This is a genomic window from Streptomyces sp. NPDC052236, assembly GCF_044548015.1.
Taxonomy (GTDB): domain Bacteria; phylum Actinomycetota; class Actinomycetes; order Streptomycetales; family Streptomycetaceae; genus Streptomyces.
The window spans coordinates 333,393-388,721 of record NZ_JBIUBL010000003.1 but is presented as its reverse complement, the minus strand read 5'-3'; the positions used below and the strand labels follow the sequence as shown (position 1 = coordinate 388,721).

The following is a 55,329-nucleotide window of genomic DNA, read 5'->3' as shown; positions in this document are numbered from 1 at the left end:
GAGGCCGTCGCCTTCACCGCGGCCTTCACCGACGGCGGCACCCGCTATGCGTCCGGCATGACCGGCACCCTGCGCGCGCACCGCGGCCGGGGATTCGCGAAGCTCGCCAAGACCGACTCCCTGCACCGTGCCCGCGCCGCCGGCTACACGGACGCGTTCACCAGCAATGACGCCGACAATGGCCCCATGCTGGCCATCAACAGGTGGTTCGGCTACGAGATCTGCGCGACGGAGGTACACCATGTCCGCACCCTCGACACCCCCGGCATCCTCGGTTGAGGTCCGGCTGATCAAGGCAGGCGCGACAAAGATCAGCTATCCGGCCGAACTGCTTGCCGACGACGGCACGCGCGTCTCCGTCCGCGCCCCCTGGGCGGGCACCGGGGGGACGCGCGATTTCGGCTTCGTACGATTCGAGCCGGGTGATGTGTTCACCGAGTACTACTGGCGGGACCGCTGGTTCTCGGTGAAGGAGGTCCGCACGGGCGACGGCACGCTCAAGGGCTGGTACTGCGACATCACGCGCCCCGCCGCCCTCGAAGGCGGCGAGCTGGTGGTCGAGGACCTGGACCTCGACCTGTGGGTGTCGGCGGACGGTTCGGCCGTACTGCGCCTGGACGAGGACGAGTTCGAGGCGAGCGGCCTGGCGGGACGCGACCCGGAGGCCGCGGACCGTGCCGTACAGGCTCTCGACGAGCTCGAACTCCTCGCCAAGCAAGGCAAGTTGACCACCCTGCTCACATGAATGTCCTCCCCTCGCCGTGTGCGGGGGGAGGACGTTCATGGGCATGGGGTCAGACCGATACGTTACGGCCGTTCCGGCGCATGATCAGCTTCCGCAGCAGCGGCCAGGCCAGCAGGATCAGGATCACCACGTACACCGTCACCGAGAACGGAGTGTTCACCAGACCCGTCGCGCTGCCGTCACTGATCTGAAGCGCCCGGCGCAGCTGCTGTTCCGCCGCCGGGCCGAGGATGACACCGATCACCGCCGGCAGCACGGGAAGCCCGTACCGCCGCATGCCGAAGCCGATCAGCCCGATGATCAGCAGGATCACCAGGTCCAGCGCCTCACCGCCGACCGCGTACGCGCCGACCGCCGCGAAGAACAGAATCCCCGCGTAGAGGTACGGCCGCGGAATGCGCAGGAGCTTCGCCCACACCGGCGCCAGCGGCAGGTTCAGGGCGAGCAGCAGCACCATGCCGACGAAGAGTGACGCGATCAGGCCCCACACCAGGTCGGGTTCGCGCTCGAAGAGCAGCGGGCCCGGCTGGATTCCGTACTGCTGGAAGGCGGCGAGCATGACGGCCGCGGTGGCAGTGGTGGGCAGGCCCAGCGTCAGCATCGTGACCAGGGTGCCGGAGGCAGAGGCCGAGGCCGCCGACTCAGGTCCGGCCACGCCCTCGATGGCTCCCTTGCCGAACTGCTCCTTGTGCTGGGAGAGCCGCTTCTCGGTGACGTAGGAGAGGAACGTCGGTATCTCCGCGCCGCCGGCCGGGATCGCGCCGAACGGGAAGCCGATGAGGGGCCCGCGCAGCCAGGGCTTCCAGGTGCGCCTGAGGTCGGACTTGGCGAGCCAGGGGCGGCCGACCGGGATGGGCTCCCCGCCGCCGCGCCGCAGGTGAGCCGCGACCCACAGGGCCTCGCCGATCGCGAAGAGGCCGACCGCGACGATCACGACGTCAATGCCGTCGGCGAGCTGGAGCGAGCCGAAGGTGAGCCGCTGCTGCCCGGTCATCTGGTCCAGGCCGACCAGGCCCAGGGTGAGACCGATCAGCAGCGAGGCGAGGCCGCGAATACGCGACGAGCCGAGCACGGACGTCACCGCGATGAAGGCCAGCACCATGATCGCGAAGAAGTCGGGTGCGCCGATGTCCACGGCCAGTTTGGCGACGGTGGGAGCGAGCAGGACCAGCAGGATGGTGCCGATCATGCCGCCCGCGAAGTGACCGATGGCGGCGGCGGCGAGGGCCTGTGCGCCGCGTCCGGCCTTCGCCATGGGATTGCCTTCGATGGCGGCGACGACGGCCGCGCTCTCACCTGGCGTGTTGAGCAGGATCGAAGTGGTGGAACCGCCGAACATCGCGCCGTAGTAGATGCCCGCGAACATGATGAACGCGCCGGTCGGTTCGAGTCCGTACGTCACCGGCAGCAGCAGCGCCACCGCCATCGCGGGGCCGATTCCGGGCAGTACGCCGATCGCCGTGCCCAGCAGCACGCCGATCGCTGCCCAGAGCAGATTCATCGGGGTCAGCGCGGTGCCGAAGCCGTCGATGAGAGAGTTGAGAGAGTCCATCGGCTAAAGCACTCCCATCAGCGGGCCACCCGGCAGCGGAACACCGAGCAGGTTGTTGAAGACGAAGTAGGTGAACAGGGAAAGCCCGGCGGCGATCAGTGGATCGCGGTCGAGGTGACGGCTGCCGAGGGCGAAGGACGCGCCCCAGAAGAGCAGCGCTCCGGCGATGGGGAAGCCGAGCGGGCCGATGAGCACGGCGAACCCGAGGAAGACGCCCGCGAGGAGCAGCACCGTACGCCAGTCGCTCGGCTCGCTGAGGTCGATGTCCTCACCGGTCTCGGCTTCGCCGCGACCGCCGCGCAGGACATCGATGGCGAGCAGTACGGCGACGATGAGCAGCCCGATGCCGACGACGATGGGGACGGTCTTGGGTCCGATGGGCCCGCGTTGGGCGACTGCCACATCCATCGTCAGCGCGTCCGTCAGGACGAGCGCACCGATGACGAGCAGCAGGAGGCTGACGCCGAGTTCGGAGTTCTCGCGCAGCCAGCCCCGCGAGGGCCGGCCGGCGGTGGGAGTGCTTGTTCCGGTCTCTGATCCGTTCTCTGTCGTCACAGCCCGAGCTCCTTCAGCACCGAGTCCACGCTCTTGTTCTGCTCTTCGAGGAAGTCACCGAACTTGTCGCCGGTGAGGAAGGCGTCGTCCCAGCCGTTCTTCTTCAGCGACTCCTTCCACTGCTCGGAGTCGTGCAGCTCCTCGACGAGGGTGATGAGCTTGTCGCGCTCGGAGTCGGAGAGGCCGGGCGGGGCGACGATGCCGCGCCAGTTGGTGAACTCGGTGTCGAGCCCGGCCTCGCGCAGGGTGGGTGCGTCCAGACCGGGAACCCGCTTGGGTCCGGTGACGGCCAGCAGCCGCAACTCGCCGGACTTGATCTGGTCGAGGTATTCGCTGACGCCGGAGACACCGAAGGCCAACTTGTTGCCGAGGATGGAGGCGAGGAGTTCGCCGCCGCCGTCGAACGGGATGTAGTTGACGGTCTTGGGGGAGATCCCGGCGGCCTGCGCCATCAGCATGGGCGCGAGGTGGTCGGGCCCGCCGGGCGAGGACCCGCCGCCGACCGGGAGTTTGCCCGGGTTCTTTTTCCAGGCCGCGAGCAGATCCTGGATGGTCTTGTACGGGGAGTTCTTGCCGACGACGACGATGTCCTGCTCTTGGGTGAGCCGGGCGATCGGGGTGGTGTCGGCAAGGGTCTTCGGGGACTTGTTGGTGTGTACGGCGCCGACGACGCCGAGGCCCATGGACATGGCGAGCCTGCCATTGCCGTGCTCGCCGACGAGCCGGGTGAGGCCGACGGTGCCGCCAGCGCCGGGGAGGTTGAAGACCTCGATGCTGTTGGTGAGGTCGGCGTCCTCGGCGTTCTTGGCGGCCGTACGGGCTGTGATGTCGTAGCCGCCGCCGGGCGTATTGGGGACCATGAAGCGCAGGCCGGGGATCTGCGTACCGGTGTCGGAGCCACTGCCTGCGGTGAGCAGCGGCGGCCCCACGAGCACCAGCAGTGCCGCCCCGAGCAGGGCGAGGGGAGCGCGCAATCGCACGGGTGCCGCCTTTCAGGAGAGTCGGAGGAGGGGGAGGGGGAATGTCGGAGGGGGATAAAGAACCCTGTGAGGTGGCCCACATGTTGCCTGCGCGTTAAGAACCTGTCTCCCTTCCGCAATCAACGGACGTTGTGGTCGTTGTGGTAGCGGCTTAGCGTGGCGGCGTGATGAAGGTGCTGGTAGTGGACGACGACTTCATGGTCGCCAAGCTGCACAGCCGTTATGTGTCCGCGACGGAGGGCTTCACGGTCGTCGGAGTGGCCCACAGCGGCGCCGGAGCGCTGCGCGCCGCGGAGACACTTCGACCCGATTTGGTGCTGCTCGACATCTATCTGCCGGATATGGACGGGATTAGCGTGCTGCGCGAACTACGCGCGGCGGAGGAGCGCGATGAGGAGCGCGGGAGCGTCGACGCGCTGTTCATCACGGCGGCGAGGGACGCGACGCTGGTCCGCTCCGCCCTGCGGGCGGGGGCTCTGCACTATCTGATCAAGCCCTTCAACCAGGCGACGCTCCAGGAACAGCTGCGGCATGTGGCCGCGCTCCGCTCACGCTTCGACCGTTTGGGCGAGGCGCGCCAGGAGGACGTCGACCAGATCTTCGGCACCCGCCCGCCGGGCTCCCGCGAACTGCCGAAGGGCCTGGCGGTCCACACGGCGGAGCTGGTGGAGCGGGTCCTGCGGGAGCATCCGGGCGGCCTGTCGGCGTCGGAGTGCGCGGCGGCGGGTTCGCTGTCGCGGGTGAGCGCGCGGCGGTACCTGGAGTACTTCGTGGAGACGGGGCGGGTGGAGGTGTCGCTGCGGTACGGGGGGACGGGGCGCCCGGAGCGGCGGTACCGGCCGATCGGCTGAGCGGCGGATCGGCGGATCGGCTGAGCGGGGAGAGCACGCGGCTTGGGGCAACCTCGAACGGCCTGTCCTCGTCCTAGAGCGCGAGCCCGGGCGACGCCCGGAGGGGTGGGGGAACGATGAGCGGTTTACGTGTATGGCGGGCCGCCGGTGCGGCGGGCGCGGTCCTGGCGGGGGTGGTCGCGATCGCCGGTTGTACGGCGCCGCCCGCGCCGGAGGTCGACCCGGCGCTGAGGAAGGCCGTCCAGCCGGTTGTGCACGACGCGCTGATCGCCGCCCAGGAGAAGAACGGCGGCTTTCTGGCCGACGACAGCTCTCTGGTGGCTACGGCGCGCTGGTTCTGCGCGGAGAAGATCATCGAGATCCGGGAGCTGGAGGACGGGTCCGTGAAGGTGGGCCTGGACATGGTCTGCTCCGAACTCGCCGCCCGTGCCGGGAGCCTCGTAGAAGGCAGCGGCGTGCACGCCCCTCGGCTGATGGAGCTGTCGCGGGAGGGGACAGGGCAGGCGGCCGTCTACCGCGTCCGCCACCAGGGCAGCGCACCGGACGGTGCGGGCCACGATGCCTGGATCGGCCGCTCCTTCTCGAAGGGGGGCGCGGAGATGGTCCGGCACGGGGACTGGGACGGGACCGCCCAGATGGAAGCGGCGGCCCGCACGCATTTCCGCCTGCCGTCGGACGCGCCGGTGACGGCGTTGTGACCTCGCCCGCCTCCGGCTTCGGCCCACTCCTGCCGCAGCCGCTCACCGGATAACGGCACGTCCGGGTGGGCTGGACGGCGTACTGGAAGGGTTCCGGAGCGCGATGGCGCTGGAGCGCAAGTGGGTCGACACCGCCGCCCGCGCCGGTGGCCCCGGGGTGACCGTCAGAGGTACAGGCCCGCCTCCGGGCCGTCGTGCTGCGCCGGGACGGACGCGGGCGTCGTGCCGCGGCGCAGCGCGTACAGCTCCGCCAGCGTCGCGCCCTCGCGGCCGATTCCCTCCTCCGTGCCCAGCCACCTCACCGATTCACTCCGGGTCAGCGCGCCGACCTCGATGCGGGCCAGGCAGCGGCCCGGGCGGACCACCGCCGGGTGGAGGCGTTCAAGGTCCTCGTTCGTCGTCACGCCCACCAGGACGTTACGGCCCTGGCCCAGCAGGCCGTCCGTCAGGTTGAGCAGGCGGGACAGCGCCTGGCCCGCCGTGTGCTTGGCCTCGCCGCGGATCAGCTCGTCGCAGTCCTCCAGCAACAGCAGCCGCCAGCGGCCCTTCGCCGTGCCCTCGTCCTCGCCGATCGCGATGTCCATCAGGTAGCCGACGTCGTTGAAGAGCCGCTCCGGGTCCAGTACGCAGTCGACCTGGCACCAGTCCCGCCAGGAGCGGGCCAGCGTCCGCAGCGCGGAGGTCTTGCCGGTGCCCGGCGGGCCGTGCAGCAGGAGCAGGCGGCCCGCGATGTCGTCCGGCGTCACCTTCATCAGCCGGTCCATCGCCTCCGCGACCGGCGCCGTGTAGTTGGACCGGACCTCTTCCCAGGTGCCCGCGGCGATCTGACGGGTGGTGCGGTGCGGGCCGCGCCGCGGGGATACGTACCAGAATCCCATCGTGACGTTCTCCGGCTGCGGCTCCGGCTCGTCCTGGGCGCCGTCCGTCGCCTGCCCCAGGACCTTCTCCGCGAGCTCGGAACTGACCGCCGTGACGGTGACATCGGCGCCCCGGTTCCAGCGCGAGACCAGCAGCGTCCACCCCTCGCCCTCGGCGAGTGTGGCGCTGCGGTCGTCGTCGCGCGCCGAGCGCAGTACGGACGCGGCCGGCGGCAGCAGCGTCACGCCCGGCCTGACTCTGTCGATGGAGGAACTGTGGGAGTACGGCTGCTCGCCCGTCGCGAAACGGCCGAGGAACAGCGCGTCGACGACATCCGAAGGCGAATCGCTGTCGTCGACGTTGAGCCGGATCGGCAGAGCGTCCTGAGGCTTGGCAGACATGCGCCCATGATCTGCCACAGGGCCGTCGCGCGCACGGTCTTTTGCCCGCCGCCTACTCGGCCCACCCCGCCTACGCCCCGGCACCCGGCCCCGGATCGCGTATCAGCCGCGCGCCTCCTGGATCAGCCCGCGCATCCGCCGTGCCCGCCGCACCACCGCGTACGCCTTCGTCAGCGCACGGTCCCTCGCGAAGATCCGCGCGACGGACCTGCCCACGATCAGCCGCTCGAACTCCCCGATGCCGGTCGTACGCCGTACCGTCACCCGCTCCAGTGCGTACGGCCCCTGCCGCCGTACCGCGAGCCCGTTGCCCACGGCCAGCGACTGCGCGAAACCGGCCGCGCGGACCGCGCCGCGCACCCGGCGGCTGGAGTAGCCGTAGGGGTACGCGAACGAGAGCGGCCGCGCGCCCAGCTCGTCGGCGATGACGTCCCGGCAGCGGACCGTCTCGTACCGGAGGTGCTCGTCATTGAGCTGGTCCAGCTGCGGATGGGTGTGGGTGTGGCCGCCGATCTCCGTGCCCGCCGCGGCCAGTTCGCGTACCTGACCCCAGTCGAGCATGGTGTCGAGCGCGCCCCCCACCTCGTACGCACCGCGCAGCCAGCCGGTCGAGACGAACAGCGTCGAGACGAAGCCGTGCTTGGCCAGGACAGGGAGGGCGTGCCGGTGCACGCCCTCGTAACCGTCGTCAAAGGTGATCAGCACGGGCCTGCCCGGCAACAGGCTCTCGCCCTTTGACCGCCAGGCAGCGCCCAGCTGCGCGGTGGTGACGGGCGTGAAGCCGAGCTCGTCGAGCAGCTCCATCTGCTCGGCGAAGGCATCGGGAGAGACCGAAAGACCGTACGCGGCCTTCGCCGGGCGGTGCCCCACGGCGTGGTACATCAGGATCGGCACGGGTTGATTCACTTGGACCTGTCTCCTTCCTCGACGGGAGCGATCGGGCCCGATGAGAACGTCGCGCCGTTCCCCCGCGCCCGTACGCTCCCCACCACATAACCCCCGGCCGCCGCCGCGACCCCCGCCACGATCGCCCCCGCCCGCCCCGCCCCGCCCCTGCGCCCGCGTGCCGCGTCGCGCAGCCCGCGCGCGACCCCGGCGGGCAGCACCCGCGTGGTGTAGCGGCGCTCGGACTCAAGGCCCTTGCCCGCGCCCACACTCCGGGCCACCAGCGCCTTGGACAGGCCTTCCGCGTACGCACGCGTGCGGAAGTAGCCGAACCGCTCGCGCGCCGCCGGGACCTTGTGGTGGATCACCGCGCGGTCGTCGATCAGCAGCACCGCCTCGGGCAGCGCCGTGGCGAGCCGGATGCACAGCTCGGTCTCCTCGCAGCCCAGCGGCCGTTTGTCGCCGTCGCGCCCGATGCCCGTGGCGAAGCCGCCCGAGGCGTCGAACGCGCTGCGCCGGAAGGAGGCGTTGCCGCCGAGTACGTTGCGGACGCGCACCTTGCCGCCCGGCAGCCCCCGGTACGTACAGCCGACGACCCAGTCGAACTCCTCGGGGAACCACACCGGCCTGCGGCCCGACTCCCACGCGGGCATGGTCCTGCCGCCGACCGCCATCACCCGTACGTCGTCGTACCCCTCGGCGAAGTACCGCAGCCAGTCGCGCTCGGCCACGGCGTCGTCGTCGAGGAAGGCGACGAACTTACCGCGCGCGGCGGCGATTCCGGTGTTGCGGCCCGCGGAGAGGCCGCGGGGGCCCGCGTTGGCGAGCACCCGCACCTCCGTCTCTTCCTTCGCTTCCTTGTACTCCTTGCCGAGCCGTTCGAGCAGCGCCGGGTTGTGGTCGACCACAAGCAGCGTCTCAAGGGGCGGCAGTGACTGGTGCCGTACCGAGTCGACGGCCGCGAGGATGTCCTCCCAGCGGTCCTCGGTGTACACGCAGATCACCACGGAGAACCCGCACTCGCTCAAGACGCCTCTCCCCGCGGGAATGTGCTGCTCAGGGAAGGCGTCCGGCGGCGCGCCGCCCTTCGTACGCGCTTCTCCTTCAGGATCACCTGCAGCACGCGCAGCCCGTCCCGTACGGCACGGAGGTTGCTGACGCCGTGAATGCGCAGGTACTCATGGCTCGGGACCTCCTGCACCCGCAGCCCCGCCTTGACGACCCGGATGTTCATCAGCGTCTCGATCTCGAAGCCGGTGCAGTCGAGGGTGATGTCGTCGAGACAGTGCTTCCAGAAAGCGTTGTAGCCGTAGCAGAGATCGGTGTAGCGGGCGCCGAACTTGGCGTTGACGACCGCGCACAGCACCCGGTTGCCCAGTTTGCGGATCAGGGTCATGTCGTCCGTGCCGCCGCCGTTGGCGAAGCGGGAGCCCTTGGCGAAGTCCGCGCCGGAGACCAGGGCGGAGACGTACGAGACGATCTCATGGCCGTCGGCCGAGCCGTCGGCGTCGACCATGACGATGATGTCGCCGGTGCAGGCGCCGAAGCCGCTGATCAGGGCATCCCCTTTGCCCTTGCCAACCTGCTGGACGACCTTGATGTCCGGCCACAGTTCGCGGGCGACCTCGACCGTGTTGTCGCTGGAATTCCCGTCGACCAGGACGACTTCATGAATCCACCCGGGCAGGCTCTTGAAGACGTACGGAAGATTCTCCGCCTCGTTCATGGCGGGGATCACGACGCTCACCGGCGGAGTGATCGCGAGGTGCGAGGAAATCTGCGTGTACTGCCCGAACTGCGAGACGCTCGCCGGCCCTTCCGGAACGGCGGCTGCTCTTTCGGTAGTGCCCCCCTGGTGCCGCTGCTGATTCTGATCTTGCTCCGGTACGTCCGGATGCAGGACTGAACTCATGAGTTGCTTCCCTCTCCACCGGTGGACCGCCCACCCCCGGGCAGTCCGGATGAGTTTCCGGTTCGAAAGGGGGGTGTTCTACTCACCCGCCTATGACGGCATGGCACTGCCCCCTACGTGGTGGGTGAGTTGGCACAACTGGCCGCCCTCGGTTTACGGCTCGGAACGAGCGCGAAAACTGGGCACGGCACCCCCCTACCGCCCCGCGCGGGATCCATCGCAACGCTTCTCCCCTGGAGCCGCTTTGCATGAGGGACCGTTGCGGGTGGATGTACGACGGTATTGATTAATGGGACTGTATGGCAATACCTGTAGCAGGGCCTCACTTTATTACTTTTTTGATACAAAACGCATATTCTTGATCGTTTCTGTCGCCCCTGGGAGGAAGAGGAGTGCGGTGATCACGATCACCACCACGATCCCTCCATTGATCGTCAGGAAACCGGAGATGGAGATGGTCTGAGCCACCACCAGGTCAATCACGAGCGCCCCTGTCGCGGCGGCGGTGGCGTGGGCTCCCGGGATCAACTGGAATCTCTGGTTCCGGTTCCGTTTGTGATTCCGGTTCCGGTATCGGGACAGCGCCGTGGCGAGGCCGCCCGCCGGACCGGCGAACAGGAAGAAGAGGATGAACGGCGCACGCAGCGGCGACCGTACGTCCGCGAGCGCCAGCGCGATGCCTACCGCCGAGACGGCCGCCGCGATGCCCGCGAGCACCGGCAGGAGATCGGTCCAGACCGCTTCCGACTTGTTTCTGACTGTCTGGGACGTCTGAGGCATGGCCGACTTCCCCCAAGTGCGGAGTTGTCGAAGGTGATTTGGCATGAACACTTCCAGTTAAGTATATGAGCTGCTACCAAAGTTGAGGCAGAGATCCTGCTAAAGGGAGGTTCCATGAAACTGTCCCGATTCGCGGCATTCTCATCCGCACTCCTCCTCGGCGGCGTCCTCGCTCTCACCGGAGCAGGCCAAGCGCACGCCACGGACACCGCGCAGAGCCTCGACTACGTGGCCCTCGGCGACTCCTACTCCTCCGGCGTCGGGGCCGGAAGCTACGACAGCGCCAGCGGCAATTGCCTGCGCAGTACCCGGGCCTACCCCCAGCTCTGGGCGGCGGCGCATTCACCCTCGTCGTTCGCGTTCACCGCTTGCGCGGGCGCTCGTACGGGTGATGTCACGGCAACTCAACTTGACCCTCTCAACTCCGCGACCGACCTCGTCTCCGTCACCATCGGCGGCAATGACGCGGGCTTCTCCGACGTCATGACCACATGCGTACTGCAGTCCGAGGCCAGCTGCCTCGCCCGGATCGCGACCGCCCGCGCGTACGTCGACTCCACCCTGCCCGGCCAGCTCGACCAGGTGTACTCGGCCATCAGCGCCAAGGCGCCGGCCGCCCAGGTCGTCGTCCTCGGCTACCCCCGCTTCTACAAGCTCGGCGGCAGCTGCCTCATCGGTCTGAGCGAGAAGGAAAGGGCCGCCATCAACGGAGCCTCCGAGTACCTCAACGCGGCCACCGCCAAGCGCGCGGCCGACCACGGGTACGACTTCGCGGATGTCGTACCGGTCTTCACCGGGCATGAAATCTGCTCGGGCGCGGCCTGGCTGCACAGCGTGAACTGGACCAACATCGTCGAGTCGTACCACCCCAACGCCGCCGGGCAGTCCGGTGGCTACCTGCCCACTCTCACCGCGCACGCCTGACAGCCGTATCCGCCGAGTAGGAACCCTCGCCCGTCGGGGTCTCCTGCTTGCACGTCACCGAGAAATCGACCCAGTTGGAAAGCGCCTCGACCGGACTCCGGATCTCCACCCGGATCCGGTCGCGGTGCGTCTGGCCCTGTTTGTAGGTCCGCTCGACGTGGTTGACCTGCTTCTCCTTTCCGCCTCCGGACGCGAAGCGCAGGGTCTTCCAGTCGGAGCCGGAGGTGTCGGTGCCCCGGGGGTCCCAGCCGTACGTGCCGTTCTGGGTCGCCCAGCGGTACTCGACGGCCGCGGGGGTGCGGGTGACCGTGATGGTCGCCCGGAAGGCCGGAGCATCCGACTTGGGGGGCGGGCAGGTGCCGGAGTAGCTCTCGCGCACGGTCTGGGCGTAGACCTTCACGGCCTGCGCCGGAGGCGCGGTCGTACCGCCATTACCGCCGTTGCCGCCGTTTCCTCCCTTGGTGTTGCTGGGCGCGGCGCCGCTCGAACTCGCTTGCACAGATGTCCGCGGGCCGCCACCGACCGATCCGCTCGGCTCATCGCCGTCGTCCTTGTTGACCAGAGCCCAAGTGAGGCCGCCGATCGCGAGGAGCAGCGACACCACCCCGGCGACCAGCACGACCGCCGCCCGCCGCGAGCGGTCCGGCTCCTCCCGTACGTTCACCCGTACGTCCGCGGCCATGCCGGCCGTGACCGGCGGCGGGCCGAACCCCTCCGAGCCGCCCGGCACTGTGGGGCTGTACGGGACAAGGGGCGGCGGCTGAGTGGTGTGCGGCACACCGCCCGCGCCCACCACCCGTAACAGATGCTCGGCCTCCACCGCCGACAGCCGGTCCGCGGGCTCCTTGTGCAACAGCCCCAGGATGACCGGCGCCAGTGCACCGGCCCTGCGCGGCGGCGGCAGTTCCCCGTCGACGACGGCGCGCAGGGTGGAGAGCGGGGTGTTCTGCCGGAACGGGGAGTTCCCCTCGACCGCCGCGTACAGCAGCACTCCGAGCGACCACAGATCCGACGCGGGCCCCGGCGTACGCCCCAGCGCCCGCTCGGGCGCGAGGAATTCGGGGGAGCCGATCAGCTCGCCCGTCATCGTGAGATTGGAGGTGCCCTCGACCGTGGCGATGCCGAAGTCCGTGAGGACCACCCGGCCGTCATTGGCGATGAGTACGTTGGCGGGCTTCACATCGCGGTGCAGCACACCCGCGTCGTGGGCGGCCCGCAGGGCGGCGAGGATTTCCGCCCCGATATGCGCTGCGCGCCGCGGGGCCATCGGCCCTTCCGCGTCGAGTACGTCGGAGAGCGTGAGCCCGCGCACCAGCTCCATCACGATCCAGGGGCGGCTGTCCTCCATCGCCACGTCGTAGACGGTCACCACATTGCGGTGCGAGATCCGGGCGGCTGCCCAGGCCTCCCGCTCCAGGCGCGTGTACAGCCGCTGCTCGCCGCCGCCGCCGAGACCGGCGGGCGCGCGAACCTCCTTGATGGCGACCTCGCGACCCAGTACGTCGTCGCGGGCACGCCACACGACGCCCATTCCGCCCTCGCCCAAGGGGCTCAGCAGCCGGTACCGGCCTGCCACGAGCCGCTCACTGCCCGGTGCTTCGCTCACCACGAGCCCCCCATGCGTAGCAGAGCAACGACCAACTCAAGCTAACTCACGCAAGCGCTGTTGCCGCCCCCCTGAGCGCCAATCCGCACCCGAGCGCGAGCACCACGCATGCCGTGCCCAGCGGCATCACGCGCTGCGTGGCGGAGAGCAGCCGTCCCTTGCGACGGCTCCTGTCCGCGAGGAGGCGGGCCGCGCGGTCGCCGAGCTTCACGGCTGCGAAGCCCGCGGCGCCGAGGGTCAGGGCGAGCCCGACGCCGTACGCGAGGACGAGGAGCAGACCGAACCAGGCGCGGCCCAGGGCGGCGGCGCCGACGAGGACGACGACGGCGGAGGGGCTGGGGACCATTCCGCCGGCGAAGCCGAGGAGGAGGGTGGAGCGGAAACTCAGGGGGCGGTGGTGGTCGTGGCTGTGCGTGTGCCCGTGCCCGTGCGAATGCCCGTGCCCGTGATCGTGTCCGTGTTCGTGCGGGTGCTCATGGCCATGGCTGTGCCCGTGTGAGCTGCCGCGATTGCCCCAGGCTCTGCGTACCAGCAAGGCCCCCGCCCCGGCCACCAGGACCCCGCTCGCCACGCCCAGCCACGCCACCACGGACGGCGCGGCGGCCGAGCCCGCCGCGATCAGCACGCCCAGCGCGAACACCCCCAGCGTGTGCGTCACCGTCACCGAAGCGCCCAGCGAGAGGACATCGCGCAGCGAGTTGCGCCCGCCCGCCGCCGCGGCCGCGGCCATCACTGTCTTGCCGTGCCCCGGCGCGAGCGCGTGCAGCGCGCCCAGCAGCACGGCCGTGGCCAGTGCCAGTGCGGCGAACCCCGCCGTCAGGTCGCGCCGCGACACCAGCTCCGTCAGCGCCTGCGTCCAGCGGTCCGCGCCGCGCGGGAGTACGGACGCCGGGCCCGTCGCCTCCGTACGCTCGGCCGCCGCCGGAGCGCCGCCCGGTACGACCGACACCGCGGCCGTCCTCTGGTCCTGCGGCGAGGACAGCTGCCCCTCCGGGTAGCGGGCCAGGCGGTGCGAGACCGACGCCTTGGGTACGTCCGTGTCCGTGAGCGTCATCCGGTCGCCGCGGGCCGTGATCTCCCGCCAGCCAGGGCCCTGGTTACCTGCCGCGGCCCGGAACTCGACGGTGTGCCGAGCCTCCATGGGCAGTGCGGCGGTCAGCCGGCACTCCACGCGCAGCGTCGCAAGACCTGCCTGCCCGGGGCGCACCTCGGCGCTCCCCGCGCCGGCGCCCGTGCCCGGCGTGAGTGCCGTGTCCCGCCCGTCGACCGTGACCCGGCTGTCGCGCGCCGCGTCCCGGCACCGGTCGCCCGCCCAAGCGGACAACTCGGCCGGTGACAGCTCCTTGTCGCCGTTCCGGTCGATCTTCGTACGGGCCTGGGCGGCCGGTATCTCAGCCAGGTCCTCGACGTGATCCACGCTCAGCAGACCGGGCGCGACGAGGAGCCCGTCGTAATGATTGACGGTGAAGTTCCCCAGGGGATGCGCGGCGGCCGTCCCGGCGGGCAGCACGGCGAGCGCCACCCCCGCGATCAGAACCGCCGCGGCACGCTTCGTGACGCGACTGGTAACGCCTCTCACTTCCCCTCCAAAGTCTTGAGCGCGGCACGGGCCGCACGTGAACCGGTCGGCGAGAAACCGGGGTTGGTCTTCAGCGCGGCGGCGAGCGAACGGCGGGCGGCCACCGGCTCGCCCGCGGCCCGTTCGATCACGCCGCGGTGGTACAGGAACACCGCGTTGTGGGAGCCCGCCGGGGCGGACGTCTTGACGTACGAAAGGGCCTCCGCCGAACGCCCGTTGACGTGCAGGGCCCAGGCCAGGGCGTCCGCCGTGTGCACGGTCCTGCGCCGCTGCCACTCCGCGCGGGCCGCGCGCAGGGCCTCGGCCCGGTCGCCGTGGTCCGCGAGGGCCAGAGCGGTGTCCAGATCGGTGTCCACGCCGTTCGCGCGGGCGAGCTCGGTCCAGGTGCCGATCAGTTCGTACTGGGCGCGGGCCTCGGCCGTACGCCCGGCCGCCTCGTACAACTCACCGAGCGCCACCAGCTGCCCGGGCAGCGGCAGCCGCGCCACCACCGTTTCGAGCCCCGCGATGGCCGCCTGTGTGCGGCCCTGAGCGGCCTGGGTGCGGGCCCTGCCCTCCAGGGCGGGCAGATACGCCGGGTCGGCGGTCAGCGCGGTCCCGAAGTGGCGCAGCGCCGCGGGGTAGGCGCCCTGACTCCACTCCAGCTGGCCGAGCGCGCCGGCCACGTACGCGATGTCACCGGGCGTCGAGGCCGAGCCGAGGGCCTGGCCGAGCACCCGGCGGGCTCCCGTGATGTCGCCGCGCAGCTCCATGACGTACGCGTACCGCGTGAAGACGGGGATGCCGGGCCGGCGGCGGTCTGCCTCCTCGGCCGCCGCCAGCGCCTTCGGATAGCTGCCCAGCTCCACCAGGGCGTCGATACGGGAGGCGAGAGCGCGCTCGCTGAACGGGTTGACCTTCAGCGCGGCCTCCGCCTCCCGCAGCGCGCCGCGGAAGTCATGCCGCGCGGCGGCGAGCGCGGCGCGCCCGGCGAGCGCGGCGTCGTTGCCCTGCGGCTGGAGCGCGAGCGACCGGCCGAGCGCCTGTTCGGCCTGCGGATACCGGGTGGGGTCGCCGCTGGTCCGGGCCTGCTCCACATACGCGGCCCCCAGGGTCGCCCACCCCCTGGCGTCCTTGGGCCGGTCCCTCAGGTGTGCCTGGAGGCCGGTGACCCCACGGGAGAGGTCACCGGCGCCGATCCGGTCGAACGGCGCGTCGGCCGCGGGCGCGGCGACGCGGGCGGTACGGGGCGACTCGTCCGGTCCTCCGAACACGAGGGCCCCCGCGGTGAGGACGACGGCCAGCCCTGCGGCGGGCAGGAGAACCCCCCAGAAGCGTGACCGGCTCGCGGCTGCGTCTCCTGCGGGGCCGACGGCCGCAGTGCCGGCGGTACGGCCTTCGGCCGTGTCCTCAATCTCCCCCATAGCCTTCGGCATGGGAGGTGCCCCCAGACGGGCTGGAATTCCAGCGTCGCCGGCGGTCTCCGCCGGGTCCACCGGAGCCCCCGGGACGCGGCCCACGGCCTCACCCTCTCCTGTCGCCCTTCGCAGGGACATGCATCCGCCCTTTCCGTTCACAGCTGCGTAACTGCCTTCACATGGCCCGGCAGAAGGCCGGGCGCACCCGGCTCAGCGGTAGTTCGGCATACGCCGCCGCATACGCCACCAGCTCAGACCCAGCGCGACGAGCAGCACGCCCACACCCGCCGCTACCGCCGAGGCGATCAGCGTCGTGTTGAAGCTGTCGTCACCGCTGGAGGCCGCGACCACCGCGCCGCCCTTGAGCAGGCTGCTGCCCTTGGTGTCGTTGACCTTCGCGAGCGGGCCACGGGAGCCGGACGTCGGCAGTGCCACGTACGGGAAGCTCTTGCCGAACTTCGCGTCGTTCTCGTTCACCGCGTCGCCCAGGTCGTTCTTCTGGCCGAGCAGTTCGCCCTCCACGACCTGGAGTGCGATGTCCAGTACGTCGTCCGACAGCCGCCGTCCGTTCGGGAACCCTGCGTTGTCGCCGTCCAGGACGCCCAGCCTCTTGGGGTGGGAGCTCGGCGGGATGGACGTGTTCAGCCGCAGCATCTCCGCCGGGCGGACGTGCGGGGGCTGGTTGAGCTTGTCGACTCCGGTCAGGAACACGGAGACCAGATCGGCACGCGGCTCAGCAGGGGCCTTGATCTTGTAGATCGCCTCGATCAGCTTCGGCAGCTCCGGCTTCTGGACGAAGTCGAGGAAGTCGCCGTCGTTCCACGGATCGGACGCGTTGAACTTGTCCTTGTCCTTCACCGGTATGACGACTTCGTTGACCAGCGGCATGCCGAGCCGCGAGACCTGGGAGAAGTGCCCGTTCGCGCCCTTGCGCTGCGTCGTCGACCAGATGCCGACGATCGGCTGCTTCTTCGACTGGCGGATGTGCGCCGTCGGCACCTGCAGGGCGATCGTGTTGATGTTGTAGCCCTTGAGCGTGTCGTTGCCGACCTCCGACAGGTTCGCGCCGTAGAGGAGGTCGAAGACCCGCAGATCCAGGAAGAACGGATCGTCGGCCTGTCCCGCGAACGTCGTGGCCCCGCTGGGCAGCTGATGCACCGCCTGGTCGCGCAGGGTCTGGTAGTTCGGCATGGACGCCTTGCCCACATTCGACGGCGCCACCGGCACATCGTCCGCGATCTGCGTACGGGACACCACCCGCTGCTTCTTCAGCTTCAGCAGCTCAATGTCGTACGTCTGAGTGATGTTGAGGTCCGGGTCGTCCAGCGAGGTGACCGGGCCGGTGTTGAACAGGAACGTATTGCCGTTCTTCACCTGGTCCTCGAAGGTCCATCGGAAGATCAGATCGCCCTGCGCGTCGCCGTCGCTGTCGATGTGGACGTCGTACTGGGCGTCGTCGCCGAACTTGTAGAAGTTCGGGCCGCCCGCCGGCTCCTGGAACGGCAGGAAGTTGGCGAGGATCGTGGTCGTGTCGGGTTTGTCCGGGCTGACGAACGCGTACACGTCCGTGTTGTCGTACTGAGGCTGCCCGGAGATCAGCGGGGCCTCACGGTGGCTGGAGGCCTGGGCAGTCCCGGGCTCCGCTCCGGTCGCACCGGAGGCCACGAGGCTTCCGGCGGCCAGCGCCACGCAGGTGAGTGCGGCGAGCCTGTTGCGCCCCCGCCCGCTGCTGCTGAATGCGGTCATCGGTTCCGTCCTTCGCGCGAGTGCTGATCGTGCTTCGATGTCAGTCATTCGTCACGGAGGGCCAAACGGATTGGTCGGTTGGGAAGATTTTTTTTCTGCCCCTTACCGAGCCGCTGACCAGGGGATTCGCCGCCCTGCTCGCCCAGTTCTCGCCCCGGCTGTCCAAGTCGCCCTGGAATCGGCATGTTTAGAACAAGGAGCGTCAACTCTCGTACCTGTGTGGTGAATCCTGCACGCGGGATACACGAGTGTCCCGTGGGAGCGATAGGGTTAACCTGCCCGGGCCGGGTGCCCTCGTACGGGTGGGGAGTGACATGGAACAGATAACGGTGCGGAGCAGGCCGCGAGTGCCTGCCATCACGTGTGGGAGCAGCGCGACCAGTTCGCGTCTCGACCGCCATCTCTCAGTGCTGGGCGGCCCTGCCGTCCCGCAGGGAGACACGGTGGAAGCGACGTCGCTGATGCGTGAGCTCACCTCGCGTGATGTCGCACACACCCGCAAGAGCAAGAGCGCGCGAGTCTCGCTCTTCGCGCCGCTTCGGCGGCTGCGTCGTTCGCTCTTCGGTACTCGTCGGTAGGGGCCGGGCACCGTCAGAACCCGCGGCTTCGCCTCGGCTTGAGCGGCGCCCGGCACTCCGCTCGTCGACGACGGCGCCGCCGCGCTTCCTTACCCGGGCGCGTCGGCGCGCTCTCCCCCGTGCCCGTCGTGCCTGTACTCCACGACCCCGCCCCGCGCTACGGCTGTGCGTCTTCGTCCTGGCCCGGACCGTGCACCTTCCAGAGGCCTACGGCTGACACGCGGCGACTTAGAGAAGCGCGAACTGCCCCTCCGGGCCCTCCTCGTGGTGGTCCAGCACCGAGGCCGGGCGGCGCGCCGCGTCCGGTACGGGCAGGATGCCCGCGCCGCGCAGCTCGGCCGCAGTGATCTGCGCGGAGCCGAGCAGCCCGGACGCCAAGTCCTGCTGCTCGGGCCGCAGTTCAGCCAGCAGCGCCAGCACCGTGATGAGCTCCAGCAGTTCCGATGTCCAGGGCTGTGGCCAGCCGGCCGGGCCGATCGCCTCCAGCGTGCCCGGCTCGGCGGTCGGCGGCGTCCTGCGGGCGAACCACTGCTCCAGTACCCGCACGCCGCTCACCTCGAAGTCCCACGCCTCGCCCGGCACGGGCGAGATGCGGCCCTCGTCCACGTACAGCGTCTCCTCGTCACGGTCGTAGACGAGTTCGGCCGGCCGGGCGGGAAACGGGGCGCGTACGTACGGTCGGCGGCCCCCGGGGAGTTTGGGCCGGTCGGCGTCGCCCTTGCCCCTGCCCCGCAGGTGCAGCCGGAGTATCCGGTGGCCGAGTTCCGTGCCGTACGCCCAGACCTCGCCGTCCGAGGGGAGCGGAACCGTACGGTCCGGCGTCCCGGCCGCCAGGGTCCAGGCGAGCAGGGATTCGGCCGTGACCTCGTGGCCGTAGCGGTCGGAGAGATGGTCGAGCAGAGCGGGCACGACATTGGGTTCGCGGCCTCCGGGGCGCCGGTACAGCGGGCGGATACGCCCGGGGCGCCCGGCAGGCGACCGCCCTTCGGGCAGTACGGCGGAGGCCAGCAGCGCGGGACCCGTCGCCCCGGGGACGTACCCCTGCTCCACGAGGAAGACCTGAGCCTCATCGGCGACCCGCCACAGCTCGGGGCGCGCGGCGTCGATGAGCCGGTGGTCCGGCAGCAGCCACTGCTCATCGAAGGGCGCGTGCAGGATGCGTACGGGCTCGGGGCAGGGGCCCGACTCGCGCGCCAGGCGGCCCGTACCCGTGGACTGGCCCGGCAGTTGGGTCACAGCGCTGCGCAGGGTGCGCGACCGCGTGGGGAGCAGCAGCGCCTCGCGCTCCGCCAGGGCCTCCGTACGTACGAAGGCGTCCCAGCGGGCTCTGAGGGAGGCGGCGTCCGGTGCCATCGGCCAGCCACGGCCCAGCCGCAGCGGCGCTACGGACCACGGCATGAGGTCCGCCAGCAGCGGAGCGGCGTCGTCGTCCAGCGTCACGGGGGCATGGTACTCAGCGCCGCTCACCAACGGCGGAATCAATACATTAAGTCAGGATACGAACACGGTGAGTGGGCTATACGGTTGTCTTTCCGTCACTCAACGCACCATGGAGGTGGTGGCGTATGACCGACATTGAACGGCCGCCGCCGGACTGCACCGACAGCCTGCGCACCTACGGAGCCGTCGTCCAGGCTTTGCGCGAACATGCCGGGCTCAGCCGGGAGGAGTTCGGCAACCTGGTGCAGTACTCCAAGCACACGGTGGCGTCCGTGGAGTTGGGGCGTCGGCTGCCCGACCAGGACTTCGCGGAGCGTGCGGAGGAGGTGCTGGGCAATACGGGCGCGTTGCGGAACGCGCTGAAGTTTGTGACGCGGCAGCCGGGGCTGGCGGCGTGGTTCAGGGAGTGGGCGCGGCTGGAGAAGCTGGCGGTGAGCCTGTGTACGTACGAGTGCAGGCTGGTGCCGGGCCTGTTGAGTTCGGACGGGTACACGCGGGCGGTGTTCGACAACAGCATTCCGCTGCTCACCGAAGAGGAGTTGGAGGCTCAGGTCGCTGCCCGCATGGAGCGGCAGAAGATGCTCTGGGAGCGGCCCGACGTGCCGTTCAGCTTCATCGTCGAGGAGTGGGTTTTCCGGGCGCGCCTCGGCGGTAAGGAGGTGATGCGGGGGTTGCTCGACCATGTCCTGGTGCTCAGCGCACGGCGCAATGTGACGCTGCAAATCATGCCCATGGACAGCGAGGTCCACGCCTGTCTGGCCGGGCCCTTGCAACTGCTGGAAACGCCCGAAGGCCGACGGCTCGCGTACTCCGAGGGACAGCAGAACGGCCGGTTGATCGCCGATGCGAAAGAGGTGAGTGTGCTTCAACAGCGCTATGACAAACTGCGCTCGCAGGCCCTCAACCCCAAAGACTCGCGGGACCTGCTGGAGAAACTGCGAGGAGAGCTATGAGCACGAATGAACTGGTCTGGTTCAAGTCCAGCTACAGCAGCCCCCAGGGCGACAGCTGTGTGGAGGTCGCCCTGTCCTGGCACAAGTCCAGTTACAGCAGCGACCAGGGCGACGACTGCGTAGAGGTCGCCTCCTGCCCCAGCACCATCCACGTCCGCGACTCCAAGTGCCACCAGGGCCCCCAACTCGCCCTCGCCCCCACCACCTGGGCCGCGTTCCTCTCGTACGCCAGTCAGTCCGCGTCCAGCGTCACCGTGAACGAGAAGCGGTCGCCCCGATAGTGGATGATCGCCACATCCAGAGCGCGCCCGTCCTTGCCGTACGTCACGCCCGTGTAGTGCAGGATCGGGCTCAGCAGTGGCACGTGCAGCAGACGGGCGGTCTCTGGGTTCGCGAGCCGCGCTTCCACGGTGTCCGTGATCCGGCTGATGTGTACGCCCACCACATCCCGTAGCACCTTCGTCATGGGCCACCACACCAGGTCATCCGGGTTGATGAGCTCGGCGACGTCGGGGCGGACGTAATTGCGCGCATGGTTTGTCGGTTCGCCCGCCTGCTCGTCGCCGCGCAGCCGGTGGTACGTCGCCACTTCGGACAGGTCCGGGAAGTGCTCGGCCAGTTCGGGGGGCACGGGTGCCCGGCCGTGGTCCAGCAGTTCCGTGTGTTCGCCCGACTGCTGAGCCACAATCGCGTCGATGGAACCCAGCAGTTGCCTCGGCGCACTGCGCCGCGCCCCGGGTTCGATGAACGTGCCGCGCCGCCGGTGGCGGCTGATCAGGCCCTCCTCCTCCAGCTCCTTGAGGGCTTGGCGCATGGTCAGCACGCTGACGCCGTAGTGCACGGCGAGCTGTTCCTCGGTCGGCAGACGCAGCGACGCTTCGGGCAGGCGGCCCAGTATCGATGCGCGTAGAGACTGGGAAACCTGGTACCAGAGCGGCAATTTGCGGTTCAGGACCAGCGAGTCGGGGGCGAAGGCGGTCACGTTTTTCTCCGAGCTACGGCGCTACTACAGCCTGAAGTGGCGCTGGAGACCCTGCCATACGTCGTCGTAGCTCGTCTGTAGATGTTCCGCGCTTGCTGCCTGCGTGGTTGCCGTCACCGGCCACCGGGTCTCGAACATGAACGCCAGGCCGTCGTCGATCTTCTGCGGCTTCAGTTCGGCGGCGCTCGCCCGGTCGAAGGTCTCACGGTCGGGTCCGTGCGCGGACATCATGTTGTGCAGCGAGCCGCCGCCCGGCACGAAACCGCCCTTCCCCGCCGCCTTCGCGTCGTACGCGCCCTCGATGAGGCCCATGTACTCGCTCATGACGTTCCGGTGGAAGTACGGCGGCCGGAAGGTGTTCTCGCCGACCAGCCAGCGCGGCGCGAAGACGACGAAGTCGACGCTCGCGAGGCCCGGGGTGTCGGAGGGGGACGTCAGCACGGTGAAGATCGACGGGTCGGGGTGGTCGTAGCTGATGGAGCCGAGGACATTGAAACGGTGCAGGTCGTAGACGTACGGCACGTAATTGCCGTGCCAGGCGACGACATCCAGCGGCGAGTGGTCGTACGTCGCGGCCCAGAGGTTCCCGCAGAACTTGTTGACGACCTCGACCGGCCGGTCCATTTCCTCGTACGCGGCGACGGGCGCGAGGAAGTCGCGGGGGGCCGCGAGGCCGTTCGCGCCGATCACGCCGAGGTCGGGGAGGCGGAAGGGCTGGCCGTAGTTCTCGCAGACGTAACCGCGAGCGGTTTCGTCCAGCAGCTCGACCCGGAAGCGGACGCCTCTCGGGATCAGGGCGATCTCGCCGGGGCGGGCGGCGAGCAGGCCCAGTTCGGTGCGCAGCAGCAGGCCGCCCTGCTCGGGGACGATCAGCAGCTCGCCGTCCGAGTCGCTGAAGACGCGGTCGGTCATGGAGGCGTTGGCGTGGTAGAGGTGCACGGCCATGCCGGTGCGCTGGGTCGCGTCGCCGTTGCCGCCGAGGGTCCACAGGCCGGCCAGCCAGTCCGTACCGGGGGCGGCGGGCTCGGGGAGGGGGTCCCAGCGCAGGCGGTTGGGGTCGGGCACGGACTCGGTGAAGGGCGCGCTGTCGAGTCGGCCGTTGTTGATACGGGTGAACGGGGGGTGGGCGGCGGAGGGGCGGATCCGGTAGAGCCAGGAGCGGCGGTTGTGGGCGCGGGGCTCGGTGAAGGCGGTGCCGCTGAGCTGTTCGGCGTAGAGGCCGAGAGGGGCGCGCTGCGGGGAATTACGGCCGGGGGGCAGCGCGCCGGGGATGGCCTCGGAGGTGTGCTCATTGCCGAAGCCGGGGGAGTGGCCAAGGCCCTGGGCGGTTTTGCGTGCCGCGTCGATGGCTGCCTGGTCGATGGCTGCCTTCTCGATGGGGGTGCCGTCGATGTCGCTCATCGTCCGCTCCTGGTGCCTGAGTGATTCCTATGGTCAACCGTAGGATTGACGGGGCGCGGCGTCAACGGGACAGCGGGCGTCACAGTGTCGTTTGGTGCGTTTCGCGACGAATGGGGTGGGTGTGTTGGCTATCTGGAGTGAATCAGCCAAATGGTGCCGTTGGTGCATTTTGTGGAGGCACTCCTCTCTCGGATCGCCCCCGTCACGTTCCGTAGTCGTTGATCGTGCGGCCGTGGCTTGGCGAATCCCCGTGAACTCAAAGGAGAGCCATGCGCGAGAGCCAAGACGTCCGCCGGTGCACCCCTCCCCGCCCGGCATACCACTCGGTATGCTCGGGCGAGACGTCCCGCACCGTCCGCCACCGCCCCGGGAGGGCCCATGTCCCGCACCGCCGCCACCCGCACCGCCCTCCGTATCTGCCCCCTCTGCGAGGCGACTTGCGGGCTGACCCTCACCATCGAGGGCACCCGTGTCACCGGTGCCCGTGGTGACCGTGACGACGTCTTCAGCAGCGGCTTCATCTGCCCCAAAGGCGCGTCCTTCGGCGAGCTCGACGCCGACCCCGACCGGCTGCGAGGCCCCCTCATACGCAAGGACGGCGAGCTCCAGGACGCCTCCTGGGACGAGGCGTTCGACCTGATCGCGGCCCGGATCCGGCCCATCGTCGAGGCGTACGGGGCGAACGCCGTCGGTGTCGTCCTCGGCAACCCCAACGTCCACACCATCGCGGGCGCGCTCTACCCGCCCGTACTGCTCTCCCTCCTCCGCACCCGCAATCTCTTCACCGCCGGCACCCTGGACCAGATGCCCAAGCACGTCTCCAGCGGCCTGCTCTTCGGTGCCGCCTTCGCCATCCCCGTGCCGGATCTGGACCGCACCGACCATCTCCTCCTCCTCGGCGCCAACCCCCTCGACTCCAACGGCAGCCTCTGCACCGCCGCCGACTTCCCCGGCAAGCTCAAGGCGCTGCGCCTGCGCGGCGGCACCCTCACCGTTGTCGACCCGCGCCGCACCCGTACCGCGCGCATCGCCGACCGGCACGTGCCCATCCGGCCCGGCACGGACGCCCTGCTGCTCGCCGCCCTCGCCCAGGTCCTCTTCGAGGAGAAGCTCACCGACCTGGGGCCGCTCGAAGAGCACGTCGAGGGAGTGGCCGAAGTCCAGGCAGCGGTACGGGAGTTCACGCCCGAGGCCGTCGCGCCCGCCTGTGACATGGACCCCGAGCAGATCCGTACGATCGCGCGCGAGCTCGCCGCCGCGCCCACCGCCGCCGTATACGGACGCATCGGCAGCAGCACCGTCGAGTACGGCACCCTCGCCAACTGGCTGATCGACGTGCTCAACATCCTCACCGGCAACCTCGACCGCCCCGGCGGCGCGCTCTTCCCACTCTCCGCCACCGAACGCGCGCCCCGTCCCGCCGCCCCCGGCAAGGGCTTCGCGCTCGGCCGCTGGGCCAGCAGGGTCAGCGGCCACCCCGAGGCCAAGGGCGAACTGCCCATGGCGGCGCTCGCCGAAGAGATCGACACCGAAGGCGACGGGCGTATCCGCGCGGTGATTTCGATCGCCGCCAACCCCGTCCTCTCCGCCCCCGACGGCGACCGCCTCGACCGCGCGCTCGCCGCGCTCGACTTCATGATCAGCGTCGACCCGTATCTCAACGAGACCTCCCGCCACGCGGACGTGGTCCTGCCCCCGCCGCCGCCCTCCCAGAGCGCCCACTTCGACTACGCCTTCAACGCCTTCGCCGTACGCAACCAGGCCCGCTACAGTCCCGCCGCCATCCCGCTGGAGGACGGCAGGATGGACGAGTCCGAAATCCAGGCCCGCCTGATCCTCGCGGTGAGCGGAATGCACGGCGCGGAGCCGTCCGCCGTCGACGACATGGTCATCGAGAACACGCTCGCCAAGGCGAGCGCGCCCAAGGAGCTGGCCGAGCAGCTCACCGGCCACAGCGGACCGGAGCGGCGACTCGACATGATGCTGCGCCTCGGTCCGTACGACCTCACCCTCGACAAGCTTCTGGAGAACCCGCACGGGATCGACCTCGGTCCTCTCCAGCCCCGCATCCCGCAGCTCCTCAAAACCCGCAGCGGACGCATCGAGCTGCTGCCCGATCCCATCGCCGCCGATCTGCCCCGGCTCCGGCGCGCACTCACCGAGCCGCCCGCCGCCCTGGTCCTCGTCGGGCGCCGCCATCTGCGTTCCAACAACAGCTGGATGCACAACGTCGCCACACTCAACGGCGGCTCCAACCGCTGCACACTCCAGGTCAACCCCGCCGACGCGGCACGGCTCGGCCTCGTGGACGGAGCCCCGGCGCGGATCGCGGCGGCGGGCGGGGAGCTCGAAGTGCCGGTGGAGATCACCGACGCCGTACGGACGGGAGTGGTGAGCCTGCCGCACGGCTGGGGGCACGACCGGCCCGGCACCCGGATGGCGGTGGCCGCCGCCCGCCCCGGCGTCAACGTCAATCAGCTGCTCGACGGCTCGCGCCTCGACCCGCTGTCCGGCACCGCCGTGCTCAACGGCTTCCCCGTCGATGTAGCACCTCTGCCGTGACCCCGTTCTGAACTGGGCTTTAGCTCGTATTGCTCACGCGTCAACACCTTGTTAACGGCTCATGGCGCGACCTAACGTCATGCGCACCGCCGCTCCGGCTGGGAGTTCAATGGTGAACGTTAGGTGTCCCACATGCTGACAATCCTCGGCTTCGCCATGATTGCGACCTTCTTGGTCCTGATCATGATGAAGAAGATGTCGCCGATCGCGGCGCTGGTCCTCATCCCCGCCCTCTTCTGCGTACTCGTCGGAAAGGGCGCGCACCTCGGCGACTACGTCATCGAGGGCGTCGGCAACCTCGCCCCCACCGCCGCGATGCTGATGTTCGCGATCGTCTACTTCGGGGTGATGATCGACGTCGGCCTCTTCGACCCGATCGTCCGGGGCATCCTGCGCTTCTGCAAGGCGGACCCGCTGCGCATCGTGGTCGGTACGGCACTGCTCGCCGCGATCGTCTCGCTGGACGGCGACGGCTCCACCACCTTCATGATCACCGTCTCGGCGATGTATCCGCTCTACAAGCGCCTGAAGATGAGCCTGGTCGTGATGACCGGTGTCGCCGCCACAGCGAACGGCGTGATGAACACCCTGCCCTGGGGCGGCCCCACCGCCCGCGCCGCCACCGCGCTGAAGGTGGACGCGGGCGACATCTTCGTCCCGATGATCCCGGCGCTCGGCGTCGGACTGCTCTTCGTCTTCATCCTCGCCTACGTACTGGGGCGGCGTGAGCGCAAGCGCCTCGGTGTGCTGACGCTGGACGACGTACTGGAGACGGAAACGGAGACGGTGACCGAGACGGAGACCGTGCTGGTCAAGGCGGGTGGGGGTGCCGACGAGACCCGTACGACCACCGGTGGTGCGGGAACCTCGGACCACGAGGACGAGGACGACGACTTCCAGGGGCTCGACCCCAACCGCGCCTCCCTCCGCCCCAAGCTCTACTGGTTCAACGCCGGGCTCACCGTCGCCCTCCTCACCGCGATGATCATGGAGCTCCTCCCCATCCCGGTGCTCTTCCTCCTGGGCGCGGCCCTCGCCCTCACCGTCAACTACCCGAAGATGGCCGAACAGCGGGCCCGTATCGCCTCCCACGCCGACAACGTCCTCAACGTCACCGGCATGGTCTTCGCCGCCGCCGTCTTCACCGGCGTCCTCACCGGCACCGGCATGGTCAAGCACATGGCCGACTGGCTCGTCTCCGCCATCCCCGAGGGCATGGGCCCGCACATGGCCATCGTCACCGGCGTGCTGAGCCTCCCGCTCACCTACTTCATGTCGAACGACGGCTTCTACTTCGGCGTCCTGCCCGTCCTCGCCGAGGCCGGGGCCGCCCACGGCGTCTCCCCGCTGGAGATAGCCCGCGCCTCCCTCGTCGGCCAGGCCCTGCACATGTCGAGCCCGCTCGTCCCCGCCGTGTACGTCCTGGTCGGCATGGCGAAGGTCGAGTTCGGCGACCACACCAAGTTCACGGTCAAGTGGGCCGCGCTCACCTCGCTGGTCGTCCTCGCCGCCGGAATCCTCTTCGGAATCATCTGACGTGAGGACATGACCAGAAGCTGGCTGCTGCGCCTCGTCATCGCCTTCGGTTTCGCGCAGGCGGCGGTGTCGATGGCGCGGCCCGCTGTCTCGTACCGCGCGCTCTCCCTGGGTGCGGACGAGCGCGCCATCGGCGTGATCGCGGGCGTGTACGCGCTGCTTCCCCTGTTCGCCGCCGTACCACTGGGACGCAGGACGGACCACGGGCGGTGCGCACCCCTGCTGCCCGTCGGTGTCGTCCTGATCTCCGGCGGGTGTGCCCTCAGCGGTACGGCGGACTCGCTCGCCGCGATGGCCGCGTGGAGCGGGGTGATGGGCCTCGGCCATCTCGGTTTCGTCATCGGCGCCCAGTCGATCGTCGCCCGCCAGTCGCCCCCGGAGGAGCAGGACCGCAACTTCGGTCACTTCACCATCGGCGCGTCGCTGGGCCAGCTCGCCGGGCCGATCGCCGCCGGGTATGTGATCTCCGCGCAGGACGGCGCGATGGGACGTACGAGCGCACTCGCCCTCGTCGTCTCGGCGGCCGTCGCCGGGGTCGCCCTCACCTCGCTCTGGCGCATCGAGCACCGTACGGCTGACGGACCGGCCCGCCTGCGGCAGACCCGGGCGAAGGCTACGAAGGTTCCCGTACACCGCATCCTGCGCACCCGTGGCGTACCCGCCGGGATCTTCATCAGCCTCGCCGTGCTCTCCACGACCGACATCCTCACCGCCTATCTGCCGGTGATCGGTGAACACCGTTCCATCTCACCCGCCACCGTCGGACTGCTGCTGAGCCTGCGCGCCGCCGCGACCATCGCCTGCCGGCTGGTGATGACGCCGATGATCCGCGTACTGGGCCGTACGGCGCTGCTGGCCGTGACCTGTCTGCTCAGCGGTCTGCTGTGCGCGGGCATCGCGCTGCCCGTCCCGGTCTGGGCGCTCGCCGTGATGCTCGCCGCCCTCGGCTTCTGCCTGGGCGTCGGTCAGCCGCTGTCGATGACGACGGTCGTGCAGGCCGCCCCGGCGCGGGCGCGCTCCACCGCGCTCGCCCTGCGGCTGACCGGCAACCGCCTCGGCCAGGTCGCCGCGCCCGCCTCCGCCGGACTGGTCGCGGGGGTCGCGGGCACGGCGGCGCCGTTCGTGATGGTCGGGGTGCTGCTGTTTCTCTCGGGGGGCGTCGCCGTACGGACGGGACGGCGGCGAGCCGGCGATTCTGGTGATTCCGGTGGACCCGGTGATTCCGCTGAATCGGACGACTCGAAGGAATCCACGAGACGGAACCACCCCGCCACCTAACCTTCGCGAAAGCTTCGCGAACCTGCGCGCGAGTCATTCCCCGACGGGGAGTAGTCGGCTAGTTTCAGGCGTCTCAGTCGCTCCTCCCTCTCTTCCCCCGGCGGAACCATATGAGTCGCGCCATCTCTCTGCGCAGTGTCAGCAAGAGGTACGAACGCACCACTCGCGCCGTCGACAAGTTCTCCCTCGATGTCGAGCCGGGGGAATTCGTGGTCCTGCTCGGCCCCTCGGGCTGCGGCAAGTCGACCGTGCTGCGCATGATCGCCGGTCTGGAGGACATCACCGAGGGGGAGTTGCTGCTCGACGGCGAATACGCCAACAACCTCCAGCCCCGCGAGCGCGAGATGGCCATGGTGTTCCAGAACTTCGCGCTCTACCCGAGCATGACGAACCGCGAGAACATCGGCTTTCCGCTGCGGCTGGAGAACCCCCGCCAGGACCGCCGCCCACGGGTCGACGCCACCGCCCGGATGCTCGGCATCGAGGATGTACTCGAGCGCTACCCCAGCCAGCTGTCCGGCGGCGAACGCCAGCGCGTCGCCATGGGCCGCGCCATCTCCCGGCGGCCCTCCGCCTTCCTGATGGACGAGCCGCTGTCCAACCTCGACGCGAAGCTCCGCAATCATCTGCGCGCCGAAATCGCCCAGCTCACCAGCGAGCTGGGGGTGACCACGATCTACGTCACCCACGACCAGGCCGAGGCGATGTCGCTGGGTGACCGGGTCGCGGTGATGCGCGGCGGCGTGCTGCAACAGGTGAGCACCCCACGGGCCACGTACGCCCTGCCCCAGAACGTCTTCGTCGCCGCCTTCATCGGCACGCCGCGCATCAATCTGCTCCAGGCCGTCGTGTACGCGCCGCTTGAGGGCCGGATGTCGATCGACCTCGGCAAGCAGCGGCTGCCGCTGCCCGAGCCCCTCAGCGTCGATCACCAGCTGCTCCGTATCCAGCAGGGGCGGCAGATCATCGTCGGCCTGCGCTCGGAGGCCGTCCGGATCGCCCCGCCGAGCCAGGCGCGTCCCGGCGAGGTCGCGCTGACCGGGATCGTCGAGCACATGGAGTACCAGGGGCACGAGGCGCTGGTGTACTTCAACACCGGCTCGCGCCCCGCGGTCGTCCCCGACCTGGAGTCGCCCCGGCCGCAGCCCGGCACGCGCCGCCGGGGCAGAGCCAAAGCGAACAGTGGCAGTGGCGGCTCGGGTGTGCTGACCCGGCTGAAAGAACGGGCGACGGCGCACGTCTCCGGCCCGGTCGTCGTGCTGGACGAGCCGGGACCCACGGCACCTGTCGCCGCCGAGCGCCCGGCCGTCGCCGCCAGCGATCTGGTCGTACGCACCGGTCCGGACGTACGGCTGCGGACCGGCGCGCAGGTGCCGCTCCTGGTCGACCTCGCCCATCTGTATGTCTTCAACCACCTGGGACAACGGATCTGCCCCGCCCCTGCGGACCTCCCGGGGCTCGACGCCTGAGAGCCTGGTGCCACCGTGCCACTGGCGGCAGAAAACTATCACCGCTAGTTTAGGGTCACGGTTACGCGGGGTTCTACGAGGAGTGCGATGACAGCTCACGACGGGATGTACATCGGCGGCCAGTGGCGGCCCGCCGCCGGACCGGACACGATCGCGGTGGTGAACCCGGCGGACGAGCAGGTCATCGCCCATGTCCCGGCCGGTACCGCCGAGGATGTCGACGCCGCCGTACGCGCCGCCCGCGAGGCCTTCCCCGGCTGGGCCGCCACCCCGCCCGCCGAGCGCGGCGCCCGCATCGCCGCCCTGCGCGACGTACTCGCGGCCCGCAAGGCAGAGATCGCCGAGACCGTCACCGAGGAACTCGGTTCACCTCTCGCGTTCTCGACCCCCGTCCACGCGGGCCTGCCGATCGCCGTCGCCGGTTCGTACGCGGAACTGGCCGCCTCGTACGTCTTCGAGGAGAAGATCGGCAACTCCACCGTGCTGCTGGAGCCGGTCGGCGTGGTCGGCGCGATCACGCCCTGGAACTATCCGCTGCATCAGATCGTCGCCAAGGTCGCGCCCGCCCTCGCCGCGGGCTGCACGGTCGTACTCAAGCCCGCCGAGGACACCCCGCTGACCGCCCAGCTCTTCGCCGAGGCGGTCCACGAGGCCGGTCTGCCCGCCGGGGTGTTCAACCTGGTCACCGGACTCGGCCCGGTCGCGGGCCAGGCGCTCGCCGCGCACGAGGGCGTCGATCTGGTCTCCTTCACCGGCTCCACCGCCGTCGGCAGGCTCATCGGCGCGACCGCGGGCGCCGCCGTGAAGCGGGTCGCGCTGGAGCTCGGCGGCAAGTCCGCCAATGTCATCCTGCCGGGTGCGGACCTGGCCAGGGCCGTGAAGGTCGGCATCGCCAACGTCATGTCGAACTCCGGCCAGACGTGCAGCGCCTGGACCCGGATGCTGGTGCACCGGGACCAGTACGAGGAAGCCGTCGCGCTCGCCGCCGCCGCGGTCGCCGCGTATGTGCCCGGTGAGCGGGTCGGGCCGCTGGTCAACGCCACACAGCAGCAGCGCGTGCGCGGCTATATCGAGAAGGGCGTCGCCGAGGGCGCCCGCCTGGTCGCGGGCGGCCCCGACGCCCCGCGCACCACCGGCTACTACGTCAGCCCGACCGTCTTCGCCGACGTCACCCCGGAGATGACCATCGCGCAGGAAGAGATCTTCGGCCCGGTCCTCTCCATCCTGAAGTACGAGGACGAGCAGGACGCCCTCCGCATCGCCAACGGCACCGTCTACGGCCTGGCGGGAGCGGTCTGGGCGGCGAGCGACGAGGAAGCCGTCGCCTTCGCCCGCCGCATGGACACCGGTCAGGTCGACATCAACGGTGGCCGCTTCAACCCACTCGCCCCCTTCGGCGGCTTCAAGCAGTCGGGCGTCGGCCGCGAGCTCGGCCCGCACGGTCTCTCCGAGTATCTCCAGACCAAGTCCCTCCAGTTCTGACAGTTCTGAGCCTCTGAGCCGGGAGAAAAACCGATCATGGTCCGCGTCCGCGCCGCCGTACTGACTGCCATCGGCTCTCCGCTGGAGGTCACCGACATCGAACTGCCCGAGCCCGGCCCCGGCCGGGTGCGCGTCCGCCTCGCCGCCGCCGGGGTCTGCCACTCCGATCTGTCCCTGTCCAACGGCACGATGCGCGTCCCCGTCCCGGCCGTACTCGGCCATGAGGGCGCGGGCACGGTCGTCTCGGTCGGCGAGGGCGTCACCCATGTCGCGCCCGGCGACGGTGTCGTACTCAACTGGGCTCCGTCGTGCGGGAGCTGCCACCACTGCGGGATCGGCGAGGTGTGGCTGTGCGCGAACGCCCTCGTGGGCGTGGCGAGCATCCACGCCCGTACAGCAGCGGGCACCGAGCTGCACCCCGGCCTGAATGTCGCGGCTTTCGCCGAGGAGACGGTCGTTGCCGCGGAGTGCGTACTGCCGGTACCGGACGGCGTCCCGCTCACCGACGCGGCCCTGCTCGGCTGCGCGGTCCTGACCGGTTATGGAGCCGTCCACCACTCCGCCCGCGTCCGCGAGGGCGAGTCGGTCGTCGTCTTCGGCGTCGGCGGGGTCGGCCTCGCCACCCTTCAGTCCGCCCGGATCGCGGGCGCGGCGACGATCATCGCGGTCGACGTCTCACCGGAGAAGGAGTCCCTCGCGCGGCGGGCGGGCGCGACGGAGTACGTCGTCGCCTCCGACACCACCGCCAAGCAGATCCGCAAGCTCACGGGCGGCCAGGGCGCCGACGTGGCGATCGAGTGCGTGGGACGCGCCGCCACCATCCGTACAGCCTGGGACTCCACCCGGCGCGGCGGTCGCACGACGGTCGTCGGCATCGGCGGGAAGGACCAGCAGGTCACCTTCAACGCGCTGGAGCTGTTCCACTGGGGCCGTACGCTGACCGGCTGCGTCTACGGCAACAGCGACCCGGCACGCGATCTGCCCGTACTGGCCGCGCACATCCGCGCGGGGCGGCTGGATCTGGGCTCCCTGGTCACCGAGCGGATCACGCTCGAATCGATTCCGGCCGCCTTCGACAACATGATCGCGGGCAAGGGCGGCCGGGCCCTGGTGGTGTTCTAGGGCGTGTTTGAGAAGTAGCGCCGTCCGCCCGTGGGGCGGGCCCTGCGGCGTCTGGTGCGTGCAGTCGCAAGGCGGTGGGGGCACCCCCGGGCGGAGCTCTGGGGGAGTACTTGGGCGACTCCGACAACACCGCGAGTGCGCGTGCCAGGCGTCGCGGGGCTGGGGGTCCTGCCCCTGGCTTCTCCCCCGTGGCTTCGCACGGGAGGTGTCCCCAGGGGACCCCCACCGGACGAAGTCCAGGGGGAGGGACTTCTCAAACACGCCCTAGAAGACTCCTGAAGATCTTGCTCGGGCCGCCCGATTCACCCCGGATTGCCGGTAAATGTCAATCAGGTCGAACCGGTGCGACCCGGGCGCGATTTCAAGATCTTCATCGGTCTCCTAGGACCGGCTTTCAGGACCACCCGCCGCCGTGCTGCTCGGCTCGCTGACCGGCGCGGTCGGCACAACCGATGCCTGGGACGCCTTCTTGGGGCGGGAGCGCGACAGCCCCACGCCCACCAGGCAGAGCGCCCCACCCGCGAACGTCAGCAGTCCCGGGATCTCGTCCAGCGCCAGCCAGGACATCAGCACGACCAGCGCGGGCACGGCGTACGTCGTCGCGCCCATGCGTCCGGCCGTCGTACGGGCGAGGGCGTACGCCCACGTCGTGAACGCCAGCGCGGTCGGGAACACCCCCAGGTACACCATGTTGAGCGTCGCCGACAGGGGCGCGCGCCCCGCCTCGTCGACCAGCTGCCCCACGAACGGCAGGCAGGCCACCGTCCCGATCAGACAGCCGAAGGTCGTCACCTGCATCGCGCTGGCGTGGGCGAGCGCCGGCTTCTGGCCGACGACCCCGGCCGCGTACCCCACCGCGGCCAGCAAGCACAGCGCCACTCCCAGCGTGGAGGCGCCGCCGTTCCCCGACATCGAGAGCCCCACGGTCACCGCGCCCGCGAAGGACACCCCCATCCCGGCCAGCAGCCGCGGTGGCAGCGTCTCGCCGAGCAGCCGCGCGCCGAGCAGGGCGATGAGGATGGGCCCGATGTTCACGATCATCGCCGCCGTGCCCGCGTCGACCTCCTGCTCACCCCAGTTGAGGACCACCATGTACACGCCGAACCAGAGCAGCCCCGAAACGGCGATCCCTGGCCAGGCGGCACGCGGCGGCAGCCCCTCGCGCCGTATCAGCAGAATGCAGCCGAGTACGAGCGACCCGGCGAGCAGCCGTCCGAGGGCGAGCGCGCCGGGCGAGTAGGCCTCCCCGGCGCTGCGTATCGACACAAAGGCCGAGGCCCACAGGACGACGGTGACGCCCGCCGCGGCCAGTGCGGGCCACTGTGCGCGGTGTGGTGCGGGGTGAGAGGAGTTGGTCATGGGGCGACCGTACGTCCCGGACCCTTCGGCGCTCACCGCAATATTTTGCGTCGCTCATACTCCGCGTACTGGAGGGCGAGCCCGTCGATCAGCGCCCGCAGGCCCGTCTCGAACGCGCCCTCGTCCACCTGCTGCTGCCGCTCGGCCAGCAGATGCGCCTGGCCGAGGTGCGGATACTCCGCCGGGTCGTACGCGGTCTCGTCGTCCACGAAGCCGCCGGCGAAGGAGCCGAGCGACGAGCCCGTGATGAAGTACCGCATCAGCGCGCCGATGTGGGTCGCCTGCGCCGGGGGCCAGCCCGCGCGGACCATCGCGCCGAAGACCGCGTCGGCCACCCGCAGCGCGGCCGGGCGGCGGCCGGGGCCGCGGGCCAGGACCGGGACGATGTGGGGGTGGGCGGTCAGCGCGGCGCGGTAGGAGACGGCCCAGTCGTGGAGCGCCGTGCGCCAGTCGCGGTCGTCGTCCTCGGCGAACATCGACAGATCGACCTGGCCACTGACCGCGTCGGCGACGGCGTCGAGGATCTCGTCCTTGTTGCGGAAGTGGTTGTAGAGGGACGGCCCGCTGACTCCGAGCTCGGCGGCAAGCCGCCGGGTCGATACGGCGCCCAGACCCTCCGCGTCCACGAGCGCGCTCGCCGTCGCGACGATGCGGTCTCTGCTGAGGAGGGGCTTGCGGGGTCGGGCCATGCGCCACATAGTAGGGCCCGCCGACCAGTAAACTAGCGGCGATAGTTAAAACTCTGAGTACGGTGCCTGAGTACGGTGCCTGAGTACGGGAACGGATGTCGCGCGGCCCGCGCTCGCCGAAGCTGACCGACATGAGTGAGACAGCGGTCAAGCAGCAGAACACGGCGGCCTTCTACGGACAGTCCGTCCTCTCCTTCGCCGTCGCCCTGGCGGCCGTCGGCCTCGGCATCATCTATCTCGATGTCGACGCCTGGGTGCGGGCCTTCCTCGGCATCGCCGTCCTCTACCTGACGACGTCGGCCTTTACGCTGGCCAAGGTGATCAGAGACCGTCAGGAGGCCGGGCAGATCGTCAGCCGTGTCGACCAGGCCCGGCTGGAGAAGCTCCTCGCCGAGCACGATCCTTTCCAGAAGCTCTAAGGGTCCAGTGGGCGCAACCCCGAGGGCTCTAAGCGCTTGCTCACCTTCGGGGTATGGTGTGCCTCCTGATGAACGGAAGGGGCGAGCGATGAGTGCGGCGCAGCAGACGGCCGGCGAGGACGTGCCGTGGAGCGAGGTCACCCCTGAGGCGGCCAGGAAACTGCTCGTCGCCGCCGTCGACGCCTTCGCCGAGCGCGGCTATCACGCGACGACGACCCGGGACATCGCAAGCCGCGCCGGGATGAGCCCGGCCGCGCTCTACATCCACTACAAGACGAAGGAAGAGCTCCTCCACCGGATCAGCCGGATCGGGCACGACAAGGCCCTGGAGATCCTCACCGCGGCGGCGGAGAGCGAGGGAACGCCGTCCGAGCGGCTCGCCGAAGCCGTACGTTCCTTCGTCCGCTGGCACGCCGGGAAGCACACCACCGCGCGCGTGGTCCAGTACGAACTGGACGCGCTCGCCCCCGACCACCGCACCGAGATCCTGGAACTGCGCCGCCGCAGCGACGCCGTCATACGCGGCATTCTGCGCGAGGGCGTGGAGGCCGGGGAGTTCGAGGTCCCCGACGTGCCGGGCACCACCGTCGCCGTACTGTCGCTCTGCATCGACGTGGCGCGCTGGTTCAACACGCAGGGGCGCAGGACGCCCGACGAGGTCGGCGCGCTCTACGCCGACCTCGTCCTGCGGATGGTCACCGCTCAGAAGCAGTAACGGCCTGGAAGCAGTAACGGCCTAGAAGTAGTAGCGGGACAGCGACTCGGCCACGCACACCGGCTTTTCGCCGCCCTCGCGCTCCACCGTGACCAGGGCGGTCACCTGCACTCCCTCGCCCGCGTCGTGGACGCTCTGGAGGACCGCCGTCGCCCGCAGCCGCGAGCCCACCGGCACGGGCGCGGGGAAACGGACCTTGTTCGTGCCGTAGTTGATGCCCATCTTCATGCCCTCGACCCGCATGATCTGCGGCACGAGCGCGGGCAGCAGCGACAGCGTGAGATAGCCGTGCGCGATCGTCGTGGAGAAAGGGCCGTCCGCTGCCCGCTCGGGGTCCACATGGATCCACTGGTGGTCGCCGGTGGCGTCGGCGAAGAGGTCGATCCGCTTCTGCTCGATCTCCAGCCAGTCGCTGTGTCCCAGCTGCTCACCGACCGCGGCGCGCAGCTCCTCGGCGGAGGTGAAGATCCTCGGCTCAGCCATGTCCCTGGTCCTGCCTTTCAAGCGGTCGAAGCGTGCGTCGCGCTCGCTTGTCTAAGCGCTTGCTCAGCATGGTCGGGGAGTGTGGTCCTGTCAACGGACGGCCCGCCGGCGTTCGCTAGGGTTCGAGGAGTGCCACAGATTCCCGAGAGCATCCACGAGCTGACGGTCGGCCAGCTTTCCGCGCGCAGCGGCGCCGCCGTGTCCGCCCTGCACTTCTACGAGTCCAAGGGGCTGATCAGCTCCAGCCGGACCAGCGGAAACCAGCGCCGCTACAGCAGGGACGCGCTGCGCCGCGTGGCTTTCGTACGCGCGGCGCAGCGCGTCGGCATTCCGCTCGCCACCATCCGGAACGCCCTCGCCGAACTGCCCGAGGAGCGCACGCCCGACCGTGAGGACTGGGCGCGGCTGTCCGAGGCGTGGCGCGGAGAGCTCGATGAGCGGATCAAGCAGCTCGGGCGGCTGCGCGACCATCTCACCGACTGCATCGGCTGCGGCTGTCTCTCCCTGGAGACCTGTGTGCTGTCCAACCCGGACGATGTTTTCGGCGAGCGGATGACCGGCTCCCGGCTCCTGGCGGAGGGGAGGCGGCCGGCGAAGGGCGGCGCCTGACCCGACGACGGGCGCGCCGCCCCTGTGCCGGCTGGGCTGTCCTGACTGTCCTGGCGTTCTGACCGCGCGGGGGCGCAACGAGGCGTTGCCCGGCCCCCGCGCGTCCTACGCCACCGACGCCAGTTCCTTGCGCCCTGCCCTCTTGGCCGCAGCCACGGCCTCGGACGACAGAACGGGCTGCGGCACCACGATGCCGCACCCTGTGCACACCGGCCCGGACCATGGCTCATGGGCCAGGTGCTGCCGCCATACGATGTGCGTCCCCCCGCACACCGGACAGGCCGCCCCCGGGTCGGCCTCCAGCGCCGCGATCAGCCGCCGCAGCACCTCACCGAGCGGCGTCGACGGATGGGCGGCCGGGGTGTCGCAGCGCGCCACCCCGTTCCCGCCCCACGTCCGGCGGTGCCAGTCGTCGATGAAGCCGGGCCGCCGCAGACCGTCGTGCTTCTCGCGCTTGCGGCGGTCGGCGAAACTCTCCTCGTACGCGAGCCAGACGGCCCGCGCCTCCTCCAACTCCTCGAGCGCGGCCACCAGCCGCGCCGGGTCAGGGGACCTGTCCTCGGGCTCAATGCTGTGTGCCGCGCACAGGTGATCCCAGGTCGCCCGGTGCCCATAAGGGGCAAAACGCTCCAGGCATTTGCGCAGCGAGTAGCGCCGAAGCGCCAGATCACACCGTGGGTCACGCACCTGTCTCGCGAGACTCCGGAAACCGGCCATCGCACTGCCACCTCCGTCGCTGGTACATCGGCGTCATGGAATGGACGTACGTGTGCCCAATTCGGCTCCATCGAAAATCCGATGGGGGACATCAGCATCCGCGTGAGCCATCCGCCGGCCGCCCGCGCGACTGCTGTGATGTTGCTGAAAGGTGACGCGTGTTCACCTTACTGACGAGTCGTACCGGCGGTAACCTCCGGCGCATTGGCCTCCCGAGGAGTATCGATGCCACGTCGCACCGGAAGACTCAGAACCGCCACCGCAGCTGCGGTATTCGCCCTCGCGGCGGGGCTACTGGCCCCTCTGCACCAGGCCGCAGCCACCCCCCAATCCGCTCGCACCGCCGCCCCCACCGCAGCCGCAGCGGCCGACGGGGACCTCTGTCAGGGCAAGTGCTCCGACATCCTGCCGCCCGGTCAGACCGGCAACGCCACCCTCGCCGACATCCTGGTCCACCAGGTCTTCGGCACCCGCCCCGCCCACAGCTCCGATCAACTCGCCCGCTACGACTCCCTGGCAGGCGGTTACGGCGGACTCACCGACGCCAAGCTCAACGACTTCTTCAACGACGCCTCCTTCGGCGTCCCCGCGAACCAGGTCGAGTCCGTCACCTCACCCCGCTCCGACGTCACGATCACCCGCGACAAGAAGACCGGCGTCCCGCACATCAAGGGCACCACCCGCTACGGCACCGAGTTCGGCGCCGGGTTCGCCGCCGGCCAGGACCGGCTCTGGATGATGGACCTCTTCCGCCACATCGGCCGCGGCGAACTCACCTCCTTCGCCGGCGGCGCGCTCGCCAACCAGGGCCTTGAACAGCAGTTCTGGCCCCAGGCCCCGTACACCGAAGCCGACTACGAGGCCCAGATCCAGCGCATACGGTCCACCGAGGGCGCCCGCGGCGAACAGGCTCTGGCCGACGCCCAGGCGTACGTCGACGGCATCAACTCCTACCGCGACAAGTCCAAGAGCGGCCGGTACTTCCCCGGCGAATACGTCCTCACCGGCCATATCGACTCGATCACCAACGCCGGGGAGATCCAGCCCTTCAAGCTCACCGATCTGATCGCCATCGCCTCGGTCGTCGGCGCGCTGTTCGGCGCCGGAGGCGGCGGCGAGGTGCAGTCCGCGATCTCGCTGCTCGCGGCCCAGGAGAAGTACGGCGTGGCCGAGGGCACCAGGGTCTGGGAGTCCTTCCGCCAGCGCGAGGACCCCGAGGCCGTCCTCACGCTCCGTGAAGGCCCCAGCTTCCCGTACGCCAACAAGCCCGCGAACCCGCGCGGCACCGCCCTGCCCGACACCGGTTCCGTCGTCGCCGAACCGCTCGTCCACGACAAAACCGGCTCCGCGCTCACCGGCGCCAAAGCCCCCGTGAACGCCCCCGCCGCCCTCAAGCCCGCTCAGGGCATGTACGACGAAGGGGTCGTCGACCCGGGCGCGCTGCGGCCCCGGCGCGGTATGTCCAACGCGCTCCTCGTCTCCGGCGAATCCACCGCCAGTGGCAATCCGATCGCGGTCTTCGGACCGCAAACCGGCTACTTCGCGCCACAGCTGATGATGCTCCAGGAGCTCCAGGGCCCCGGCATCTCCGCCCGCGGTGTCTCCTTCGCCGGAGTCGGCATGTATGTCCAGATGGGCCGCGGTCAGGACTACGCCTGGTCCGCCACCTCCTCCCAGCAGGACATCATCGACACCTACGCGGTCGAGCTGTGCGCCCCCGGCGGCGGCACCCCCGCCAAGGACGCCGCCCACTACCTCTACCGGGGCGTCTGCACCCCGATGGAGAAAATGGAGCGCCGCAACGCCTGGAAGCCGACGGTCGCCGACTCCACCGCCGCCGGCTCGTACCGGCTGCAGGTCTGGCGTACCAAGTACGGCATGGTCACCCACCGCGCGACGATCGGCGGCAAGCCCGTCGCGTACACCTCGCTGCGCACCACCTACCGCCACGAGGCCGACTCGATCATCGGCTTCCAGATGCTCAACGACCCTGCCTATGTGACGGACGCCCAGTCCTTCCAGCAGGCCGCGCACAAGATCGGCTACGCCTTCAACTGGTTCTACGCCGACTCCCGTACCGCCGCCTACTACAACAGCGGCATGAACCCGGTACGGGCAGCGGACGTCGACCCCGCGCTGCCCGTCAGGGCGGAGCAGCAGTACGAGTGGCAGAGCTTCGACCCGGCGGCCAACACCACCGCGTACACGCCCTTCGCCCAGCACCCGCGCTCCATCGGCCAGGACTACTACGTCTCCTGGAACAACCGGCTGGCCAAGGGGTACGCCACCGCGTCCTTCGGTTTCGGCTCCGTACACCGCGGCGATCTCCTCGACGACCGGGTGGCGGCGCTCGTCGCGGCGGGCGGGGTGACCCGTGCCTCGCTCACCCGGACGATGGCGGAAGCCGCCGTCACCGATCTTCGCGGGGAGCAGCTGTTGCCGGAGCTGCTGAAGGTGATCGGCTCCCAGCCGGTCACCGATCCCCAACTGAGCGCTGCCGTGCAGCAGCTGGAGGCCTGGCGGGCGGCGGGAGCGCAGCGTAAGGAGACCGCGCCGGGGTCACACGCGTACAGCCACACCGACGCCATACGGATCATGGACGCCTGGTGGCCGCTGCTGATCGAGGCCGAGTTCAAACCGGGTCTCGGCGACGAGCTGTACCGGGCGCTGACCGCGAACCAGCCGACCGACGAGCCCCCGGGCGCGAGCCACGGCCCGACCGGCGGCCACAGCGGCTCGGCCTTCCAGTACGGCTGGTGGGGCTATGCCGACAAGGACCTGCGCCAGGTGCTGGGCCAGCCGGTGCAGGGCCCGCTGGCGAAGACGTACTGCGGCGGCGGCAACCTCGCCGCCTGCCGTGACGCGCTCCTCGCCGCGCTGAAGCAGGCCACGGCCAAGCCCGCGAGCGAGGTCTACCCCGGTGACGCGAGCTGCGCGGCCGGGCAGCAGTGGTGCATGGACGCGATCATGCAACGCGCGCTGGGCGGCATCACCCACCCGGCGATCACCTGGCAGAACCGGCCCACCTACCAGCAGGTGGTGGAATTCCCGTCCCACAGGTGAAACAGCCAGTGGGCCGTATCGGGCGAATCAGCGCCCGATACGGCCCGCGGCCAGCACCACCCGCGCCAGCTCCGGATGGCAGATGTCGCTGTGCGCGCCCACCGGCGGGTCGCCGCGCCGCACCACCGCCGCCGTATCCACGCTGACGCACCCCGAGCCCGGGATCCCGTCCCGCAGCGCCTGCTCCAGGGTCAGCCGGGGCGCGCCCGGCACGGCCTGGATGCCGTCGTGGCCCATCGCCCACCACCGCTTGTCGAGGCTGACGGCGCTCGCGTCGTCCCCCGCCAGGCTCGACGCCAGCGGATAGAACAGCCTGAGCGCGGTGTCGTGGCGGGAGTAGCACGCGACCACAGGACCGTCGACCTGGGACTCCGCGGTGCGCAGAATGCCGCCGCTGCGCGAGGCGTGCGGCAGGCTCGGCGCGAAGGCGTAGTGCGAGAAGGCGGGCTGGAGGAGCGTCATCGACTTCACATTGCGTACGCCGTCGGGCAGTCCGCGCAGCGCGAAGGACACGAGCCGCGCTCCCTGGCTGTGGCCGACCAGATGCACGCGCACCTGGGGGGAGCTGCGGGCCAGCTGCCCGAGCAGCGGGCCGAGCCCCAGCTCGCCGACCGTTCCGGCGCGCCGCTTCATCGCGTAGTACGTCGTCTGCCGCAGCAGCTCCTTCGCGCCCTTCCACGACTTCTTGAGCCCGCCGCCGACGGAGAAGGACTGCGTGCCGGGCTTCTCCGTCACCGCGCCGGTCTCCTCCAGCGCCAGCGTGAACTTCCTGCACAGCGTCAGGGTGTCCTCGTACAGCACGGCCGGAGGGCTCTGCTCCTCCTCCGGCAGATCGTCCGCGAAGCACGATTCGAGACCGCCCGGCGGCACCTTGGCGAACTTCCTGGCCAGCGCCCCGAACTCGCGGAATGCGGCCGTCGACTCCGGCTGCTCGTCCAGGAGCTGTCCCAGCCGCTCCACTGTCTTCTCATGCCCGGGGAAGAGTTCGAGCAGAGCGTCCCGGGTCTCCGTGTGGAGGTGGGGTTCCGGCCCTGGAGCGATGGGGGGAACCACGAAGTTGGGGATCTGCTCGTCCGTGAACCTCATGGACGGCCAGACGACGCCCACATACCCGAGCCGCACCTTCGGCGGAGTGTCCACCAGCCCCGGGAAGGGTGCGAAGAAATCGGAGAACAGGCGACGGGCCAGGGAGGGGGAGTTGTTCCAGCCGTGCGCGAACATCACCAGATCGGTAACGTCCATTTCGGCCAGCCGCTCGCGCTGCGGCTGATCGATATCGCCGTCCCTGTCGAAGGTGATTTCCCGGTACGGCTCCACACTCATCCCCGGCATGACCTGCCCCTCCCCGTTGCGTGCCACTGGGTCAAGCATGCTGCGGGGAGGGGGAGATGGCCATAGCGCCGCAAATGTCGCCATGGCTGTTCTCGGACAGTCAGACCCCGGCGGGTACTACCGCTGGTACTGCAAATACCGCTTCCGTACGGTCCGGAACGCGGCGAGTTCGGCCTGCCAGGCACCCACCACCTCGTCCGTTCCCGCTCCCGCGTCGATCAGCGTGCGTACCTTCGTCGAGCCCGTCAGCTTGTCGATCCAGTTGTCGGGACGCCAGGCGAAGCCGCTCCAGGACCGCTTGGCCGTCACCAGCAGCGCGATCCCCGTACGCACCGGGTCGTACGACTCCCGGTCGTGTACGTGCAACTGGACTCCGCCGATCGTCCTGCCCTGGAACTTGGAGAACGTCGGAGCGAAGTACGCCTCGCGGAAGCGGACGCCCGGCAGGCCCTCGCCGTTCGCGGCCTCCGCCCACGCGCGGTCGATGCCCTCCGCGCCCAGCAGCTCGAACGGACGGGTTGTCCCGCGCCCCTCCGACAGATTCGTCCCCTCGAACAGACAGGTCCCCGCGTAGACGAGCGCCGTGTCCGGCGTCGGCATATTGGGGCTCGGCGGCACCCAGGGCAGTCCCGTCGTGTCGAAGAAGTCCGAGCGCCGCCAGCCCGACATGCGCACCGTCTCCAGCTCCACCGGCGTGGCCAGGAACTCGCCGTTGAACAGCCGCGCCAGCTCGGTGACGGTCATGCCGTGCGCCTGCGCGATCGGCTCGCGGCCCACGAAGGTCGCGAAGGCCTTGTCGAGCACGGGACCGAGGGCCGCCCGCCCGGTCATCGGGTTCGGCCGGTCCAGCACCACGAACCGCTTGCCCGCGAGCGCCGCCGCCACCATGCAGTCGTACAGCGTCCAGATGTACGTGTAGAAACGCGCCCCGGCGTCCTGGATGTCGAAGACGATCGTCTGCACGCCCGACGCGGTGAAGATGTCGGCGAGCGGCTGCCCGCTCTTGAGGTACGTGTCGTAGACGGGCAGCCCGGTCGCCGGATCGTCGTAGCGCCCCTCGGAACCGCCCGCCTGCGCCGTGCCGCGGAAGCCGTGCTCCGGGCCGAAGACAGCGACGAGGTTCACCCGCTCGTCGCCGTGCATGACATCCACGATGTGGCGTACGTCGCGGGTGATCCCGGTCGGGTTGGTGACCACGCCGACGCGCTGCCCGGACAACTGCGCGTATCCGTCGGCGGCCAGCCGGTCGAAGCCGGTACGGACCACCCGGCCGTGGCTTTGTGCGCTCTGTGCGCTTTGTGCGATGGCGGGACCGGACGATGCCGTGGCGAGCGCCCCGATCGCGCCACCGGCGGCCAGCAGCCCCCGTCTGGACAGGCTCATCGAACGCGCTTCGTGATCTCTGTCTGTCATGCCCAGGCACGCTAGCGCGCCCACCCGCCCGGGGGAACGGTGCCGGACTCTTCCCCCGTACATACCGACCGGTTAGTCTGCCCGAACGGTCACAGGCATGGTCGTAGGTATGTCGTAGGTATACGGAAGGCGGAGCTCGATGGGTACGGTGCGGGGCGCTGGGGTTGTGGTCACAGGCGCGGGCGGTGGCATCGGAGCCGCGCTCGCCCGCCGGTTCGCGGCGGAGGGCGCCCGCGTCGTCGTCAACGACCTCGACCCGGCCAGGACCAAGGCGATCGCCGACGAACTCGGCGCGACCGCGGTCCCCGGTGACGCCTCCGAGATCGTGGCGGCGGCCCGCGACGCGCTGGGCGGCACGGTCGACATCTACTGCGCCAACGCCGGACTCGGCTCGGCCGGGGACGCCTTCGCCGACGAGGAGGTCTGGGCCGCGGCCTGGGACGTCAACGTCATGGCGCACGTCCGCGCGGCCCGTACGCTGCTGCCCGACTGGCTGGAGCGCGGCAGCGGGCGCTTCGTGTCCACGGTCTCGGCCGCCGGGCTGCTCACGATGGTGGGAGCGGCCCCGTACAGCGTCAGCAAACACGGCGCGTACGCCTTCGCCGAATGGCTGTCGCTCACGTACCGGCACCGCGGGCTGAAGGTCCACGCGATCTGCCCCCAGGGCGTACGTACGGACATGCTGACCGCGGCCGGTTCGGCGGGCGAACTCGTCCTCGTGCCGACCGCGATCGAGCCCGACGCGGTCGCCGACGCGCTCCTCGAAGGCATCGAGGCAGACCGCTTCCTGATCCTGCCGCACCCGGAGGTCGCCGAGTACTACCAGGCCCGCGCCGCGGACCCCGAGCGCTGGCTGACCGGCATGAACCACCTCCAGCAGAAGTGGGAGGGGACAGGCCGGTGACCTCGGTACCCGCGTGAAGTGGAGATCCTGCCAGAGCTCCCGAAAACCACGAGTGGGAAGATCCTGAGGCGGCAGCTGCGTTCCCCGGCGTAGCGGGGCGCGGCGCAACGGTGGACCGAACGAAAGGTGGGTGGCGGCGATGGCCAGGATGACGGAGGGGAACAACACCCCCGTCCCGCAGAGGCTGCTGGCCGCCGCCACCCGCCTCTTCGCGGAACGCGGCTACGACCGCACCTCCGTCCAGGAGATCGTGGAGTCGGCGGGTGTCACCAAGGGAGCGCTCTACCACTACTTCGGCTCGAAGGAAGACCTGCTCCACGAGGTCTACGCCCGGATGCTCCGCCTCCAGCAGGAACGTCTGGACGCGTACGCGGACGCCGACGAGCCGGTGGAGAAGCGACTGCGGGACGCGGCGGCGGATGTGGTGGTGACGACGATCGACAACCTGGACGACGCGGCGATCTTCTTCCGGTCGATGCACCACCTGAGCCCGGAGAAACACAAGCAGGTGCGGGCGGAACGCCGCCGCTATCACGAGCGGTTCCGGGCGCTGATCGAGGAGGGCCAGGCGAGCGGGGTGTTCTCCTCGGCGACCCCCGCGGACCTGGTGGTGGACTACCACTTCGGTTCGGTGCACCACTTGTCGACGTGGTACCGCCCGGACGGCACACTGACGCCGCGGCAGGTGGCGGACCACCTGGCGGACCTGCTGCTGCGGGCGCTGCGGCCGTAGCCCCACCCCTGTCGTCCACCGACTGGTGGACGACAGGTTCAACCGGCCGGGCGTGTCGGGCGCAGCCCCCGCCGACCAGTATTTCCGGCATGAGACAGCTACCTGTACGGATAGCCCGATGGAGCGCCCAGCACGCATGGCGGGCGATCGCCGGCTGGTTCGCGTTCGTCATTCTGTGCCTCGGCGTCGGCATCGCCGTCGGCACGAACGAAGCCACCACCAAGGACTTCTGGGTCGGTGAGGCGGGGCGCGCCGAGGAGTTGGCGACCGAAGGAGGCCTGCAGCGCAAACCCACCGAGCACATCATGATCCGCGCGAAGTCCGGACCGCTGGACATGGCGGCGGCCGGCGCCGCGGCCCAGGACCTCACCGAGCAGATGCGGAAGCTGCCCGAGGTGGACAGCGTGGCGGCCCCCGTCCGCTCGAAGGACGGCAAGATCCTGCGGGTCTCGGTGATCCTGAACGGTCCCGAGCTGGACGGCAAGAAGAACGTCGTCGCGCTCCTCGATCAGACGGCTCAGGTGCGCGCGAGCCACCCGGATCTGGTGGTGGAGGAGACCGGCTCCCCTTCCATCAGCAAAGGCGTCAATGATCAGCGCGGGAAGGATCTCGCGCTCTCCGAACGCATCACCCTGCCCGTCACAATCATCACCCTGCTGATCGTCTTCGGCTCGGTCGTCATGGCCGGTGTGCCGCTGCTGCTCGCGATCTCCTCGATCATCGCCGCCCTGGGGCTGTCCATGATCGCCTCGCACGTCCTTCCCGACCCGGGAGTCGGGACGAATATGATTCTGCTCATCGGCCTGGCGGTGGGCGTCGACTACACGCTCTTCTACCTCAAGCGCGAACGCGAGGAACGGGCCCGCGCCAACGGGCAGCTCAGCTCGGAAGCCCTGGTGGAGCTGGCGGCGGCGACCGCGGGCCGGGCCATCGTGGTCTCCGGCCTCGCCGTGATCATCTCCACGGCCACCCTGTATCTGGCCACGGACGTCATCTTCTCCTCGCTGGCGACCGGGACCATCCTGGTGGTGGCGGTAGCTGTGGCCAGTTCCCTCACCGTGCTGCCCGCACTGCTGGTCAAGATCGGTCACCGGACCGAACGCCGCGCCCACCGCAGGGCAGCCAAGCGGACGAAGCTCGGCAAGCCGGTCCGTACGAAGCCCGCGCCGACGGCGAAGGCGGAGACCGGACGCGTCTTCGGCGCCCTGCTGCGGCCCGCGCGGACTCGCCCCGCCCTCACCCTGTGCGTATCGGTGCTCATCATGCTCGGCCTGGCCGCGCCCGCGCTCGGCATGAAGCTCGTCGACCCGGGCAGGGACACCTTCTCCCGCGACATCCCGGCCATGCAGGTCTACGACCGGCTGACCGAAAGCTTCCCCGAGCTCCTGGTCAAGCATGAGGTCGTCGCCCGCTCCGCCCCCGGCCGGGCCGCGCAGGTGCGGCAGGCTCTGGCGGACCTCGGCCGGCGGGCCCAGGCCGATCCGCTGTTCGCCGGGGACACCGAGCCGAGGGTGCGTACGTCGGCCGACGGCCGGATCAGCGTGCTGGAACTGGCCGTCCCGTTCCCCGCGCCTTCCGGCGAGGCGATCGCATCACTCGCCCACCTCCGTCAGGACCATCTGCCCGCCACGCTCGGCGAACTGCCCGGCGTGGAGGCCGGAGTGAGCGGTGACGTGGCCCGGGGCCGCGACTACGTGGACCATGAGAACAGCAAGCTGCCGCTGGTCATCGGGTTCCTGCTGCTGGTGACCTTCCTGATGACCGTGTGGGCGTTCCGCTCGGTGGTCATCGGCGTCATCGGCGTCGTACTCAATCTGCTGTCCGCGGGTGCCTCGCTCGGCCTGCTGGTCCTGTTCTTCCAGGGGACGTGGGCGGAGGGCCTGCTGGCATTCGACTCCCTCGGCGCGATCGCGTCCCGGGTGCCGCTGTTCCTCATCGTGATCCTCTTCGGCCTGTCGATGGACTACCAGGTGTTCGTGGTCAGCCGGATCCAGGAGGCCAGGCAGAACGGGATGTCGGCCCGCGAGGCGGTGCTGGAGGGCATCAACCGGTCGGCCAAGGTGGTGACCAGCGCGGCGATCGTGATGGTGACGGTGTTCGGCGCGTTCGTCGCCCTGCACCTCACCGAAATGAAGCAGATGGGCTTCTGCCTGGCAGTGGCTGTCCTGCTGGACGCCGTGGTCATCCGGCTCATGGTCCTGCCGTCGATCCTGCTGCTCCTCGGCGAGCGGGCATGGTGGCCGGCGCGCCCGGCCGGCCCGGCGCGTGGGGCGCGGGCCACGGTCCCCGCCGCCGGACCGCTGGAAAACGTAGGCTGACGCGTATGCATCAACGGCCGCAGCCCGACGACCAGTTGCCCATACCGGCACTGCACCGGTGGAACGCTGTCTTCTGGGTGCTCCTGGGTGTGGTGCCACCGGCCATCGCGGTCGCGGACGCACCCGGCACGACGAGGTACCCGTCGTTGGCGCTGCTGGCCGTGCTCGCCCTGTGCTACGGGACGGTGGGACTGTTCCCCGGCAACCCCGTCCTGCGCCCGCGTACCTACCTGTACGTACTCGTCGTAGGTCTCGGCGCGATGTCGTACCTGCTCAACGGGAGCGCGGCACTGTTCGTGGTGACGTTGCCGCACTTCTGGATCTACGCCCCGAGTGCGGGGGCCTCGATCGCTCTCAGCGGCCTCGCCGCCGCCGCGACGGTGGCAGGCAACATCGTCCGGCAGGGCGGGGACGGGGAGTTCCTCACCGGCAACGTCGTCTTCACCCTGATCGGCTACGCGGCGGGCGTGCTGATCGGACTGGCGCTGCGCCATATCGCCGAGGACAGCGACGACCGCGCCCGCCGCCTGAGCGCCGAGCTGGAGAGCGCCCAACTCCGGCTGGCCGAGGCGCACCAGCGCCAAGGGGCCACGGATGAGCGCGAACGGCTCGCCCGGGAGATCCACGACACCCTCGCCCAGGGCTTCGCGTCCATCATCGTGCTCGCGGAGGCGGCGCGCTCCAGCCTGGAGACCGATCCCGGCAGGAGCGGGCAGCAGTTGCTCGCGATCGAGCACACCGCACGCGAGAACTTCGCCGAGGCACGTGTCCTCGTCGGCTCGGCTCCGCAGAGCGGCGTCGCCCCCGGCTCGGTGGCCAGGACGCTGCGCCGGACACTGGACCGGTTCACCGAGGACACCGGGCTCTGTGTCACCGCGGAACTGCCGGACATCGAATGCGACCAGCCGACGCGGATCGCGCTCCTGCGCTGCACCCAGGAATCCCTCGCCAATGTCCGCAAGCACGCGGCTGCCTCCACGGTGGACGTCGTCCTCGCGGCGCACCCCTACGGCGTGGAACTGGAAATCACCGACGACGGCCGTGGCTTCGTGATCGAGGATTCCCGCGGCTTCGGACTCAACGGCATGCGCAAACGCCTTGCCGAACTCGGCGGTGAGCTCACCGTCACCAGCTCGGTCGGCGACGGCACCCGCGTCCTCGCCATGATCCCCATGAACGGGCAGGTCTGACTGTGATGACTGCTGTGCCAGGGCCAGTGACAGTGCCGGAGGGCAAGCTCAAGCTCCGCATCATCGTGGTGGACGACCATACGGTGATGCGCGCCGGGGTCATCGCCCTGCTGGCCGACGAGCCCACCATCGACATCGTCGGCGAGGCCGGCGACGGCCGGGCCGCCGTCGAACTCGTAGCACGCCTGGAACCCGATGTGGCGCTGATCGATCTGCGGATGCCCGTCCTTGACGGGACGAGCGCCACCGCTGAGATCGTCGCCGGCCACCCCCGGACCCGGGTGCTGATCCTGACGACGTACGACACCGACGAGGAGATCGAGCGCGCGGTCGAGGCCGGCGCCATCGGCTACCTGCTCAAGGACACCACGCGCGAGCAGCTGGTGGACGCGATCCACTCCGCGTCCCGGGGCGAGACCGTCCTGGCCCCAAGGGTCGCGGCGCGGCTGGTCGCCCGTATGCGGAGGCCCGCCCCGGTGGCGCTGACCAAGCGGGAGGTGGATGTACTGAGCGCGGTCGCCGACGGACTGTCCAATGTGGAGATCGGCCGGCGGCTGGTCATCGCGGAGGCCACGGTGAAGACGCATCTGTTGCGGGTCTTCGCCAAACTCGACGTCAGCGACCGTACGCACGCGGTGGTCACAGCCCTGGAGCGCGGGCTGCTGGACCGACGCTAGGACTTGCCCCGTCACTGTGTGCGGGGGTGGCCGGTGTGCGGTCGTGTCGTTCCGGCGTGGGCCCTGGGCCGCTTGGGGGCGGGTCGGGTCTCATCCGGGGTTGCCACGGTGCAGGGTCCGGCATTTCTCCGAGCAGAGGCCGTCCGTTGCCGGGGAAGGGCGTTCCCACGGGGATCGGCTGCCGCGTGGGTCCGGCCCGAGGACGCGGACTTCGGTGCGGTTGACTCGGTCAGGGCTTCTTGCAGCCCTCACCTCGGTCCCGGCCATACCGACCGTGACGGTGTTGAGGACCACCCACTCCGCCCTGCCGAACCCCGTGCCGACAGGCAGCCCCCATGAGCGAGCCGACGACCCACAACACCTTGATCAGCAGGTACGGCAGCAGCGCCAGAGCCGCCCCATAAGCCGCGATCCGCCCGACCCGGTCCCACCGCTCCACCCGGGGATCGGCGGCGCTGGACAACCGCCAGGAGATCCAGCTTTCCGCCGCCGAAGGCGGATCATGTCCTGGCTGACCGGCGACCACGAACGCAGGCGCAACCCGCGCCCTCTACGCGTACTTCTTCAGCTCCCACCGCGCCAGCGACCGCTGATGCACCTCGTCCGGCCCGTCCGCCAGCTTCAGCGTCCGCGCCCCCGCCCACAGTTCCGCCAGCGGGAAGTCCTGGCTGACCCCGCCCGCGCCGTGCACCTGGATCGCCTTGTCCAGGATGTCCACCACCGCCCGCGGTGTCGCGATCTTGATCGCCTGGATTTCCGTGTGAGCTCCGCGGTTGCCGACCGTGTCCATCAGCCACGCCGTCTTCAGCACCAGCAGCCGCAGCTGCTCCACCGTCACCCGCGCGTCCGCGATCCAGTTCTGCACCACGCCCTGCTGCGCGAGCGTCTTGCCGAAGGCCGTACGGGACACGGCCCGCCGGCACATCAGCTCGATCGCCCGCTCGGCCATGCCGATCAGCCGCATGCAGTGGTGGATCCGCCCCGGGCCCAGCCGCGCCTGGGCGATCGCGAAGCCGCCGCCCTCCTCACCGATCAAGTTCGACGCGGGCACCCGCACATCGGTGAAGACGACCTCGGCGTGGCCGCCGTGGGAGTGGTCCTCGTAGCCGTAGACCTGCATGGCCCGGCGGACTTCGAGGCCCGGAGTGTCGCGTTCCACCAGGATCATCGACTGCTGGCGGCGGATGTCCTCGCCGTCCGGGTCGGTCTTGCCCATCACAATGAAGATCTCGCAGTCGGGGTTCATCGCCCCGGAGATGTACCACTTGCGGCCGTTGATGACGTACTCGTCGCCGTCCCGCTCGATCCGCGTCCGGACATTCGTCGCGTCCGACGAGGCGACCTCCGGCTCGGTCATCGCGAACGCCGAGCGGATCTCACCCGCGAGCAGCGGCTCCAGCCACCGCTTCCGCTGCTCGGGCGTACCGAACTGCGCGAGCACCTCCATGTTCCCGGTGTCGGGAGCGGCACAGTTCAGCGCGGTCGGGGCCAGCTGCGGGCTGCGGCCCGTGATTTCCGCGAGCGGCGCGTACTGGAGGTTGGTGAGCCCCGCTCCGTGCTCCGCGTCCGGCAGGAACAGGTTCCACAGGCCCTGCCTGCGCGCCTCCGCCTTCAGTTCCGCCACGATCGCCGGGGTGTCCCACGGCGAGGCCAGCCGCTCCCGCTGCTCCTGCGCGATCGGCTCGGCCGGGTAGACGTGCTCGTCCATGAAGGCGAGCAGCCTGGCCCGCAGCTCTTCGGTGCGCGCGTCGAATGCGAAGTCCATGGGTGTACTCAGCCTTCCTGAAGGGTCGTGAGGCCGTGCTCGATGAAGAGGGGCACCAGATCGCCGATCCGGTCGAAGCCGGGGCCGACCGTCTGGCCCAGCGTGAAGCGGTAGTGGATGCCCTCCAGGATCACCGCGAGCTTGAACCAGGCGAAGGCCGTGTACCAGGCGATGGCGGAGGTGTCGCGGCCGGAGCGGGCGGCGTACCGCTCGATCAGTTCCGCCGCCTCGGGGTGGCCCGCCGCCCCCGCCGTCGTACTGATCGGGGCGTCCGGCAGTTCCAGCTGCTTGCTGTACATCACCAGCAGGCCGAGGTCGGTCAGCGGGTCGCCGAGCGTCGACATCTCCCAGTCCAGCACCGCCTTGATGCGGTCGTCCGTGCCGATCAGAACGTTGTCGAGCCGGTAGTCGCCATGGATGACCGTCGGCGCGGGCGAGGTGGGCAGCGAGCGGCCGAGCGCCGCGTGCAGCTCGTCGATCCCGGCGAGGTCGCGGTTGCGGGAGGCGTCCAGCTGCTTGCCCCACCGCCGCAACTGCCGGTCGAGGAAGCCCTCGGGGCGCCCGAAGTCGCCGAGCCCCACCGATTCGGGGTCCACGGCGTGCAGCTCGACCAGGGTGTCGACCAGGCCGAGCACCGCGCCCCGGGTGCGCTCGGGGCCCAGCGGGGCCAGTTCCTCGGCCGTACGGTACGGAGTGCCCTCCACGTACTCCATGACGTAGAACGGCGATCCGATCACCGACTCGTCCTCGCACAGCAGCACCGGCCGGGGGACCGGCACGGCCGTCGGGTACAGCGCGCTGATCACCCGGTGCTCGCGCCTCATGTCGTGCGCCGTGGCCAGCACATGCCCGAGCGGAGGCCGCCGTACGACCCAGCGCCCGGTGCCGTCGCTGACGGAGTACGTCAGGTTGGAGCGGCCACCCTGAATCAGCCGGGCGCTGAGCGGTCCGCTCACCAGACCCGGGTGCTCGCGGTCGAGGTACCCGCGCAGCTGCTCGGGGTCGAGGCCTGGTGGGGGCGGGGCTGAGCTCATGGGGGACCTCCGGGGCGGAAGAACGGACCCGCACATGATGACCGACCGGTCGGTATGTCGTCCACCCCCAGCCGGGGCCGAGCTCAGGCGTGGCAGGCCACCGGCACGCCACCATTCATCGCCGCCATGTCCGCGAACACCGCGACCGCATCCAGCGGCGACCCGCCCGGCTGCCCCGCCAGCTCCGCGTACGCCCGGTGCACATTCGCCACCAGCCGCTCGCTCTCCCGCAGTTCTGCGAAGACCCCGAGGTCCGCCGCGCGCGCCGTCTCCAGCGGAGTGCGCCCCTTGGCGTACCCCTCCTCGGCCACGTCGGCGACGTACCGCAGATACCGCTCGGTCGCGTCGTACGCGGACGGATCGGTGACCGGGCCGTGGCCCGGCACCACCGTCGGCGCGTCGAGCGAGCGCAGCAGCTCCAGCGCCCGCAGGGACCCGGTCAGCGAGCCCATCGGAATGAAGGGGGTGCCGCCCTGGAAGACCAGGTCCCCGGTGAAGACGATGCCCTGCCCCGGCAGGTGCACGATCGTGTCACCGGGGGTGTGCGCGGCGCCGCCGGGGTGGATGAGCCGTACCTCGATGTCTCCGACGTGGACCGTCATCCGGTCGCTGTATGTCACCGTGGGGGCGGTGATCCTGATGTCGCCGAAGTCGGTCCCCGGCCAGATCAGATGCAGCTGATGCCCGGCCGCCACCACCTCACTGCGGCAGGCGTCGTGTCCGATGACCACGGCCTCCGGCATGAAGACGCCGTTGCCGTACGTGTGGTCGCCGTGGTGGTGCGTATTGACGATGGTGCGAGGCAGCGGAACGCCGCTGGTCAGCAGGGCCTCGCGGAGCGCACGCGCGCGCCGTTCGGTCGCGGCGGTGTCCACGAGCAGGGTCGACTCCCCGTCGCTGACGAACCCCGCGTTGCTCAGGCACCAGCCGCCGTCCGGCTGGACGTAGGCGTGGACTTCGGGCGCGAGCTGGACGGTGTACGGCTCCGTGGCGGACAACTGAAAACCCCCGGGTCAGGTGCGAACTGGTCGGAATGAGACTGTCAGTCGGGCCTGACCCGGGGGAAGTGGCGGGTTGTCCAGGAGATCAGTGGTCGTCCCAGTGGCCGTCGTGCACGGCGTGCCGGTGGCCGTCGTGCACATAGTCGACATGGTCGCCGTGCACCACGGCCGGGTGTCCGCAGCCGTCGCCGTGCTCGTGCGCATGCCCGCTGTGCGAGACGTGCTCGCCGGGCTCGCATTCGTCCCAGTGACCGGAATGCGACCGGTGGAGGTGCCCGTCGTGCGCGTAGTCGACGTGGTCACCGTGCGGTACCTCGATATGACCACAGGCCGGGCCATGGACGTGCTCGTGCGCGGAGTGCTCTTGGTGCAGGACGGTCATGACGCTCATCCTTGCTGTACTTTGCGGTGTTCTGTCACCGTCCAGGCTAGCCCTTGACCGGGCCGGGGGTCCGGTGGCCGCCCCGGCTTGCGCGAGCGCGGACCACACCCGAGGGTCGGATCATGAAGGCGATCAGCTACGGCCGCTACGGCGGCACGGAGGTTCTGGAGTACGGGGAGCGCCCCGAGCCCAAGGTCGGCCCCGACAGCGTCCTGGTCAAGGTGCGCGCGGCGGCCGTGAACCCGGTCGACTGGAAGGCTCGCGAGGGCTATCTCGACTCCATCGCGGACGCGGTCTTCCCGGTGGTCCCCGGCTGGGACGTCTCGGGCGTGGTGGTCCAGCCCGGCATGGCCGTCCCCGAGTTCGGCGTCGGCGACGAGGTCATGGGATACGTACGGGAGGACTTCCTCTGCCGCGGCACCTTCGCCGAGTACGTCGCCGCTCCCGTGCGCACCCTGGCCCGCAAGCCGCTGAGCATGAGCTTCGAGGAGGCCGCGGGCCTGCCGCTGGCCGGCCTGACCGCGTACCAGGTGCTGCACCGGGCACTGGAGGTGCGCGACGGCGACACCGTCCTGGTCCACGCCGCCGCGGGCGGTGTCGGCTCCCTCGCCGTACAGCTCGCCGTCCACGCGGGCGCGCGCGTCATCGGCACGGCGAGCGAGCGCAACCACGACCATCTGCGGGAGCTGGGGGCGGAGCCGGTCGCGTACGGGGACGGGCTTGCCGACCGGGTGCGCACCCTGGCGCCCGACGGCGTCCACGCGGTCTTCGACACGGTCGGCGGCGACGCGCTCAGGGTCTCGGCCGAGGTGCTCGCGCCCCAGGGGCGTCTCGCCTCGATCGTGGCGGGCGAGGTCGTGGACTTCGGTGGCCGCTATTGGTTCGTACGACCGGACGCGGCCGATCTCGCGACTCTGGGCGACCTCGCCGACCAAGGGGTGATCTCCGTCCACGTGGAACGGACCTTCCCGCTGGAGCAGACGGCGGAGGCGCATGCGCTCAGCGCGGAGGGCCACGCGCGCGGCAAGATCGTTGTCACCGTCGACTGGGGAGCCTGACCTGCCTCAGAACACCACGGTCAGATCACCACGGTCAGACCACCACGGCGACGCCGAACCCGGCCAGCGCGATCGTGCAGGCCGTGGCCGCCAGCGCGGCCGGCAGAGACATCACCGCGGGCGGCCCGGATCCCGCGCTCAGGGCCCGCACCCGGTGGTGGGCGACCCGTAGAAACACCAGCCACACGAGCGCGGAGCACGCCACCGCGACGAGCCCGGCCGGGCCCAGGCCCCCGCCTGCCGCCTCCCGGGCCGCCAGCACAGCCGCCACGGCGAACGCGAGCGTCGTCCTGCGCCAGGCCAGCCGGGTCCGCTCGGGCTGGAGACCCGGATCGCGCTCCTGGGCAACGGCGGGCGTCGTCACGCGCCTTACCTGCCTTCCCAGCCGAAGAGCACGACCACCACCATGACCGCGGCGACGACGGCGACCGCGAGGCTCAGCAGCGTAGGGAACCGGGAGACGGGCAGATCCGCGCCGCGCCGCATCGCCCGCTCGCACCGCACCCAGTGGTTGACGGCGCGCAGCGCGCACAGCACACCGGCGCCGAGCAGGCCGAGCGCCATTCCGGCGCGTACGCCCCACGGCAGATCGGGCAGGAACTGAGCGACCGCGAAGCCGCCGCCGATGAGCGCGAGCGCCGTGCGGAGCCAGGCGAGGAAGGTCCGCTCGTTGGCGAGCGAGAAGCGGTAATCGGGGGTCTCGCCCTCCTCCTGTATGCGCTGGGGCGCGAACCATAGCCGCAGGCTGTGCACGAAGTCGCTCACGCGCCGCACCCTACCCGCGGGCACTGTCGGGAATGCCCGAGTCCCGCAGCTCCCGCAGCTCCCGCAGCCGCCGCCACGCCTCCAGTCCGTCCGGCGTCCACGCCCACTCGCCCTCGCCTTCGCTCTTCGTGAGGCGCCGCTCCAGCTCCGCCAGGGGCAGGAAGTCGTACCAGGCGACCTCCTCCGCCTGCGGGTTCACCGGCAGCTCGCACCGCACCTGGTAGACGTACGACCACCAGCTGCGCGGACCGTTCTCATACAGGAACTTGAACAGCGGCTCGGGCCGGGGGAGTCCACTCACCCCCAGCTCCTCCTCGGCCTCACGCAGCGCCGCCGCTTCGTAGGTCTCGCCCGCGCCGACGACGCCGCCCACGAACATGTCGTACAGCGAGGGGAAGACCAGTTTCGTCGGGGTCCTGCGGTGCACGAAG

General features: G+C 70.1%; 52 protein-coding genes (2 of these 52 running past the window's edge). 24 read left to right on the top strand and 28 right to left on the bottom strand.

The genetic code is table 11. The features are described from left to right. Positions 1–279, top strand: partial view of a GNAT family N-acetyltransferase gene (locus ACIHCQ_RS08740; protein WP_399659133.1) — the end only. The gene continues 660 nt to the left of window position 1, outside the view; the window shows 279 of its 939 coding nt (coding positions 661–939); its start codon lies off the left edge, out of view; it ends in the stop codon at positions 277–279. After that, positions 242–745, top strand: coding sequence for a DUF402 domain-containing protein (locus tag ACIHCQ_RS08735; RefSeq protein ID WP_399659131.1), 504 nt, complete (start codon positions 242–244; stop codon positions 743–745). The genes ACIHCQ_RS08740 and ACIHCQ_RS08735 overlap by 38 nt, the downstream gene beginning before the upstream one ends. A gap of 49 nt (positions 746–794) precedes the next feature. Here ACIHCQ_RS08735 and ACIHCQ_RS08730 read toward each other — a convergent pair whose 3' ends face one another. Genes ACIHCQ_RS08730 through ACIHCQ_RS08720 form a run of 3 tightly spaced genes read right to left on the bottom strand, consistent with a single transcriptional unit; the run spans position 795 to position 3,832 of the window. After that, positions 795–2,297 carry a tripartite tricarboxylate transporter permease gene (locus ACIHCQ_RS08730; RefSeq protein WP_399659129.1) on the bottom strand — a complete coding sequence of 501 codons (1,503 nt, stop codon included), beginning with the start codon at positions 2,295–2,297 and terminating at the stop codon, positions 795–797. 3 nt (positions 2,298–2,300) lie between these two features. After that, complete coding sequence (locus ACIHCQ_RS08725; protein ID WP_399659128.1) at positions 2,301–2,852, bottom strand: tripartite tricarboxylate transporter TctB family protein; 552 nt, start codon at positions 2,850–2,852, stop codon at positions 2,301–2,303. Beyond that, positions 2,849–3,832 carry a Bug family tripartite tricarboxylate transporter substrate binding protein gene (locus ACIHCQ_RS08720; RefSeq protein ID WP_399659126.1) on the bottom strand — a complete coding sequence of 328 codons (984 nt, stop codon included), beginning with the start codon at positions 3,830–3,832 and terminating at the stop codon, positions 2,849–2,851. Before ACIHCQ_RS08720 ends, ACIHCQ_RS08725 begins: the two co-directional genes overlap by 4 nt. Before the next feature lie 167 nt (positions 3,833–3,999). Between ACIHCQ_RS08720 and ACIHCQ_RS08715 the strand changes: the two genes are divergently transcribed. Together ACIHCQ_RS08715 and ACIHCQ_RS08710 are read left to right on the top strand one after the other, a co-directional pair. Then, positions 4,000–4,683 carry a response regulator gene (locus tag ACIHCQ_RS08715; RefSeq protein WP_399659197.1) on the top strand — a complete coding sequence of 228 codons (684 nt, stop codon included), beginning with the start codon at positions 4,000–4,002 and terminating at the stop codon, positions 4,681–4,683. Between the two features lie 116 nt (positions 4,684–4,799). Further along, positions 4,800–5,381, top strand: coding sequence for a hypothetical protein (locus tag ACIHCQ_RS08710; protein ID WP_399659124.1), 582 nt, complete (start codon positions 4,800–4,802; stop codon positions 5,379–5,381). 164 nt (positions 5,382–5,545) lie between these two features. On the opposite strand, the gene ACIHCQ_RS08705 is transcribed toward ACIHCQ_RS08710, so the two are convergent. From ACIHCQ_RS08705 to ACIHCQ_RS08685, 5 genes are all read right to left on the bottom strand, one after another. Next, the gene (locus ACIHCQ_RS08705) at positions 5,546–6,640 is read right to left on the bottom strand and encodes a DUF5925 domain-containing protein (protein ID WP_399659123.1); all 1,095 of its coding nucleotides are present in this window, start codon (positions 6,638–6,640) and stop codon (positions 5,546–5,548) included. A 102-nt stretch (positions 6,641–6,742) separates the two neighbouring features. Next, positions 6,743–7,522, bottom strand: coding sequence for a polysaccharide deacetylase family protein (locus ACIHCQ_RS08700; RefSeq protein ID WP_399659194.1), 780 nt, complete (start codon positions 7,520–7,522; stop codon positions 6,743–6,745). A gap of 20 nt (positions 7,523–7,542) precedes the next feature. After that, the gene (locus tag ACIHCQ_RS08695; RefSeq protein ID WP_399659121.1) at positions 7,543–8,553 is read right to left on the bottom strand and encodes a glycosyltransferase family 2 protein; all 1,011 of its coding nucleotides are present in this window, start codon (positions 8,551–8,553) and stop codon (positions 7,543–7,545) included. Beyond that, positions 8,550–9,437 carry a glycosyltransferase family 2 protein gene (locus ACIHCQ_RS08690; RefSeq protein ID WP_399659120.1) on the bottom strand — a complete coding sequence of 296 codons (888 nt, stop codon included), beginning with the start codon at positions 9,435–9,437 and terminating at the stop codon, positions 8,550–8,552. The genes ACIHCQ_RS08695 and ACIHCQ_RS08690 overlap by 4 nt, the downstream gene beginning before the upstream one ends. Before the next feature lie 330 nt (positions 9,438–9,767). After that, the gene (locus ACIHCQ_RS08685) at positions 9,768–10,217 is read right to left on the bottom strand and encodes a hypothetical protein (protein ID WP_399659118.1); all 450 of its coding nucleotides are present in this window, start codon (positions 10,215–10,217) and stop codon (positions 9,768–9,770) included. Between the two features lie 114 nt (positions 10,218–10,331). Between ACIHCQ_RS08685 and ACIHCQ_RS08680 the strand changes: the two genes are divergently transcribed. After that, a complete protein-coding gene (locus tag ACIHCQ_RS08680) occupies positions 10,332–11,141 on the top strand; it encodes an SGNH/GDSL hydrolase family protein (RefSeq protein ID WP_399659117.1) in 810 nt (269 codons plus the stop codon). Here the strand turns inward: ACIHCQ_RS08680 and ACIHCQ_RS08675 are convergent. The 4 genes from ACIHCQ_RS08675 to ACIHCQ_RS08660 form a co-directional block, all read right to left on the bottom strand. Further along, complete coding sequence (locus ACIHCQ_RS08675; RefSeq protein WP_399659115.1) at positions 11,125–12,747, bottom strand: serine/threonine-protein kinase; 1,623 nt, start codon at positions 12,745–12,747, stop codon at positions 11,125–11,127. The two genes, ACIHCQ_RS08680 and ACIHCQ_RS08675, sit on opposite strands and share 17 nt — an antisense overlap. A 46-nt stretch (positions 12,748–12,793) precedes the next feature. Further along, complete coding sequence (locus tag ACIHCQ_RS08670) at positions 12,794–14,326, bottom strand: nickel transporter (RefSeq protein WP_399659113.1); 1,533 nt, start codon at positions 14,324–14,326, stop codon at positions 12,794–12,796. Beyond that, complete coding sequence (locus ACIHCQ_RS08665; protein WP_399659111.1) at positions 14,323–15,729, bottom strand: tetratricopeptide repeat protein; 1,407 nt, start codon at positions 15,727–15,729, stop codon at positions 14,323–14,325. Before ACIHCQ_RS08665 ends, ACIHCQ_RS08670 begins: the two co-directional genes overlap by 4 nt. Before the next feature lie 204 nt (positions 15,730–15,933). Then, a complete protein-coding gene (locus tag ACIHCQ_RS08660; RefSeq protein ID WP_399659109.1) occupies positions 15,934–17,469 on the bottom strand; it encodes a DUF4331 domain-containing protein in 1,536 nt (511 codons plus the stop codon). A gap of 314 nt (positions 17,470–17,783) precedes the next feature. On the opposite strand from ACIHCQ_RS08660, the gene ACIHCQ_RS08655 reads away from it, so the two are divergent. Continuing rightward, entirely contained in the window at positions 17,784–18,047 is a 264-nt protein-coding gene (locus tag ACIHCQ_RS08655) for a hypothetical protein (RefSeq protein ID WP_399659107.1), read from the top strand. 228 nt (positions 18,048–18,275) lie between these two features. Here ACIHCQ_RS08655 and ACIHCQ_RS08650 read toward each other — a convergent pair whose 3' ends face one another. Continuing rightward, positions 18,276–19,487: a type ISP restriction/modification enzyme gene (locus ACIHCQ_RS08650; RefSeq protein ID WP_399659106.1), complete on the bottom strand. Its 1,212-nt coding sequence runs from the start codon at positions 19,485–19,487 to the stop codon at positions 18,276–18,278. A gap of 125 nt (positions 19,488–19,612) precedes the next feature. Here ACIHCQ_RS08650 and ACIHCQ_RS08645 point away from each other — a divergent pair, with 125 nt between their 5' ends. Next, entirely contained in the window at positions 19,613–20,440 is an 828-nt protein-coding gene (locus ACIHCQ_RS08645) for a Scr1 family TA system antitoxin-like transcriptional regulator (RefSeq protein WP_399659104.1), read from the top strand. Further along, entirely contained in the window at positions 20,437–20,721 is a 285-nt protein-coding gene (locus tag ACIHCQ_RS08640; RefSeq protein WP_399659102.1) for a DUF397 domain-containing protein, read from the top strand. The genes ACIHCQ_RS08645 and ACIHCQ_RS08640 overlap by 4 nt, the downstream gene beginning before the upstream one ends. Here the strand turns inward: ACIHCQ_RS08640 and ACIHCQ_RS08635 are convergent. Continuing rightward, positions 20,673–21,422 (bottom strand): GntR family transcriptional regulator, encoded by a 750-nt coding sequence (locus tag ACIHCQ_RS08635; RefSeq protein ID WP_399659101.1) that lies wholly within the window; start codon positions 21,420–21,422, stop codon positions 20,673–20,675. The two genes, ACIHCQ_RS08640 and ACIHCQ_RS08635, sit on opposite strands and share 49 nt — an antisense overlap. A gap of 24 nt (positions 21,423–21,446) precedes the next feature. Next, the gene (gene hmgA / locus ACIHCQ_RS08630) at positions 21,447–22,823 is read right to left on the bottom strand and encodes a homogentisate 1,2-dioxygenase (RefSeq protein ID WP_399659099.1); all 1,377 of its coding nucleotides are present in this window, start codon (positions 22,821–22,823) and stop codon (positions 21,447–21,449) included. Positions 22,824–23,201: 378 nt separating this feature from the next. Between hmgA and ACIHCQ_RS08625 the strand changes: the two genes are divergently transcribed. The 6 genes from ACIHCQ_RS08625 (at position 23,202) to ACIHCQ_RS08600 (ending at position 32,272) form a co-directional block, all read left to right on the top strand. Further along, positions 23,202–25,385, top strand: a complete 2,184-nt coding sequence (locus ACIHCQ_RS08625) for a molybdopterin oxidoreductase family protein (protein WP_399659098.1) — start codon at positions 23,202–23,204, stop codon at positions 25,383–25,385. A 132-nt stretch (positions 25,386–25,517) separates the two neighbouring features. Continuing rightward, positions 25,518–26,921 carry a CitMHS family transporter gene (locus ACIHCQ_RS08620; protein ID WP_399659097.1) on the top strand — a complete coding sequence of 468 codons (1,404 nt, stop codon included), beginning with the start codon at positions 25,518–25,520 and terminating at the stop codon, positions 26,919–26,921. A 9-nt stretch (positions 26,922–26,930) separates the two neighbouring features. Beyond that, positions 26,931–28,199: an MFS transporter gene (locus ACIHCQ_RS08615; protein WP_399659096.1), complete on the top strand. Its 1,269-nt coding sequence runs from the start codon at positions 26,931–26,933 to the stop codon at positions 28,197–28,199. A gap of 110 nt (positions 28,200–28,309) precedes the next feature. Next, on the top strand, positions 28,310–29,668 hold the full coding sequence (locus tag ACIHCQ_RS08610; RefSeq protein ID WP_399659095.1) for an ABC transporter ATP-binding protein: 1,359 nt from the start codon (positions 28,310–28,312) through the stop codon (positions 29,666–29,668). Between the two features lie 87 nt (positions 29,669–29,755). Continuing rightward, a complete protein-coding gene (locus ACIHCQ_RS08605; protein ID WP_399659093.1) occupies positions 29,756–31,150 on the top strand; it encodes an aldehyde dehydrogenase family protein in 1,395 nt (464 codons plus the stop codon). Positions 31,151–31,186: 36 nt separating this feature from the next. Then, positions 31,187–32,272 carry a Zn-dependent alcohol dehydrogenase gene (locus ACIHCQ_RS08600; protein WP_399659092.1) on the top strand — a complete coding sequence of 362 codons (1,086 nt, stop codon included), beginning with the start codon at positions 31,187–31,189 and terminating at the stop codon, positions 32,270–32,272. Between the two features lie 381 nt (positions 32,273–32,653). Here ACIHCQ_RS08600 and ACIHCQ_RS08595 read toward each other — a convergent pair whose 3' ends face one another. Beyond that, a complete protein-coding gene (locus ACIHCQ_RS08595) occupies positions 32,654–33,631 on the bottom strand; it encodes a DMT family transporter (RefSeq protein WP_399659091.1) in 978 nt (325 codons plus the stop codon). A 32-nt stretch (positions 33,632–33,663) separates the two neighbouring features. Then, the gene (locus ACIHCQ_RS08590; protein WP_399659089.1) at positions 33,664–34,320 is read right to left on the bottom strand and encodes a TetR/AcrR family transcriptional regulator; all 657 of its coding nucleotides are present in this window, start codon (positions 34,318–34,320) and stop codon (positions 33,664–33,666) included. 131 nt (positions 34,321–34,451) lie between these two features. Here ACIHCQ_RS08590 and ACIHCQ_RS08585 point away from each other — a divergent pair, with 131 nt between their 5' ends. Then, entirely contained in the window at positions 34,452–34,739 is a 288-nt protein-coding gene (locus tag ACIHCQ_RS08585) for a YiaA/YiaB family inner membrane protein (protein WP_399659087.1), read from the top strand. An 88-nt stretch (positions 34,740–34,827) separates the two neighbouring features. Next, complete coding sequence (locus tag ACIHCQ_RS08580; protein WP_399659085.1) at positions 34,828–35,454, top strand: TetR/AcrR family transcriptional regulator; 627 nt, start codon at positions 34,828–34,830, stop codon at positions 35,452–35,454. A gap of 21 nt (positions 35,455–35,475) precedes the next feature. On the opposite strand, the gene ACIHCQ_RS08575 is transcribed toward ACIHCQ_RS08580, so the two are convergent. Next, positions 35,476–35,937, bottom strand: coding sequence for a MaoC family dehydratase (locus tag ACIHCQ_RS08575; RefSeq protein ID WP_399659084.1), 462 nt, complete (start codon positions 35,935–35,937; stop codon positions 35,476–35,478). Between the two features lie 129 nt (positions 35,938–36,066). Between ACIHCQ_RS08575 and soxR the strand changes: the two genes are divergently transcribed. Further along, positions 36,067–36,546: a redox-sensitive transcriptional activator SoxR gene (gene soxR / locus ACIHCQ_RS08570; protein WP_399659083.1), complete on the top strand. Its 480-nt coding sequence runs from the start codon at positions 36,067–36,069 to the stop codon at positions 36,544–36,546. Between the two features lie 105 nt (positions 36,547–36,651). On the opposite strand, the gene ACIHCQ_RS08565 is transcribed toward soxR, so the two are convergent. Continuing rightward, positions 36,652–37,263, bottom strand: coding sequence for a hypothetical protein (locus tag ACIHCQ_RS08565; protein ID WP_399659082.1), 612 nt, complete (start codon positions 37,261–37,263; stop codon positions 36,652–36,654). A 225-nt stretch (positions 37,264–37,488) separates the two neighbouring features. Here ACIHCQ_RS08565 and ACIHCQ_RS08560 point away from each other — a divergent pair, with 225 nt between their 5' ends. Further along, positions 37,489–40,326, top strand: coding sequence for a penicillin acylase family protein (locus ACIHCQ_RS08560; RefSeq protein WP_399659081.1), 2,838 nt, complete (start codon positions 37,489–37,491; stop codon positions 40,324–40,326). Positions 40,327–40,353: 27 nt separating this feature from the next. Here ACIHCQ_RS08560 and ACIHCQ_RS08555 read toward each other — a convergent pair whose 3' ends face one another. Together ACIHCQ_RS08555 and ACIHCQ_RS08550 are read right to left on the bottom strand one after the other, a co-directional pair. After that, on the bottom strand, positions 40,354–41,649 hold the full coding sequence (locus ACIHCQ_RS08555) for a serine-threonine protein kinase (RefSeq protein WP_399659191.1): 1,296 nt from the start codon (positions 41,647–41,649) through the stop codon (positions 40,354–40,356). Positions 41,650–41,775: 126 nt separating this feature from the next. Then, positions 41,776–43,041, bottom strand: coding sequence for an exo-beta-N-acetylmuramidase NamZ domain-containing protein (locus ACIHCQ_RS08550; protein ID WP_399659189.1), 1,266 nt, complete (start codon positions 43,039–43,041; stop codon positions 41,776–41,778). A gap of 169 nt (positions 43,042–43,210) precedes the next feature. Here ACIHCQ_RS08550 and ACIHCQ_RS08545 point away from each other — a divergent pair, with 169 nt between their 5' ends. From ACIHCQ_RS08545 to ACIHCQ_RS08525, 5 genes are all read left to right on the top strand, one after another. Then, positions 43,211–43,975, top strand: a complete 765-nt coding sequence (locus ACIHCQ_RS08545; protein ID WP_399659080.1) for an SDR family oxidoreductase — start codon at positions 43,211–43,213, stop codon at positions 43,973–43,975. 139 nt (positions 43,976–44,114) lie between these two features. After that, entirely contained in the window at positions 44,115–44,708 is a 594-nt protein-coding gene (locus ACIHCQ_RS08540) for a TetR/AcrR family transcriptional regulator (RefSeq protein ID WP_399659079.1), read from the top strand. 89 nt (positions 44,709–44,797) lie between these two features. Then, positions 44,798–47,026: an MMPL family transporter gene (locus ACIHCQ_RS08535; protein ID WP_399659078.1), complete on the top strand. Its 2,229-nt coding sequence runs from the start codon at positions 44,798–44,800 to the stop codon at positions 47,024–47,026. 5 nt (positions 47,027–47,031) lie between these two features. Continuing rightward, the gene (locus tag ACIHCQ_RS08530) at positions 47,032–48,216 is read left to right on the top strand and encodes a sensor histidine kinase (RefSeq protein ID WP_399659077.1); all 1,185 of its coding nucleotides are present in this window, start codon (positions 47,032–47,034) and stop codon (positions 48,214–48,216) included. Between the two features lie 5 nt (positions 48,217–48,221). Beyond that, on the top strand, positions 48,222–48,893 hold the full coding sequence (locus tag ACIHCQ_RS08525) for a response regulator (protein ID WP_399659075.1): 672 nt from the start codon (positions 48,222–48,224) through the stop codon (positions 48,891–48,893). 550 nt (positions 48,894–49,443) lie between these two features. On the opposite strand, the gene ACIHCQ_RS08520 is transcribed toward ACIHCQ_RS08525, so the two are convergent. The 4 genes from ACIHCQ_RS08520 to ACIHCQ_RS08505 all read right to left on the bottom strand — a co-directional run bounded on the left by ACIHCQ_RS08520 (position 49,444) and on the right by ACIHCQ_RS08505 (position 53,075). Further along, positions 49,444–50,658, bottom strand: a complete 1,215-nt coding sequence (locus ACIHCQ_RS08520; protein ID WP_399659074.1) for an acyl-CoA dehydrogenase family protein — start codon at positions 50,656–50,658, stop codon at positions 49,444–49,446. An 8-nt stretch (positions 50,659–50,666) separates the two neighbouring features. Then, positions 50,667–51,692, bottom strand: a complete 1,026-nt coding sequence (locus ACIHCQ_RS08515) for a phosphotransferase family protein (RefSeq protein WP_399659073.1) — start codon at positions 51,690–51,692, stop codon at positions 50,667–50,669. A gap of 83 nt (positions 51,693–51,775) precedes the next feature. After that, positions 51,776–52,690 (bottom strand): MBL fold metallo-hydrolase, encoded by a 915-nt coding sequence (locus ACIHCQ_RS08510; RefSeq protein WP_399659071.1) that lies wholly within the window; start codon positions 52,688–52,690, stop codon positions 51,776–51,778. A gap of 88 nt (positions 52,691–52,778) precedes the next feature. Continuing rightward, entirely contained in the window at positions 52,779–53,075 is a 297-nt protein-coding gene (locus ACIHCQ_RS08505) for a hypothetical protein (protein ID WP_399659069.1), read from the bottom strand. Positions 53,076–53,197: 122 nt separating this feature from the next. On the opposite strand from ACIHCQ_RS08505, the gene ACIHCQ_RS08500 reads away from it, so the two are divergent. After that, entirely contained in the window at positions 53,198–54,133 is a 936-nt protein-coding gene (locus ACIHCQ_RS08500) for an NADP-dependent oxidoreductase (protein WP_399659067.1), read from the top strand. Positions 54,134–54,167: 34 nt separating this feature from the next. Here the strand turns inward: ACIHCQ_RS08500 and ACIHCQ_RS08495 are convergent, their stop codons facing one another. The 3 genes in view from ACIHCQ_RS08495 to ACIHCQ_RS08485 are tightly spaced (at most 10 nt apart) and all read right to left on the bottom strand, a layout consistent with a single transcriptional unit that may run on beyond the window. Beyond that, positions 54,168–54,497, bottom strand: a complete 330-nt coding sequence (locus tag ACIHCQ_RS08495) for a DUF202 domain-containing protein (RefSeq protein WP_399659066.1) — start codon at positions 54,495–54,497, stop codon at positions 54,168–54,170. Positions 54,498–54,502: 5 nt separating this feature from the next. Beyond that, positions 54,503–54,898 carry a YidH family protein gene (locus tag ACIHCQ_RS08490; RefSeq protein WP_399659064.1) on the bottom strand — a complete coding sequence of 132 codons (396 nt, stop codon included), beginning with the start codon at positions 54,896–54,898 and terminating at the stop codon, positions 54,503–54,505. Between the two features lie 10 nt (positions 54,899–54,908). Beyond that, positions 54,909–55,329, bottom strand: the 3' portion of a protein-coding gene (locus ACIHCQ_RS08485) for an NUDIX domain-containing protein (protein ID WP_399659062.1). It continues 140 nt past the right edge of the window; only the last 421 of its 561 coding nucleotides appear in the window; its start codon lies off the right edge, out of view; it ends in the stop codon at positions 54,909–54,911.

What these genes read in the sequence shown, in the direction of transcription:
- ACIHCQ_RS08575 (WP_399659084.1), bottom strand. Translation starts at nt 35,937, where the DNA reads ATGGCTGAGCCGAGGATCTTCACCTCCGCCGAGGAGCTGCGCGCCGCG.
- ACIHCQ_RS08540 (WP_399659079.1), top strand. Translation starts at nt 44,115, where the DNA reads ATGGCCAGGATGACGGAGGGGAACAACACCCCCGTCCCGCAGAGGCTG.
- hmgA (WP_399659099.1), bottom strand. Translation starts at nt 22,823, where the DNA reads ATGAGCGACATCGACGGCACCCCCATCGAGAAGGCAGCCATCGACCAG.
- ACIHCQ_RS08735 (WP_399659131.1), top strand. Translation starts at nt 242, where the DNA reads ATGTCCGCACCCTCGACACCCCCGGCATCCTCGGTTGAGGTCCGGCTG.
- ACIHCQ_RS08530 (WP_399659077.1), top strand. Translation starts at nt 47,032, where the DNA reads ATGCATCAACGGCCGCAGCCCGACGACCAGTTGCCCATACCGGCACTG.
- ACIHCQ_RS08520 (WP_399659074.1), bottom strand. Translation starts at nt 50,658, where the DNA reads ATGGACTTCGCATTCGACGCGCGCACCGAAGAGCTGCGGGCCAGGCTG.
- ACIHCQ_RS08590 (WP_399659089.1), bottom strand. Translation starts at nt 34,320, where the DNA reads ATGGCCCGACCCCGCAAGCCCCTCCTCAGCAGAGACCGCATCGTCGCG.
- ACIHCQ_RS08610 (WP_399659095.1), top strand. Translation starts at nt 28,310, where the DNA reads ATGAGTCGCGCCATCTCTCTGCGCAGTGTCAGCAAGAGGTACGAACGC.
- ACIHCQ_RS08625 (WP_399659098.1), top strand. Translation starts at nt 23,202, where the DNA reads ATGTCCCGCACCGCCGCCACCCGCACCGCCCTCCGTATCTGCCCCCTC.
- ACIHCQ_RS08615 (WP_399659096.1), top strand. Translation starts at nt 26,931, where the DNA reads ATGACCAGAAGCTGGCTGCTGCGCCTCGTCATCGCCTTCGGTTTCGCG.
- ACIHCQ_RS08690 (WP_399659120.1), bottom strand. Translation starts at nt 9,437, where the DNA reads ATGAGTTCAGTCCTGCATCCGGACGTACCGGAGCAAGATCAGAATCAG.
- ACIHCQ_RS08700 (WP_399659194.1), bottom strand. Translation starts at nt 7,522, where the DNA reads ATGTACCACGCCGTGGGGCACCGCCCGGCGAAGGCCGCGTACGGTCTT.
- ACIHCQ_RS08660 (WP_399659109.1), bottom strand. Translation starts at nt 17,469, where the DNA reads ATGACCGCATTCAGCAGCAGCGGGCGGGGGCGCAACAGGCTCGCCGCA.
- ACIHCQ_RS08600 (WP_399659092.1), top strand. Translation starts at nt 31,187, where the DNA reads ATGGTCCGCGTCCGCGCCGCCGTACTGACTGCCATCGGCTCTCCGCTG.
- ACIHCQ_RS08580 (WP_399659085.1), top strand. Translation starts at nt 34,828, where the DNA reads ATGAGTGCGGCGCAGCAGACGGCCGGCGAGGACGTGCCGTGGAGCGAG.
- ACIHCQ_RS08555 (WP_399659191.1), bottom strand. Translation starts at nt 41,649, where the DNA reads ATGAGTGTGGAGCCGTACCGGGAAATCACCTTCGACAGGGACGGCGAT.
- ACIHCQ_RS08605 (WP_399659093.1), top strand. Translation starts at nt 29,756, where the DNA reads ATGACAGCTCACGACGGGATGTACATCGGCGGCCAGTGGCGGCCCGCC.
- ACIHCQ_RS08715 (WP_399659197.1), top strand. Translation starts at nt 4,000, where the DNA reads ATGAAGGTGCTGGTAGTGGACGACGACTTCATGGTCGCCAAGCTGCAC.
- ACIHCQ_RS08710 (WP_399659124.1), top strand. Translation starts at nt 4,800, where the DNA reads ATGAGCGGTTTACGTGTATGGCGGGCCGCCGGTGCGGCGGGCGCGGTC.
- ACIHCQ_RS08565 (WP_399659082.1), bottom strand. Translation starts at nt 37,263, where the DNA reads ATGGCCGGTTTCCGGAGTCTCGCGAGACAGGTGCGTGACCCACGGTGT.
- ACIHCQ_RS08640 (WP_399659102.1), top strand. Translation starts at nt 20,437, where the DNA reads ATGAGCACGAATGAACTGGTCTGGTTCAAGTCCAGCTACAGCAGCCCC.
- ACIHCQ_RS08515 (WP_399659073.1), bottom strand. Translation starts at nt 51,692, where the DNA reads ATGAGCTCAGCCCCGCCCCCACCAGGCCTCGACCCCGAGCAGCTGCGC.
- ACIHCQ_RS08730 (WP_399659129.1), bottom strand. Translation starts at nt 2,297, where the DNA reads ATGGACTCTCTCAACTCTCTCATCGACGGCTTCGGCACCGCGCTGACC.
- ACIHCQ_RS08680 (WP_399659117.1), top strand. Translation starts at nt 10,332, where the DNA reads ATGAAACTGTCCCGATTCGCGGCATTCTCATCCGCACTCCTCCTCGGC.
- ACIHCQ_RS08595 (WP_399659091.1), bottom strand. Translation starts at nt 33,631, where the DNA reads ATGACCAACTCCTCTCACCCCGCACCACACCGCGCACAGTGGCCCGCA.
- ACIHCQ_RS08585 (WP_399659087.1), top strand. Translation starts at nt 34,452, where the DNA reads ATGAGTGAGACAGCGGTCAAGCAGCAGAACACGGCGGCCTTCTACGGA.
- ACIHCQ_RS08620 (WP_399659097.1), top strand. Translation starts at nt 25,518, where the DNA reads ATGCTGACAATCCTCGGCTTCGCCATGATTGCGACCTTCTTGGTCCTG.
- ACIHCQ_RS08550 (WP_399659189.1), bottom strand. Translation starts at nt 43,041, where the DNA reads ATGAGCCTGTCCAGACGGGGGCTGCTGGCCGCCGGTGGCGCGATCGGG.
- ACIHCQ_RS08500 (WP_399659067.1), top strand. Translation starts at nt 53,198, where the DNA reads ATGAAGGCGATCAGCTACGGCCGCTACGGCGGCACGGAGGTTCTGGAG.
- ACIHCQ_RS08535 (WP_399659078.1), top strand. Translation starts at nt 44,798, where the DNA reads ATGAGACAGCTACCTGTACGGATAGCCCGATGGAGCGCCCAGCACGCA.
- ACIHCQ_RS08705 (WP_399659123.1), bottom strand. Translation starts at nt 6,640, where the DNA reads ATGTCTGCCAAGCCTCAGGACGCTCTGCCGATCCGGCTCAACGTCGAC.
- ACIHCQ_RS08545 (WP_399659080.1), top strand. Translation starts at nt 43,211, where the DNA reads ATGGGTACGGTGCGGGGCGCTGGGGTTGTGGTCACAGGCGCGGGCGGT.
- ACIHCQ_RS08505 (WP_399659069.1), bottom strand. Translation starts at nt 53,075, where the DNA reads ATGACCGTCCTGCACCAAGAGCACTCCGCGCACGAGCACGTCCATGGC.
- ACIHCQ_RS08525 (WP_399659075.1), top strand. Translation starts at nt 48,222, where the DNA reads ATGACTGCTGTGCCAGGGCCAGTGACAGTGCCGGAGGGCAAGCTCAAG.
- ACIHCQ_RS08665 (WP_399659111.1), bottom strand. Translation starts at nt 15,729, where the DNA reads ATGGGGGAGATTGAGGACACGGCCGAAGGCCGTACCGCCGGCACTGCG.
- ACIHCQ_RS08560 (WP_399659081.1), top strand. Translation starts at nt 37,489, where the DNA reads ATGCCACGTCGCACCGGAAGACTCAGAACCGCCACCGCAGCTGCGGTA.
- ACIHCQ_RS08655 (WP_399659107.1), top strand. Translation starts at nt 17,784, where the DNA reads ATGGAACAGATAACGGTGCGGAGCAGGCCGCGAGTGCCTGCCATCACG.
- ACIHCQ_RS08685 (WP_399659118.1), bottom strand. Translation starts at nt 10,217, where the DNA reads ATGCCTCAGACGTCCCAGACAGTCAGAAACAAGTCGGAAGCGGTCTGG.
- ACIHCQ_RS08645 (WP_399659104.1), top strand. Translation starts at nt 19,613, where the DNA reads ATGACCGACATTGAACGGCCGCCGCCGGACTGCACCGACAGCCTGCGC.